The sequence below is a fragment of the Nocardia sp. NPDC005825 genome, from assembly GCF_040630175.1.
GTDB lineage: Bacteria > Actinomycetota > Actinomycetes > Mycobacteriales > Mycobacteriaceae > Nocardia.
The window spans coordinates 1-49,932 of sequence record NZ_JBEXXC010000026.1 but is presented as its reverse complement, the minus strand read 5'-3'; the positions used below and the strand labels follow the sequence as shown (position 1 = coordinate 49,932).

Genomic DNA, 49,932 nt, shown 5'->3' with positions numbered 1-49,932 from the left:
CGGCCCCGGCGCCCGCGGGTGCCTTTCGGCATCTCGGGGGGTACTGCCTTCCCCCCACTTCCGCGGGCGTGGCCGCCCCCGGGCGGGGGCGCCGCCACTCGCGAATTGTCTTGCGTTACTTGATCTCGGCCAGGACGGTGCCCTGGGTGATGGCCGCGCCGGCCTCCACCGCGAGACCCGTGATGACACCGGCCTTGTGGGCGGTGACCGGGTTCTCCATCTTCATGGCCTCGAGCACCACCACCAGGTCGCCCGCCTCGACGGACTGGCCCTCTTCGACGGCCACCTTGACGACGGTGCCCTGCATCGGAGCGGTCACGGCATCACCGGAGGCGGCACCCGCGCCCGCGCCACCGCGCTTGCGCGCCTTGGGCTTCTTGCGGACGACGCCCGCGCCATTCGCGGACGCGGCGGCGCCGACCGAGAACTGACCCGGCAGCGACACCTCGAGGCGACGGCCACCGACCTCGACGACGACCTTCTGGCGCGGAGCCTCTTCGTCCTCTTCGATGGCGACAGCGCCGGTGTAGGGCTCGATGTGGTTGTCCCACTCGTTCTCGATCCACTTGGTGTAGACGTCGAACTTCTCGCCGTCGCCGATGAACGCGGGGTTCTCGACGATGTGGCGGTGGAACGGGATGACGGTCGCGAGACCCTCGATCTGGAACTCGGCCAGCGCGCGAGCGGCACGCTGCAGCGCCTGCTCACGGTTCTCACCGGTCACGATCAGCTTGGCCAGCATGGAGTCGAACTGACCGCCGATGACCGAACCCTCGACCACACCGGAGTCGACACGCACACCGGGCCCTGCGGGCTCGCGGTAGACGACGACCGGGCCGGGCGCCGGGAGGAAGCCGCGACCGGCGTCCTCACCGTTGATACGGAACTCGAAGGAGTGGCCGCGCGGGGCCGGGTCCTCGGTGATGGACAGCTCGTGGCCCTCGGCGATGCGGAACTGCTGGCGCACCAGGTCGATTCCGGCGGTCTCCTCGGTGACCGGGTGCTCGACCTGCAGGCGGGTGTTCACCTCGAGGAAGGACACGGTCTCGCCCTGCACCAGGTACTCCACGGTGCCGGCGCCGTAGTAGCCGGCTTCCTTGCAGATGGCCTTGGCGGAGGCGTGGATCTTGCCGCGCACCTCGTCGGACAGGAAGGGGGCCGGGGCCTCCTCGACCAGCTTCTGGAAGCGGCGCTGCAGCGAGCAGTCACGAGTACCGGCGACCACGACGTTGCCGTGCTGGTCGGCGATGACCTGCGCCTCCACGTGGCGGGCCTTGTCCAGGTACTGCTCCACGAAGCACTCACCACGACCGAACGCCGCGATCGCCTCACGAGTGGCGGACTCGAACAGCTCCGGGATCTCCTCGATGGTGTGCGCGACCTTCATGCCACGACCACCACCACCGAATGCGGCCTTGATGGCCACCGGAACGCCGTACTCCTTGGCGAACGCGACGACCTCGTCGGCGTTCTTCACCGGGTCCTTGGTGCCCGCGGCCATCGGCGCGTTGGCGCGCTCGGCGATGTGGCGCGCGGTGACCTTGTCACCCAGGTCGCGGATGGACTGCGGCGACGGACCGATCCAGATCAGTCCGGCGTCGATCACGGCCTGCGCGAAATCGGCGTTCTCGGAAAGGAAGCCGTAGCCCGGGTGGATCGCGTCCGCGCCGGCCTTCGAGGCGGCGTCGAGGATCTTGTCGAACACCAGGTACGACTCGGCCGAGGTCTGACCACCGAGCGCGAACGCCTCATCGGCGAGCTTCACGAACGGCGCGTCGGCGTCCGGTTCGGCGTACACGGCCACACTGGTGATACCGGCGTCCTTGGCGGCCCGGATCACGCGCACGGCGATCTCGCCTCGGTTGGCTACGAGGACCTTTGTGATCTGCGCGTTGGCATGGTTGGGCACTGAGCCTCCTGTGCTCTGGATACTTTCGTCTGTCGGCAGTGTAGGCATCGTGCCAACAATGACCGAACCCGGCTAGGGCTACCAATGAGTAGGCCCAGAGAGTGGGCATGCGACTCTCGAGGCCTAATTTTTAGAACCTGTTCTACCAGACTCCGCTGAAGCCTCCACCGGTAATCCCCCGAAGGGGGTTCGGGCGTTACGAGCTTGCCACGACCGAGGGCGGCGCGCCGGGTTCTTCACCGATCACGATGGGCGCCCCCACGGCATTGGCCCACTCGGTCCAGGAGCCGTCGTAGTTGCGCACCCCGTCCACGCCCAGCAGGTAGGTCAGGACGTACCAGGTCAGCGCCGACCGCTCCCCCACCCGCGAGTAGACCAGCGGCGCGACACCCTCGATCACCCCGCCGTAGATGACGTCCAGCTCGACCCGGGGCCGGAAACGGGCGTCCGCGCCCACCGACGAGGTCCACGGGATATTGACCGCGGTCGGGATGTGACCCGCCCGCAGCGCCTGCTCCTCGGGACGGTCCAGCACCACCAGATCGCCGGTGTACTCCTCGAACGCACGCGAGTCGATGAGCGGCCCGCCCAGGTGCGCCACCACATCCTGCCGGAAGGCGCGCGCGGACTTGTCATCGCGATCGGCCACCGGATACTCGCCCCGCCCGGCCGCGGGCACCTCGAAGGTGGTGTCGCGGGCTTCGGAGATCCAGGCGTCGCGGCCACCGTCCAGCAGGCGCACGTCCTCGTGCCCGAAGAGGGAGAACACCCACAGGGTGGCGGCCGCGGTGCCATTGGATTTATCGCCGTAGACGACCACGGTGTCACCGCGTTCGATGCCCTTGGCCCGCATAAGGTTGGCGAAGGTCGCGCCGTCGACGACATCGCGGGTACGCGGATCGATCAGCTCGGTACGCCAGTCGATCTTGATGGCACCCGGGACATGGCCGATGTCGTATAGCAATATGTCTTCGTTGGACTCAATGATCTTGAGTCCCGGCGTGCCGATGTTTGCCGACAGCCACTCTGTGGTTACTAGTCGGTGAGGATGTGCGTAGGAGCCGAATGAGTGATGCGGATCCGGAGCGACAGGCACGTTGTGGTCCTTCACACGTGGTGGGTTAGGTATTGGCGGTTCGATTCTCTGCACCGATCGTAGGCATGTGGCGGTTACGAAACTCGTTTCAGATCACGAATCGGATGATTGGGCGAATTAAGCGCAGCTTCATCCGATAAAGTCTCTCGGAGAGGAGGGGTGAGCTATGTCCGATTCTTGGCCGCGACGGCGACTGCTTGCGATCCTACGTGGCGCCAGCGAGCCTCTCGATGCCCAGGAACTCGCGCGCGTCACCGGACAGCATGTGACAACAGTGCGTTTCCATTTGGATGTGCTGACCCGGGAATCGCTGGTCCGCCAATTCCAGCAGCCGCCCCGCGGCCGCGGCCGCCCGCGCATCGGCTATACCGCTGTACAGCGATCGGTGGGTTATCAGGAATTGGCGCAAGTGCTGGCCGATCAGCTCGGCAGCGACCCGCGCCGCCGCTCGGAAGCCGCCATCAGCGCCGGCCGCGCCTGGGGCTCGAAACTCGAAGCCGCAGACCAGCCCATCGAAACGCTCGAGGACGCCAAGGACCTCACCGTCACCCTGATGTCGGAACTCGGCTTCGCGCCCGAACGCGACCAGGCCGGCGAGACCGAACAATCGGCCCTGATCCGCATGACGGCGTGCCCGCTGCGCGAACTCGCCCGCACCCACTCCGAGGTGGTGTGCGGCGTACACCTGGGCCTGATGCGCGAAGCCCTGGACCGCAACGGCGGCCGGGAGAGCGTGAACGTGCGCCTGCACCCGTTCGTGGAGCCCGAATTGTGCGTGGCGCGACTGGAATTGCTGCAAGGCCGCCCCGGCGAGGACGCGCACGAGGGTCAGCCCGAGACCGACGAGCCCGGATCAGCCACCGGCGAGCCCAGATTGGCGCCCTCGGCCGGGCGGATCGCGCCGCAACTACGCGCGGCCACCGATCCACAGCCGCGCAATGCCGACACCCACCTCGGCAAGCAGTCGACGAACCAGTGGTAGTCCGATACCGATGACGCTCGACGGGTCGCCGTCGATCTTGTCCACGAACCAGCCGCCCATGCCGTCCAGCGTGAAGGATCCGGCCACCTGCAGCGGCTCCCCCGTCGCGATGTACGCGTCGAGTTCCTCCGGCTCGGGTTTGGCGAAATGCACCGTGGTGGAACTGCAGTCGGCGGCCTCGCCGACGATCTCCCCGGCATTCAGCCGCAGCACACAGTGACCGGTCAGCAGATCAGCGCTGCGTCCGGCCATCTCGGCCCAGCGCGCGCGGGCGACCTCGGGAGTCAGGGGTTTGCCCTGCAGAACGCCGTCGACGAGCAGCATCGAATCGCAGCCCACGACAACGGAATCGGTGAAGGCGGGATCACCCGCCAGTTGCCCGGCCACCTCCAGCGCCTTGGCGCGGGCCAGCTCGATCACCACTCGATCGGGCGGGGTGTCCGGGGGAAGAGCCTCGGCCACGGCGTCCTCGTCCACGTGGGACACCCGGACGACCGGCTCGACGCCCGCGTTGCGCAGGACGCCGAGCCGAGCCGGAGATTGTGACGCCAGTACGAAGACGGTCACAAGCCGTCAGTCGCGCAGGTGCGAGAGGGCCGGGAAGGCGTAGGGGGAGAACGGCGAACTGCCGCGGTGCAGCAGGGTCGGGCGACCCCACATGTCCGCCGGGCCGCGGTCGGCCGGGGCGGCGGCGGTCGCCGACGCGGCGGCGAACACGCTCACCAGAGCGGCGAGCTCGAGGTCGGTCGGGTTGCCCTTCAGGACCTGGATGACCGGACCGGTGCTCGCCGGTTCGATCTCCGCGACGGCGGTGTCGATGGCGTCCGCCAGATCCTCGACAGCCAGATCCAGTTCGGCGGCGCGCAGTACCTCTTCATCGGCCATGGTCGTCACAGCGCCAGTCCTCCTGTCCTTCGCCGCGGGGGTGGTGCGGCGTTCCTTCATCTTTGCCCGGATGAGGCGATCGTGCGCGGTACGAGTCCCACTGTCCTATTCGACAGTGTGCGCCTCACACCGCGCATATCGCATTTTCAGAGCGGAATGTTGCCGTGCTTCTTCGGCGGCAGCGACACCATCTTGCGCTCCAGCAGACGCAGCGCCGACACGATCTGGCCGCGGGTGTGCGACGGCGGGATGACCGCGTCGACGTAGCCGCGCTCGGCCGCCACATACGGGTTCACGAGGGTGTCCTCGTACTCGTTCTGCAGCTCGAGGCGCAGAGCGTCAACGTCGTTGCCCTCGGCGGCCGCGGTCTGCAGCTGCTTGCGGTACACGAAACCGACCGCTCCGGACGCACCCATGACCGCGATCTGAGCGGTCGGCCACGCCAGGTTCACATCGGCGCCCATGTGCTTGGAACCCATGACGTCGTACGCGCCGCCGTAGGCCTTGCGGGTGATGATTGTGATCTTGCCCACAGTGGCCTCACCGTAGGCGTAGAGCAGCTTGGCGCCGCGGCGGATGATGCCGTTGTACTCCTGGCCGGTGCCCGGCAGGAAGCCCGGCACGTCGACCAGGGTGATGATCGGGATGTTGAAGGCGTCGCAGGTGCGCACGAAGCGCGCGGCCTTCTCCGACGCGTCGATGTCCAGGCAGCCCGCGAACTGCGAGGGCTGGTTGGCCACGAAGCCGACGCTGCGGCCGTCGATGCGGGCGAAGCCGACGATGACGTTCATCGCGCGCTCGGCCTGGACCTCGAGGAACTCCTCGTCGTCCACCAGGCGCTTGATGACCTCGTGCATGTCGTACGGCTGGTTCGGGGAGTCCGGGACGATGGTGTCCAGCTCGAGGTCGGCCTCGGTGAGGTTCTCCTCGATGGCGCCCGCGTTGGCGGTGGCCGGGAAGCGGGGGGCCTCGGCGCGGTTGTTGCTGGGCAGGTAGCCGAGCAGGTCGCGCACGTAGTCCAGGGCGTCCTGCTCGCCGGAGGCGACGTAGTGCGCGACACCGGACTTGACCATGTGGGTGTGGGCGCCGCCCAGCTCCTCCATGGTGACTTCCTCGCCGGTGACGGTCTTGATCACGTCGGGGCCGGTGACGAACATCTGCGAGGTCTGGTCGACCATGACGACGAAGTCGGTCAGGGCGGGCGAGTAGACGTGGCCACCCGCGGCCGGGCCCATGATCAGCGAGATCTGCGGGATGACACCCGAGGCCTGGATGTTGCGGTGGAAGATCTCACCGTAGAGGCCCAGGGAGACGACGCCCTCCTGGATGCGCGCGCCGGCGCCCTCGTTGATGCCGACCAGCGGACGGCCGGTCCGCAGGGCCAGGTCCATCACCTTGACGATCTTCTCGCCGTAGACCTCGCCGAGGGAGCCACCGAAGACGGTGACGTCCTGGGAGAAGATGCAGACGTCGCGGCCGTCGATGGTGCCGTAGCCGGTCACCACGCCGTCGCCCAGCGGACGCTGGTTCTCCAGGCCGAAGTTCACGCTGCGGTGCCGGGCCAACGCGTCGAGCTCGACGAAGGAGCCCTCGTCCAGCAGGGCGAGGATGCGCTCACGCGCGGTCATCTTGCCTTTGGCGTGGACCTTGTCGACCGCCGCCTCACCCATCGGGTGCTTGGCCTCTTCCAGCCGATTGCGCAGGTCAGCCAGCTTGCCGGCGGTGGTGTGGATATCGGGGGCACCCGCCGAACCCGGCGAAGGCTGATGCTGGACACTCGTCATGCCCCGGAGTGTAACCAGTACCAGACCTGCTTCGTAATCCAGTCGGGGCTACTCGCGAGTACGGTTATTGACTACCCGCCAGTTAAAACCCGCTGGTAGAGCAGCATATCCGGCTCTTCCACCGGGCAAACTCGAACAATGTTCAATAGTGGATCTCGCCAGTCATCCCGGCCAGCTTTTGGCGGGGTCCACACTTCGGTTCACCGCGCGTCGCCGGAACCGGCGACGGCTCAACGCATTACGCCCGTGTGGCCCGTCGAGTAGCGGCCCGGCTGCGGCCAGATGGTGAGCCCATGCGCCCCGCGGCCGACCGGAATCCGGGCCAGCAGCTTCCAGTCGACGATGTCGATGGCGTACACCTCGCCGTGGTTGCGGCCCGAGACCCAGAACACCCGCCCGTCCGCGGACAGGTTGCCCATATCGGGGCTGCCGCCGCCGGGGATGCGCCAGGTGTCGGCCAGCCGTCCGGTGGCGAAGTCCCAGACCGAGATGCTGCCCTCGCCGCGGTTGGTGATGAGCATCCGCTTCGAGTCGCGGGTGATGTAGAGGCCGTGGGTGCCGCGGCCGGTCTCGACGAAGCCGGTGTTGTCGAAGGTCCGGGCGTCGAAGACGTAGATGCCGCCCGCCATCATGTCGGCCACGAAGAAGGTGCGGCCGTCGGGCGAGAGCTTGACGTCCTGCGGCATGCCGGACGACCCGCCGGGCAGGTCGATCATGCGCAGCAGGCTCAGGCCCGCGATGTCGACCACGGCCATGCGCCCGCCGAATTCACAGCTGACCAGGGCGGTCCGGCCGTCGGCGGTGAAGTCCATGTGATTGACGCCCTGGCATTCGGGCACCGCGATGTCGTGGAGTTTCTGCCAGCCGTGCGGGTCGTAGAAGTCCAGGGAGCGGTCGGCCTCGGCGACGACCAGGGCGTATTTGCCGTCCGGGGTGAAGTACATGTTGTACGGGTCGCGGACGGGGATCGGGTCGCCGGGCTTGCCGGTGCGCGGGTCGATGGGCAGCAGGCTGCCGCCGCCGATGGGCAGATCGTTGTTGGCGTAGAGCGTCTGCAGGTCGTAGGAGGGCACGACGTGCTGGGGTTCGCTGCCGCCGGAGGGGTAGCTGTCGACGACCTCGAAGGTGGCGGGGTCGATGACGGTGATGGTGTGCGACTCGCTGTTGGGGACGTAGACCCGGGTGGGCTGTCCGGCGACGGCGGGGCTCAGTTCCCGGGTGGCGGCGTAGACGTCGGTGGGTGAGAGCGGCGGCGGCATGCCGGGCAGTAATCGCGGGGCGTCCGCGGCGGCGGGGACCGCGCCGGGCGGGGTGGACGACGGAGTGGCGGTGGGCGATGCGGGCCCGGGGTCACCATTCGAGCAACCGGCCAGCATCGCCACCGCGAGAATCAGACCCAGACGTGCACGGCGCGCGATCACAGGCCGCACCGTGCCATACGCGCATTGCGGTGAGCTGACATGTCGTCGAATAGTAGGCGGCGACACGCACGTTCGCGGCGAGATAACGGAGTGTCGTGTCACGCCACGCAGTTCCGGCAAAAGCGATCATCGAGCAAATGAAGGCGAGCCGGACCGCGCGTCCGGCTTGCGGCTCAACCCAATACGCGACCGAGGGCGGCTACCGCCTCGTCGAGTTCCGCCTCGGTTACCGTCAGCGGCGGGCGGAAACGGATGCCGCGTTCCCCGGTGCCGAGGATCAGCACGTGCTCTTCCTCCCGCAGCCGGTTCACCACGTCGTTGCGCCGCTGCGCGGATTCGAGGGTGATGGCGCACATCAGGCCGCGACCGCGCGGATCGGTGACTTCCGCATGGACGATGGACAATTCGGTGAGCCGGGCCAGCAGCCGGGGGCCGAGTTCCCGAGCGCGGTCCACCAGGCACTCGTGTTCGATCACCTCGAGGATCCGCCGGGCCCGGACCATGTCGGCCAGGTTGCCGCCCCAGGTGGAGTTGAGGCGCGAGCTGACGTGGAAGACGTTGTCGGGCACCTCGTCCACGCGGCCGCCCGCCATGATGCCGCAGACCTGGGTCTTCTTGCCGAAGGCCACCACGTCGGGTTCCAGTCCGAGCTGCTGGTAGGCCCAGGTGGTGCCGGTCATGCCGACGCCGGTCTGCACCTCGTCGAGGATGAACAGGGCGTCGTGTTCGCGGCACAGCGCCTGGACGGCGCGCAGGAACTCCGGCCGCAGGTGCCGGTCGCCGCCCTCGCCCTGGATCGGCTCGGCGATGAAACACGCTATGTCGTGCGGGTTTTCGTCGAAGGCGCGGCGGGCCTGATCGAGGGCGTGCCGTTCGGCGGCCTCGATGTCGGGGTGGTCGGGACCCACGTACGGGGTGTCGATGCGCGGCCAGTCGAACTTCGGGAAGCGCGCGGTCTTCACCGGATCGGTGTTGGTGAGCGAGAGCGTGTAGCCGCTGCGCCCGTGGAAGGCCCCGGTCAGATGCAGCACCTTGGTGCCGAGTTCGGCTGGGCGCCCGTGGCTTTCGTTGTGCCGGGACTTCCAGTCGAAGGCGGCCTTGAGGGCGTTCTCGACGGCGAGCGCGCCGCCGTCGATGAAGAACAGGTGCGGCAGACGCGGATCGCCGAGCACGCGCACGAAAGTGTCTACGAAGCGCGCCATTTCGACGGTGTAGATGTCGGAGTTGCTGGGCTTGTTGAGCGCGGCGGTGGTGAGGCCGGCCAGGAAGGGTTTGTCGCCGAGCAGGGCCGGATGGTTCATGCCCAGCGTGTTGGACGCGAAGAAGCCGAACATGTCCAGGTAGGAGGTGCCGTCGCGGGCGTCGACCAGTCGGAGTCCACGGGATTCGCGCAGATCCAGTACGAGGTCGAAGCCGTCGGCGAGGATGCTCGCCGACAGGATCTCATGCACCCGGGCGGGGGTGACAAGGGTGGTTTCGGCGGCCGCCCCGAGCCGATCGAGTCCGAGGGTCACGCCCTCAGCGTAAATGAATTTTTACGGCAATGCCCGTAAGTTCCGGAACAATTACGTCCGTAACCGTGTCGTCATCCGAATGTCTTCGGCCTGACCGGGGCTACTTGTCATAGAATGTTTGCAGAATGATGGTGCTTCGCGTCCTGACATTGGCCGTAGCGCGGATCTCCTGCAGCAGCTGCTCCAGGTGTCTGGGCGAGGCCACCCGCACCATGAGCATGTAGCTCTCGTCTCCGGCCACCGAATGACACGCCTCGATGCCCGGAATGTGCTGCAGCAGAGCGGGAGCGTCATCGGGTTGCGACGGGTCGAGAGGAGTGATCGCGACGAAAGCCGACAGCATCTGGCCCAGCGCCTCGGGATCGACGTTCGCCGTGTAGCCGCGAATCACGCCCCGCGCCTCGAGCCGCCGCACCCGCGACTGCACCGCGGACACCGAAAGGTTGGCCTTCTCCGCCAGATTGGACAGGGTGGCGCGACCATCGGCAATCAGCTCACGGATCAGCAGTCGATCGATGTCGTCGAGTACAAGTTTCGCCGGTGTATCCGCCATCAGCGAAGGCTAACGCAGCGAAACGAACTCGGTTGCCGGAACCCAACCTGGAGCATGTAATGACTCACGCACTGACCGAGACCGCGACCCGTGAGCTCCGCGAGCGGACGGAGGCGCTGCTGCGCCGGCTGGGCGTCGACACGCCCGAGCCGGGTGAGCTCTCGGCCCGAACCCCGATCACCGGCGGTGAGCTGATCACCCTGCGCGCGAGCGACTCCGCCGCGGTGGACGCCGCCATCGGCCGGGCGCACGCGGCCTTCCGGGACTGGCGGACGGTCCCGGCGCCGCAGCGCGCGGCGGTGGTGCGGCGGCTGGCGGCGCTGCTCACCGACCATCGGGACGACCTGGGCGAACTGGTCACCCTGGAGGCGGGCAAGATCGGCGCAGAGGCCCGCGGCGAGGTCCAGGAGATGATCGATGTCTGCGAGTTCGCCATCGGGCTGTCGCGGCAGCTGTACGGACGGACCATGCCGTCGGAGCGGCCGGGCCACCGGCTGATGGAGACCTGGCATCCGCTCGGGGTGGTCGGGGTGATCTCGGCGTTCAACTTCCCGGTCGCGGTGTGGGCGTGGAACACGGCCATCGCGCTGGTATGCGGGGACACGGTGGTGTGGAAGCCGTCGGAGACGACGCCGCTGACCGCGCTGGCCTGTCACGCGCTGCTGCGCCGGGCGGCGGTCGACGTGGGCGCGGATCCCGAAGTGCACCAGTTGATCCAGGGCCCGGCGACGGTCGGCGAGCAGCTGGTGGACGATCCGCGGGTGGCGCTGGTGAGCGCGACCGGGTCGGTGCGGATGGGGCAGCTGGTCGCGCCGCGGGTGGCGGCCCGATTCGGGCGCTGCCTGCTGGAGCTGGGCGGCAACAACGCCGCCATCGTCGCGCCCTCGGCGGATCTGGAGCTGGCCACCCGGGGCATCGTGTTCGCGGCCGCGGGCACCGCCGGTCAGCGCTGCACCACCCTGCGCCGATTGATCGTGCACGCCGAAGTGGCCGAGCCGCTGCTGAATCGGATTTCGGCGGCGTATCGGCAACTGCGCGTGGGTAATCCGCTCGAGGAGGGCGTTCTCGTCGGGCCGCTCATCAACGAGCGGGCCTACGACGGCATGTGCGCGGCGCTGGATCGGGCACTGGCCGACGGCGGCGAACTGCTGTGCGGTGGTGAGCGTTTCGAGGGGCCAGACGAGAACGCCTTCTACGTCCGCCCGGCCCTGGTGCGCATGCCCGCGCAGACCACGGTGGTGCGGGAGGAGACCTTCGCGCCGATCCTCTACGCGATGACCTACCACGATCTGGACGCGGCCATCGAGCTGCACAACGCGGTGCCGCAGGGCCTCTCGTCGTCGATCTTCACCCGCGATCAGCGGGAGGCGGAGCGCTTCCTGGCCGCCGACGGGTCGGACTGCGGCATCGCCAATGTCAATATCGGCACCTCGGGGGCCGAGATCGGCGGCGCGTTCGGCGGCGAGAAGCAGACGGGCGGTGGCCGCGAGTCCGGGTCGGACTCGTGGAAGGCGTACATGCGCCGGGCCACCAACACCGTCAACTACTCCACCGAACTGCCACTGGCACAGGGCATCCGGTTCGAGTAGCTAGTCCTCGGAGCCGATCGCGCGCACCTGCTCCTCGTACCGCGCCCGCACCTGCTGGTCGGCGGGGTGCAGGGCGCGGTCGCCGTTGAACAGCCGCCGGACCAGCCGGACCGCGGGCTCGGGCGCGGCGGCCAGGGCGACGTCGATGGGGCCCAGGTAGTTCGGGACGGCGACCTCGGCGCGCCGGCTGCGCACGGTGCCGACGACCGCCGCGGCCACATCCTCGGGATCCACGGTGGGCATGCCGCCGCCCAGGGCCAGGCCCGAGGACAGCCGGGTGCGCACCGCCGACGGCATGACGCAGCTGACGCTGACACCGTGCGGCGCGAACTCCAGGCGCGTCGCGGCGGACAGGCCGACGGCGGCGAACTTGCTGGCGTTGTAGACGGCCAGGCCCGGGATCGGGATCTTCCCGGCCAGCGAGGCCACGTTCACCACGTGCCCGTGGCCGCGCTCGATCATGCCGGGGACGACGGCGCGCATGCCGTGGATCAGACCCCAGACATTGACGTCCATGGTGGTGTGGCCCACCGTGTCCGATTCGTCGAGGAAGGCGCCCGCCGGCATGACGCCCGCATTGTTGACCAGGATGTCGATGCGACCGAAGTCGGCGACGACCTTGTCCCACCGCGCCCGGTCCCGCACGTCCAGCTCGAACGCCTGCGCGTCGATTGCGGCCGCGGCGGCCTGGGCGGCGGCGATGTCCACGTCGGCGATGGCGACCTGCGCGCCCTTGCTCGCGAACAGTTCGGCCGCGCACCGGCCGATGCCGCGACCCGCACCGGTGATCAGGACCCGCGCACCGGCGAGATCGATGGCGGGGTAACCGTTTCCGAGGATGCTCATGCGAAAACTCCCTGTTCGACCCGGCCGCGGAGGCTGCCGAGACTGTGTTCGAAGGTGGGGAGACGGCGGCGGCCGTCCATGAAGTTCGGGCCCATGACCGCGAGGTCCTCTGCGGTGGCGTCGAGGCGCAGCACCTTGACCCCGCTCGCGCGCAGCAGGGCGATCTCGGCATCGAGCTTCTCGCTCATGCGGTTTCGCAGCTGCCGTTCGACGAAGTGGCCCGCGCTGGTGACGGGCAGGCGGCCGGTGGAGGCCATCGGCGTGATCACCACGACCTCGTCGAGCCCGGCGGGGATGAGCAGGTCGACGGAGGCGGTGGAGGCCGCGCCGCCGTCGACGAAGTGGCGTCCCGCGATCGGAACGGCGGGGAACCAGCCCGGGATGGCCCACGAAGCCCGCAGGGCCGCACCGAGATTCGCGTCCGGCGCGGACGGCGATCCGAACGCGACGCGTTCACCGCCGGCATTGTCCATGGCCACCAGCCAGGTCGCCGGGTGCTGCACCCAGTCGCGGCCGGGGTTGAGGCGTTCGGCCAGGGACTGCAGCCAGCCCGGGTCGCCGCCCCCCAGCGGCAGCAACCCGCTGCCCGCGGTGAGCAGGGCGTGCCCGTTTCCGGGGCGGGCCAGCAGTTCTCGGACCGCGCGGCCGGGCGCGCCCAGGCGCGGGCGCGGCAGCGGCGGGAATCGTCCGGGCTCCGAACGCATGTGGGCGGTGAGGATCGGGTTGGCCGAGGTGCCGCGCTGCATGGCGACCAGCTCGTCGACGCCGATCCCGCTGCCCAGCATGGTGAGCGCTTCCGCGCCGGCGGAGGTGCCGATCATGACGTCGGCGGTGCGGGGATCCCAGTCCAGAACATCCTGGACGGCGGCGAGCGCGGCGACGATCCAGGCCATCCCGACGGTGCCGCCGCAGCCGATGGCCAGGCCACGTCGCTGTGCCCCGTTCCTATAACTCATATTTTCGCACACTAGCAGTTTTCGAATACCGCCGGTATCCCAAATCTGCGAGAACCTAGAATCTCCCCCATGGCACGACTGACCAGGACCGAGAGCCAGGCCCGCACCCGCGCGGACCTGCTCGCCACCGCGCGCGACATGTTCCTGACAGACGGCTACGCCAAGACCAGCCTGGAACGGGTGGCCGAGGAGGCCGGGTACTCCAAGGGCGCGGTCTACTCGAACTTCCGCACCAAGTCGGCGCTCTGCCTCGAGGTGCTGGCGCTCATCCACGAGACCAAGTTCGGGGAGATCACCGAACTGCTCGCGGGCGACGAGACCTTGGAAACGCGGCTCGACCGCTTCCAGGGCTGGGCCGAACGCACCCTCGGCGATGTCGGCTGGACCATGCTGGAATTCGAGTTCGCCATCGTGGCCCGCGACGATCCGGCACTGCAGGCCGCCCTGGTCTCGAATCTGAGCCTGATGCGCGGCACGGTCGCGGCGCAATTGCAGGGACTGGCCGACTCCACGGGCCTGACCCTGCCGATGCCGCCGGAAGACGCCGCCACCGCGGTGCTGAGTCTCGGTCTGGGACTGGGCATTCAGCGCGCCATCGATCCGAGCCTGCCCGCCCGGCTGCTCACCGACGCCGTGCGCGCCATGCTGCTGGCTAGCGGAAGTGCAGCGTCCATTCGCCGCGATAGTGCAGCCGGGTCACGCTGATCGGCGGAACGTCGATGCGCCAGAACGAATTCGCGGGCGCGTCCAGGGTGACCAGCAGGGCGGCGCGGATCACCGCCGGGTGCGTGATGGCGATGGTCGGCTCGCCGTCGAGGGCGATATCGGCGAGCCACTCCCCCGTGCGCTCGATGACGTCGACGACCGCCTCGCCGCCGTGGCCGCGAAAGTTCGGATCGGTGAGCCAGAGGTAGAGGTCCTCCTTGGGGACGGACATGAGCTCACCTCCGCGCCACGCCCCCGCGTCGAGGTCGCGTAATCGGTCGTCCTCGTCACCCATCAGGCCCATGAGGGTGGCGGTCTCGACGGTGCGGCGCTCGGGCGCGGTGATGACGCGCGCGGCATGCAGCCGCCCGCACGAGGAGACCGCGCGGCGCCCGGCTTCGGTGAGGGGTTCGTCGACGGGGAATCGTGCCTTGCGCATGGCCTCGGTCATACCGTGACTGACCAGGTCCAGCCGGAGCACCTTCTGCACGGTCCGAAGCCTACGCGCGGGGCCGGGGGCCGCGGCGGGATTGCCTGCCCTTCGCTCCGCGCCCACGCCCCGGTTCGCGGGCTCTGTCGGTGGGCGGGTGCAGACTGGGACGATGGATCGGTTCTCGCCCGCGACTCGAGAGTGGTTCGACGGCGCCTTCCCCGCGCCGACCGCCGCTCAGCTGGGGGCCTGGGAATCCATCGCGGCGGGCCAGCACACGCTGGTGATCGCGCCCACCGGGTCGGGCAAGACGCTGTCGGCGTTCCTGTGGGCCATCGACCGCCTCGCCACCCGCGAACCCGAGCCGGGGCCGCGCAAGACCTCCGTCCTCTATATCTCGCCGTTGAAAGCGCTGGCGGTGGACGTGGAGCGGAATCTGCGCGCGCCGCTGGTGGGGATCACGCAGACGGCGAAACGGCTGGGGGTGGCCGCGCCCGAGATCCGGGTGGGGGTGCGGTCGGGTGACACCAGTGCGGCGGATCGGCGGGGCATGCAGCGCACGCCGCCGGACATTCTGATCACCACGCCGGAATCGCTGTTCCTCATGCTCACCTCGGCGGCGCGGGAGACGCTGAGCGGGGTGCACACGGTCATCGTCGACGAGGTGCACGCCATCGCGGGCTCCAAACGTGGTGCCCACCTGGCGCTTTCACTCGCCCGGCTGGATCTCCTGACCGCATCGCCCGCACAACGCATCGGGCTGTCCGCGACCGTGCGGCCGCCGGAGGTGGTGGGCCGGTTCCTGGTCGGGAGCGCGCCCATCACCATCGTCGCGCCGCCCGCGCCCAAGACCTTCGACCTGTCGGTGCGGGTGCCGGTGGCGGATATGACCGAACCCGATGCGGGAGCCCAGGATTCGGATCAGCCCGGCTCGATCTGGCCGCACGTGGACGAGGCCATCGTGGATCTGGTGCTCGAGCATCGGTCGTCGATCGTGTTCGCGAATTCGCGGCGGCTCTCCGAGCGGCTCACCGCCCGTTTGAACGAGGCGTACGCGGCGCGGATCGGGGAATCCGTGGACACCGAGCACGCGCCGCCCGCGCAGCTCGGGGCGTCCACCGAGGTGATCCACGGCGCCACAACGCTTCTCGCGCGGGCCCACCACGGGTCGGTGAGCAAGGAGCAGCGGGCACTCATCGAGGACGACCTCAAGAGCGGGCGGCTGCGGTGCGTGGTCGCGACCAGCAGCCTCGAACTCGGCATCGACATGGGCGCGGTGGATCTGGTGGTGCAGGTCGAGGCGCCGCCGTCGGTGGCCTCCGGATTGCAGCGGGTCGGCCGGGCCGGGCACCAGGTGGGCGAGATCTCGCGGGGCGTCATCTTCCCCAAGCACCGCACCGATGTCATCCACTGCGCGGTGGCGTCGCAGCGCATGGTGGCCGGGCAGATCGAGCAACTCCAGGTTCCGCTGCATCCGCTCGACATCCTGGCGCAGCAGACGGTCGCGGCCTGCGCGCTGGAACCCATCGACGCCGACGCCTGGTTCGACACCGTCCGCGGCACCGGAAGCTATGCGGCGCTGCCCCGTTCGGCCTACGAATCGGTGCTCGATCTGCTGGCGGGCCGCTACCCCTCCGACGAGTTCGCCGAACTGCGGCCCCGCATCGTGTGGGACCGCGACGCCGGGACGCTCACCGGCCGTCCGGGGGCGCAGCGGCTGGCCGTCACCTCCGGCGGCGCGATTCCCGATCGCGGCCTGTTCCCGGTGTTCATGGTGGGCGAGAAGGCCTCCCGCGTGGGCGAACTCGACGAGGAGATGGTGTACGAGTCCCGGGTGGGCGATGTGTTCGCCCTGGGTGCGACCAGCTGGCGGATCGAGGAGATCACCTTCGACCGGGTGCTGGTGACGCCCGCGTTCGGGCTGCCCGGCCGGTTACCGTTCTGGCACGGCGATTCCCTGGGCCGACCGGCCGAACTCGGCGCGGCCCTGGGCGAATTCGTGCGGCACGCCGGCCAGGAGGTCGAGAAGACCACGCGGGCCCGCAAGTCCGCGGCGGACTCCGAGGTCGAAACCGTCGCCCTGCAAGGCGGATTGGACGAGAACGCGACGGCCAATCTGGTGGCGCTGCTGGCCGAGCAGCGGGAGGCCACCGGTCAGCTGCCCACCGACAAGACGCTGGTCGTGGAACGCTTCCGCGACGAACTCGGCGACTGGCGAGTCGTCCTGCACTCCCCGTACGGGCTACCGGTGCACGCGCCGTGGGCGCTGGCGATCGGGGCGCGACTGCGGGAACGGTTCGGGGTGGACGCCGCGCCCACGCCCTCCGACGACGGGATCGTGGTCCGGCTGCCGGACACCACCGATGATCCGCCCGGCGCGGAACTGTTCGTCTTCGAGACCGACGAGATCGACGACCTGGTCACCGAACAGGTCGGCGGCTCCGCGCTCTTCGCGTCCCGCTTCCGGGAGTGCGCGGCCCGGGCGCTGCTGCTGCCGCGCCGCGACCCCGGCAAGCGCGCGCCGCTGTGGCAGCAGCGGCAGCGGGCCGCCCAGCTGCTGGATGTGGCCCGGAAGTTCCCCGAATTCCCGATCCTGCTGGAGACGGTCCGCGAGTGCCTGCAGGACGTGTACGACCTGCCGTCGCTGCGGGATCTGCTGGGCCGGGTGGCACGACGGCAGATCCGGTTGGTGGAGGTGGAGACCGCCGCCCCGTCGCCGTTCGCGAACTCGCTGCTGTTCGACTACATCGGGCAGTTCATGTACGAGGGCGACAGCCCGCTCGCCGAACGACGCGCGGCCGCACTGTCCCTGGACTCCAGTCTGCTCGCGGAGCTGCTCGGCCGGGTCGAGCTGCGCGAGCTGCTCGATGCCGCCGTCCTCGAACAGACCGAGCGGGAGTTGCAGCGGCTCACCCCCGAACGTCATGCCCGGGACATGGAGGGACTCGCTGACCTGCTGCGGCTGCTCGGGCCGTTGACCGCCGAGGAGGCCACCGAGCGATGCGTGGACGATCCCCGGGAGTGGTTCGCCGAACTCGTGAAATCGCGCCGCGCGCTGGAGGTTTCCTTCGCGGGTTCGCGGTGGTGGGTGGCCATCGAGGACGCCTCCCGGCTGCGCGACGCGCTCGGCGTCCCACTGCCCATCGGCGTCCCAGCGGCTTTCATCGAACCGGTCGCGGACCCGCTCGGCGATCTGATCGGCCGCTACGCCCGCACCCATGGACCGTTCACCCTGGCCCAGGCCGCTCACCGCTTCGGCCTCGGCCCGGCCGTGGCGGCGACCGCCCTGCACCGGCTGGCCCTCGAAAAGCGCGTGGTGGAAGGCGAATTCACGCCCGGCGCGGCGGGCACCGAATGGTGTGACAGCGAAGTCCTGCGCCGGCTCCGCCGCCGGTCGCTCGCCGCCGCCCGCAAGGAGGTGGAGCCGGTCGCCACCGCCGCGCTCGGCCGCTTCCTCCCGTCCTGGCAGCACGTCGGCACCGGCGAACTGCGCGGCGTCGACGGCGTGGCCGCGGTGGTGGAACAGCTGGCGGGCGTTCCGATCCCCGCCTCGGCGTGGGAGTCGCTGATCTTCCCGCTGCGGGTCCGCGACTACTCCCCCGCCATGCTCGACGAACTCATGGCCACCGGCGAGGTGATCTGGTCCGGCCACGGCTCCATCACCGCCAAGGACGGCTGGATCGCCCTGCACCCCGCCGAGCAGGCGGGTCTCACCCTGCCCCCGCCCGACGACATCGACCTGACCGAACGGCACATCGGCATGCTGACGGCCCTGGGCGCCACCGTGATCGGCGGCACCCTGCCCCCGACCGGTGGTTCACCCGGGCGGACCGGTGCGCTGAGCTCGGATGACGCGGATGGCCGCGGCGACAGCGCTGGTTCCGGCGGCGAGGGCGCCGAGCTCGTCGGCGTCTCGCTGCCGAGAGGTGAGTACCAGGTCGTCACGGGCAGCACCGGAGGCGCGTACTTCTTCCGGCAATTGCTGGACAGCGTCCGCGGCCCGATCCCTTCCGGCCACGCTGCCGGTTCCGGCGGCGGCTCCGATCCGGCGGGCGGGGCCGAGGAGGCCGCGGTGACGGCGGCGCTGTGGGATCTCGTGTGGGCCGGTCACATCGGCGGCGATACCTTCGCCCCCGTGCGCGCGCTGCTGGCGGGTACCGCGCGCACCACCACCGCGCATCGGACTCCCCGGCGCGCGCCCCGCGGCAGGATGTATCTGCCGCGCGGCGGGATGCCCGCGCGCACGTCCTCCCCCCAGGTGGCCGGGCGCTGGTCGCTGCTGCCGGAGCGGGTGGCCGACACCACGGTTCGCGCCCATGCCACCGCCGATGTGCTGCTGGAGCGGTACGGCGTGCTGACCCGCGGTTCGGTGCAGAGCGAGGGAGTGCCGGGCGGGTTCGCGCTCATGTACCGGGTGCTGACCGAGTTCGAGGACCGGGGGCGCTGCCGTCGCGGCTACTTCGTGGATTCGCTGGGCGGCGCGCAGTTCTCGACCACCGATGTGGTGGATCGGCTGCGTTCGTTCGACACCGATCGGAGTCGCTCGGCGGGAGACGGCTTCGCGCACGAACCGGTGGGCAAGGCCGTGGTGCTGGCCTCCTGTGATCCGGCCAATCCGTATGGCGCGGCGCTCCCCTGGCCCAAGGCCGCGGCCGAGGGCGCGGGACATCGGCCGGGCCGGAAGGCGGGCGCACTGGTGGTGCTGGTGGACGGCGAGCTGGCGCTGTATCTGGAGCGCGGCGGCAAGACATTGCTGACCTTCACCGAGGATCCGGCCGTGCGGACCGCCGCGGCCACCGCCCTGGCCGGACTGGTCCACGACCGCCGCGTCGATTCCCTGGTGATCGACCGGGTGAACGGGGAATCCGTGCACGGCAACACCTTCGCCGGTTTCCTCACCGAGGCCGGGTTCGCCGCCACGCCGAAGGGCTTCCGCCTGCGGAGCCGCCCGTGAGGCGCACGACGCGCCCGGCGACACTACGCCCGGTGTCCTCGGCGGCAGCCACGGGTGGCGGCCGTGCCTGAAGGCGATGCGGTCTTCCACACCGCACAGCGGCTCCGCAAGGCGCTCGACGGCAAGGTGTTGACGCGCAGTGACTTCCGGGTGCCCCGGTACGCGACGCTGGATCTGCGCGGGCAGCGGGTCGAGAGTGTCGGCACCTACGGCAAGCATTTGTTCGTGCGGACGCCCGAGCTGAGCATTCACACGCATCTGAAGATGGAGGGCGAGTGGCGGGTGTTCGCGCCCGGGCAGCGGTGGAATCGGCCGGGGTTCACGGCGCGGCTGGTGCTGGGCGCGGCGGACGCGGAGGCGGTCGGGTTCTCGCTGGGGCTGGTGGAGGTGCTGCGGCGGACTGAGGAGCACACCGTCACCGACCATCTCGGGCCGGATCTGCTCGGGCCGGAGTGGGATGCCGACGAGGCGGTGCGCCGGTTGCTGCGGGAGCCTTCGACGCCGATCGGGGTGGCATTGCTGGATCAGACCAATCTGGCCGGGATCGGCAATATCTACCGGAGTGAGATCTGCTTTCTGCGGCGCGTGCACCCGGTGACACCCGTCGGCGCGGTCGATGATCTGCCCGGGCTGGTGGACGAGGCGCATCGGGTGTTGATGCGGGCGGCGCACGAACCGCCTTGGCGGGCACTGGCTTACGGTCGTCAGCGGCGGCCGTGCCGGCGCTGCGGCGCCAACCTGGTCGTGCATCTGCTCGGTGACGACGCGCACGCCGATCGGGCCGAACGGGGCATCTATTTCTGTCCGCGCTGCCAGCTCCCACCGGACAGCTGACCAGCTCGTACCGGGCGGGCAGACCGCCGCGCACGGTGACGAGCGGATTTCAATGGCCTCGAAAGGTGTTCCCGGGCTGGGTTTCCGGGCCTAGGGTGGGCGGCATGAAAATCGGAATCCTGGGCACCGGGGCGGTCGGACGCACCCTGTCGGCGCGGTTGGCAGAGCTGGGACACGATGTGGTGATCGGCACCCGCGATGTGGCTGCCACCGAGGCGCGGTCGGAGGATCCTTTCCCGGCCCCGCTGGCCACCGCGGCGGAGGCGGCCGCCGGCGCGGAGTTGATCATCAACGCGACCGCCGGGCAGGCGAGCGTGGTCGCGCTGGACGGCGCGGGGGCGGCGAATCTGGCGGGCAAGGTGGTGATCGACGTGTCGAACCCCCTGGACTTCTCGCAGGGGTTCCCGCCGTTCCTCGCGGTCTGCAATACAGATTCGGTCGGCGAGCGGGTGCAGCGCGCGTTCCCCGAGGCACGGGTGGTGAAAACGCTCAACACCGTGACCGCCGAGGTGATGGTGCATCCGGAGCGGGTGGCGGGCGGCGACCACACCATGTTCGTGTCCGGCGACGACGGCGCCGCCAAGGCCGTCGTCACCGACCTGCTGCGCGAATTCGGCTGGGACGACATCGTCGATCTGGGTGACATCACCACCGCCCGCGGCACCGAGATGATGCTGCCGCTGTGGGTGCGGCTCATGGGTGCGCTGGGCACCACGGAGTTCAATTACAAACTGATGCGCTGAACGAACCGGCGCGCTGAACAGCGAACCGGCGCCGCGGAATCCGTGGCGCCGGTTCACCGGACAGGTCTCAGACCGACTCGGGCTGGTTGATCGGCACCGGGTCGAGCACTTCGCGCCGCGCCTCGGGCGCCTCCGAGCGCAGCGCGTCGGCGGCGGCGTCGTCGGGCTGGGTCTGGGATTCGACCTCGGCCCGCACCCGGGCCTGGTACACGCTCACCTCGCGTTCGATATCGGCCTCGGACCAGCCGAGCACCGGGGCCACCAGCCGCGCCACCTCGTCGGCGGAATCCACGCCGCGGTGGGCGTATTCGATGCTGATGCGGGTGCGCCGGGCCAGGATGTCGTCCAGGTGCAGGGCGGCTTCGGCGGCGGCCGCGTAGACGGCCTCGACCCGCAGGTAGCCGGGTGATTCGGTGATCGGTTGCAGCAGATCGGGTTTCCCGGCGGCCAGCCCGAGCACCTCGTCGATGAGAGAGCCGTACCGGTTGAGCAGGTGCTGGATCCGGTACGGGTGGACGCCGTACTTCTCGGCCAGGTGCGGGGTCTGGTTCATCAGCGCGTGGTAGCCGTCGGCGCCGAGCAGCGGCACCTTCTCGGTGATGGTGGGCGGAACCCGGCGCGGAATGTACTGTGCCGCTTCGTCGACGGCGTCGTAGGCCATATTCCGGTAGGTGGTGTACTTGCCGCCCGCGATGGCGACCAGGCCGGGCGCGATGCGGGCGACGGCGTGTTCGCGGGAGAGTTTGGAGGTCTGGTCGCTCTCCCCGGCCAGCAGCGGCCGCAGGCCCGCGTACACGCCGGTGATGTCGGCGTGGGTGAGCGGCGTGACCAGCACCTCGTTGATGCGGGTGAGCAGGTAGTCGATATCGGATTTGGTGGCGGCGGGGTGCGCGAGGTCGAGGTTCCAGTCGGTGTCGGTGGTGCCGATGATCCAGTGGTCGGTGCTCCAGGCGATGACGAAGAGCACGGACTTCTCGGTGCGCAGGATGATCGAGGAGTCGCTGGCGATGCGGTCGCGCGGCACCACGATGTGCACGCCCTTGGACGCTCGTACATGGAATCGCCCGCGTTGCTTCGCGAGAGCCTGGAGCTCGTCGGTCCAGACGCCGGTGGCATTGATGACGACGCTGCCGTGCACGTCGGCGGTGCGCCCGTCCTCGCTGTCGCGGACCTTGACGCCGACGACCCGGTCGGCCTCCTTGAGGAATCCGACCACCTGGGTTGAGGTGCGGATGACCGCGCCGTAGTGGGCGGCGGTGCGGGCCACGGTCATGGTGTGGCGGGCGTCGTCGACGACGGTGTCGTAGTAGTTGACGCCGCCGGTGAGGGTGTCCCGCTTCAGGCCCGGGGCCTGGCGCAGGGCGGCGGACCGGGTCAGATGATGCTGTCCGGGAACCGATTTCGCGCCGCCCATGGTGTCGTAGAGGACGAGACCGGCGGTGACATAGGGCCGTTCCCAGCCGAGGTGGGTGAGCGGGTAGAGGAATTTGAGCGGCTTGACCAGGTGCGGCGCGAGGGTCGACAGCGCCAGTTCCCGCTCCTTCAGCGCCTCGCGGACCAGCCCGAATTCCATCATCTCCAGGTAGCGCAGGCCACCGTGGAACATCTTCGAGGACCGGCTGGAGGTGCCCGACGCCAGGTCGCGGGCCTCGACCAGGGCGACTTCGAGCCCCCGGGTGGCCGCGTCCAGGGCGATGCCCGCGCCGACCACGCCGCCGCCGATCACGATGACGTCGAAGGTGTCCTTGCCGAGTTGTCCCCACGCAGCTTCGCGCTGCTCGGGGCCGAGGAACTGCGATCGCGGTTGATTCGTCATACGGAGACTCCTCCGGGCTATTTTTCGGCTACCCAGCGCTACCGTAGCCCACACTAGCCCGGCGGCCGGGCTGTCGTCGGTTAGCCTCGATCAATGCGTCGCTATGTGGCCGCCATCGATCAAGGCACGACGTCGAGTCGTTGCATCGTCTTCGATCAGCAGGGCCGAATCACCGGAGTCGCCCAGCGGGAACACGAGCAGATCTTCCCGAAACCCGGATGGGTCGAGCACGATGCCGAATCCATCTGGCGCAATACCGAATCCGTGATCGCCGAGGCACTCGAAGCCTGCGGAATCGGGGCCTCGGACGTGGCGGCCGCCGGGGTCACCAACCAGCGCGAGACCACCGTGGTGTGGGAACGCGCCACCGGCAAGCCGATCCACCACGCCATCGTCTGGCAGGACACCCGCACCGCCGACCTGACCACCCTGCTGGCCGGCGACCAGGGCCCGAACCGGTACGCCGACCGCACCGGACTGCCGCTGTCCACCTACTTCGCCGGACCGAAGCTGCGCTGGATCCTGGACACCGTGCCGGGCGCCCGGCCCCGCGCCGAGTCCGGTGAACTGTGCTTCGGCACCATGGACAGCTGGATCCTGTGGAACCTGACCGGCGAGCACATCACCGACGTCACCAATGCCTCGCGCACCATGCTGATGGATCTGCGCACGCTGAACTGGGACCCGCGGATCTGCGCCGAGTTCGACATCCCGATGGCCATGCTGCCCGAGATCCGCAGCAGCTCCGAGGTTTACGCGCCCATCACCTCCGGCGCGCTGGCCGGGGTCCCGGTGGCCGGCATTCTCGGCGACCAGCAGGCCGCCACCTTCGGACAGGCCTGCCTGTCCCCCGGCGACACCAAGAACACCTACGGCACCGGCAATTTCATGCTCATGAACACCGGCACCACCCCGGTGTTCAGTGAGCACGGCCTGCTCACCACGGTCTGCTATCGGCTGGGCGACCAGCCCGCCGTGTACGCGCTGGAGGGCTCCATCGCGGTGACCGGTTCGCTGGTGCAGTGGCTGCGCGACAATCTCGGCATCATCTCCGCGGCCGAGGAGATCGAACCGCTGGCCCGCACCGTCGCCGACAATGGCGGCGCGTACGTGGTCCCCGCCTTCTCCGGCCTGTTCGCCCCGCGCTGGCGGCCGGACGCGCGGGGCGTGGTGGCGGGCCTGACCCGCTTCGTGAACAAGGGCCATCTGGCACGAGCGGTCCTGGAGGCCACGGCTTTCCAGACCCGCGAGGTCATCGACGCCATGCGCGCCGACGCCGACGCGCAGCGGCTGGACGTCGAGAAGGTGACCCTGAAGGTGGACGGCGGCATGGTCGGCAACGAACTGCTCATGCAGTTCCAGTCCGACATCCTGGACGCCACGGTGGTGCGTCCGGTGGTCACCGAGACCACGGCGCTGGGCGCGGCCTACGCGGCGGGCCTGGCCGTCGGCTACTGGTCCTCCACCGACGACATCCGGGCCAACTGGGCCGAGGACAAGCGGTGGACCCCGACCATGCCGGCCGCCGACCGCGACCACCTGCTGCGGGAGTGGAACAAGGCGGTGGAGCGCACCTACGGCTGGGCGTGAGCCGCGGCCAGCCGATCGACCGCCTGCTCGAGCGTGGCTTCCCCGGAGGTGGTGAAGCACAGCCGCATCGAGCGGGTGTAGTCGGTGGAGACGGCGAAGGCATTGCCGGGCACGTAGGCGACGCCCGCGTCCAGGGCGCGCGGCAGCAGGGCGGTGGTGTCGGTGCCGTCGGTGAAGTCGACCCACACGAACATGCCGCCGGAGGCGTCGGTGCTGAGCACGCGGTCCCCGAAGCGGGACCGCACCGCGCCGACCAGCGCCTTGGCCCGGGCGCCGTACACCTGACGCACCGAATCCACGTGGGCGGCAAGCCAATCGGTGTCGGCCAGCAGGTCGGCGGCGATCTGCTGGGTGAGGGCCGAACCGCACAGGTCCGCGCCCTGCTTGAGCAGTTCCACCGCGCGGCAGACCTGGGTGGGCGCGATCATCCAGCCCGCGCGCAGCGTGGGGGCCAGGATCTTGGACGCGCTGGACAGGCGAATCACCTGGGGCGAGTAGGTCGCGACCGGCGCGGGGGAGGGCCGATCGAACCAGAGTTCGCCGTACGGGTCGTCCTCGATGATCCAGAAGCCGTATTGCTCGGCCAGCTCGGCCAGCTCGCGGCGGCGCTCCGGGACCAGGGTGACCCCGCCCGGATTGTGGAAGTTGCTGACCGTGTGGACCACGGCGGGCCGCTCACCGGCGGCCAGGAGCTCGCGCAGCGCGTCGACGCGCATGCCCTCGGAATCCAAGGGAACGGCCTCGATTCGCGCCCCGGCGGCCCGGAAGACCTGCAGCGCACCGACATACGCGGGATCCTCGACCACGACGAGCGCGCCCGGATCCAGCAGCACCTCCGACAGCAGCGACAGCGCCTGCTGCGAGCCGTGGGTCACGAAGATCTCCTCGACCGCCACCGGGCGGCCCAGCCGGGCGGACTCGCGGACGGCCAGCACCTCGCGCAGCGGACCCCAGCCGGGCGACTCGGTGTACTGCAGCCGGGCGCGGTCGGACAGGGCGGCATCGGCGGCCGCGGCGATGCGGTCGCGGGGCATGAGTTCGGCGTCGGGCAAACCTCCGGCCAAGCTGATGATGTCCGCGCGCGAGGTGAGTTTGAGCAGGTCACGGATCGCCGAGCTCTGCAGGCCGTCGAGCCGCCGCGCGAGGGGCGGGAAGGTCGCGGACATGAACCACCTCCGAGGGAACGCCGGGGTATGCGAAACCCCACCATGTCACACGGAGACCAGGATATGAAATCACTGTCCCAAATATTGAGACATCGGGTCCAGTTTCCAGGGCCTGGACCGGACCTGTCCGGGTCTACTCGATGGACTGGATCAGATGCTTGCCGTCGACCACCGCGGTGATGATGTGCTCCACGTACACCTCGGTGGTGCCGTCCACCCGATGCTCGGTGATGTCCACGTCATAGGCCTCCGGGCCGGTCTCGACGATCTTCAGGCAGTAGGTCGTCCCGGGCTTGAGCGGATCGATGCCCTTGGCCTGCATGACCTCGGCGGGCGCCACCGTGGTCGCGCCGGGCACCACGAACGAGTGCGCCTTCACCCCGCTGCGGTCCACGTAGAAGGCGTACTGGAAGCCGAGGATGGCGTCCACGCCGCTGCCGGTGCCGCCCGCGCCGTTGCCGATGGTGAGCTTGCCGTCCCGCTTGGCCGGGCAGCTCAGCGCCGCCACCGTGGGCGAGGGCTTGCCGGTGGTGACCCCGGCCGTCGGCGCGGTGTCGGTGCCGCCCCGGGTCAGCGCGAAGGTGACGCCGGCGGCCACCGCGAGCACGGTCACCGCCGCACCCGCGATCAGCCCGATCTTGCGCCACGAACGCGGCTCCGGTTCCGGTTTGCGTTGCGGGGCGGTGATTTTCGGCGCGAGCGCCTTGGCGATCGGATCGTCGGCCCAGGACAGCGACTCCTCCGGCCCCGCCGCCGATTCCACGGGCGGCGCGGGCGGGAAACCACTGGGCGCGGACCGCCACCAGGAGTCGGCGGACCCGTCGGCCTCGGCCGGAGCCGAATTCCGTTCCGCGGCTACCGAATCCGCCTCGGGGATCCTGGTCGTCCGCTCCACGTCCACGGCGGCCGATTGTGGCCCGCCAGCCGGGATCTTGACGGTCTCCTCGACGTCGGGGGTAGCGGGAACCTGCGCGACGGGGTTCACGGCCGGATACTGGCCCGTGGACGGCCCGGGCACCGCCGGATACTGCCCGGTGGCGGGCTGCCACGCGTCGGGGGCCCGATACTGCGGCGGCGCGCCCGCGGGGCGCCAGGCCAGATCGGGACTCTGCGGACCCGGAGCCGGACTCCAGCCCGGGCCGTCGGCGACCGGGGCCGGACCGAAATCATTGAGGGACGGCCCGAAATCATTGAGCGAGGGCCCGAACTCGGACTCCGGCGCTCCCCCCTCGGATGCCTGACGGTCCGCGGATTCGTCCTTGCCCGAAACCATCACCCGTCCTTTCGCCACAGACACGTGGGGCGGTCGCTACCGACCGCCCCACGCGACGACACTGCTTCTACCGGCACCGTTCCCGGTGTGTTGAACGGCCGGTCAGTACTGGACCGAACCACCCGTCTGCGCGGTCACGCCACCGATGTCGATCGACTGCGACGGCCGCTCGCCTTCGGGGAGCCTACCAATCTGAGCCGCCGCCTCGAGCACCGTGGCGCCGCCCGGGAGCAGGCGAATGAAGTTCTCGGCATTGGCCTTCGCGGCATTGGCCGCGGCGGTGTCCAGCACGAACTCGACCTTCTGGTCGTTGTCCGGGCCGCTGCCCGCGAACGCCGTCACCTTGATCTGGTTGACCGTGGTGAAGTCCAGCGACATGCCGGCCTCGCCCAGCCCGCCCGGCGTGGTGTAGCCGATGGTGCCGACGTAGCCGTCCAGGTTGCTGAAGTGGTGGGTGTTGGCGGCCCAGCCCGGCAGCACCGCCCCGCCGTCGAGGTTGACCCCGAGCTCGGAGTGCGGACCGGCCATGGCGACCACCGGGGCGGCCGGGGCCGCGTCCACCGCGGGCGACTGCCACTGCGGCTTCGCCTGCGGGGTGACCGTCTGCGGGCCGGTCATGGTGTTGGCGTCCGGGTTCTGCGCCGGAGTGGTGACCGCCGGATCCGCGCTGCGGTCGTTCGGCTTGACCGGCTGGGTGCCCGGCTGCGCCGGCACCGTGGTGCCCGGCTGGGTCGACGGCGGGGTGGCCGCGTCCTGCTGCGGGGTGACGACCGCGGGCTGGGCCGGGGTCGACTGGCCCGGCACCGGCAGCGGCGCCACGCGCGGCACGGTCACGCCCGGCTGCGACGGGCGCACCGACTTCGGCTGACCCGGGGTGACGCCCGCGGGCTGCGCGCCCTGATCGTTCTTGGGGGCGTTGGCATCCGGCTTCGGGGCGTTCGCGTCCGGCTTGGGCGCGTTGGCGTCCGGCTTCGGGGTGTTGGTGGCGTCGGGCTGGGTCGCGCCCTGCGGCTGACCCGAATCCGGCTTGTCCGCACCGTTGTCCGGCGCGGTGTTGTTCGGCGTGGTGGGGGTGGTGACGCCCGGCTGGCTCTGCTGCGGCTTGGTGGTGCCCGGCTGCGTCTTCTCCGGCTTGGGCGCGGGAACCGACTGCGCCTTCGGGTCCGGGGTGGGGGTGTCGGCGGGCGGCTGCGTGCCGTCGGGCTGCTGCTGGTCGGCCGGTACGGCGCCCGGGTCGGCAGGGGCGGCGTTGGCGGGCGCGGACAGCAGCGACACCACCGCGGCCGCACCGGCCAGCGTCAGGGAGGTGCTCGCCTTGATCCGACTCGGCTTGCGGTGCTTCACGTTTCGCTCAATTCCTTCGTCCCTCGGCGGCACGATCAGCCTGGGCATCGAAGAGCACCGAACGGAGGGAAACGATCACCCCCGATACGTAACACTCGCGACCGCCCTGCCGATCGCTTCCGCCGCGAACTTAATCACAAGGGAGACAAGGCAGCAAGACGGGCCGGTAACAAAGGGGTGCGAAACACGTTGCGGCTAGTCCAGATCGTCGTGCCGCATGAGCTGCCGCGCGGCCTCGGTGACCGATCCGGTGAGAGAGGGATACACCGAGAAGGTCTGCGCCAGGTCGTTCACCGTGAGGTTGTTCTGCACCGCCAGCGCGATCGGCAGGATCAACTCCGACGCGATCGGCGCGACCACCACGCCGCCGATCACCACACCGGTCGCGGGCCGGCAGAAGATCTTCACGAAACCCCGTCGCAGGCCCGACATCTTGGCCCGCGGGTTGGTGTTCAGCGGCAGCATGACCGTGCGCGCGGGGACCTCGCCCTCGTCGATGGCGGTCTGCGCGACGCCGACCGTCGCGATCTCCGGGCGCGTGAACACGGCGGAGGCAACGGTCTTCAGGCGAATCGGCTGCACGCCCTCACCCAGCGCGTGATACATCGCGATGCGGCCCTGCATGGCGGCGACCGAGGCCAGCGGCAGCAGGCCGGTGCAGTCGCCGGCGGCGTAGACGCCGGGCGCGGTGGTCCGCGACACCCGGTCCACGCGCAGGAAACCACCCTTGTCGAGTTCGATGCCGAGCCGATCCAGGCCCAGCCTGTTGGTGTTCGGGACCGAACCGACCGTCATGAGCGCGTGGGTGCCGGTGACCGTGCGGCCGTCCGACAGCTTCACCACGATGCCCTCGGCGGTGCGCTCCACCGCGTCCGCGCGGGCGTGCTTGACCAACTCCACACCGCGCTCGGCGAGCGCCTCCTCCAGCACCAGCGCGGCGTCGGCGTCCTCACCGGGCAGCACGCGATCCCGGCTGGAGACCACCTTCACCTGCACGCCCATCTCGGTATAGGCGGAGACGAATTCGGCGCCGGTGACACCGGAACCCACGACCACCAGGGTCTCGGGCAGGTCCTGGAGGTCGTAGAGCTGACGCCAGTTCAGGATTCGCTCACCGTCGGGCTCCGCGCCGGGCAGTACGCGCGGGCTGGCGCCGGTGGCGATCAGCACCACCTCGGCCTCGATGACCCGCTGCTGGCCGTCCGCCAGGGTGGCCTTCACCAGGTGGGTGGCCAGCCCGGGGGCCTGGTCGATGAGTTCGCCGTAGCCCGACAGCACGGTCACGCCCGCGGTCATCAGCTTGGCGCGGATATCGGAGGACTGCGCCTGCGCGAGCGCCTTCACCCGGGAGTTCACCTCGGCGAGACGCACCTGCGCCTGCGAGGGATGCACGGTGATGCCCAGGTCCCGGGCGCGGCGCAGATCGGTGCGCACGCCGGTGGAGGCGATGAAGGTCTTGGACGGCACGCAATCCCACAGCACGCACGCGCCGCCGATGCCGTCACTGTCGATCAGCGTGACCGGCGCGCCGTGTTGTGCCGCTACCAGTGCCGCCTCGTAACCGGCGGGACCGCCACCGATGATCGCAATGCGGGTCATTTGTCCTCCGCTCGAGCTCCGGCCCCGGGATCTCCGTTGCCGGTACCTAAACTTATCCGCCCAGCTCCTTGCTGCTTTAACCGCATCTCCGGAGAATTTTGTCACTGTGGCGCATCCCATTCGCGAAGGTCGCGTGTCATGGCCGGAGAGTCGCGTGAACCCGGTGCCGCCACCGGGCGAAGGGCGTCCGAACGGCAGTTTTACGCAATCCGGCGATCTCGCGGCAATCGGTCATGTAGGGATGAACCGCCTTGTGATCGGGATCAGGGACGGCTTACGGCGATTGTTCGATAGGCTCTTATGGTGCCGATTTACGCCGCCTATGGGTCCAACATGGATCCCGAGCAGATGCTCAAGCGCTGTCCGCACTCCCCTGTGTACGGAACCGGCTGGCTGGAAGGGTGGCGACTCACCTTCGCCGGGGACGACATCGGCTGGGAGGGACCGCTGGCGACGGTGGTCGAAGAGCCCGGACAACGCGTCTTCGTGGTCCTCTACGACGTTCCCGGCGAGGACGAGCTGAGCCTCGACCGTTGGGAGGGTTCGGACTTCGGTATCCACAAGAAGATCCGCCTGCGCGTCACCCCCAACCAGGGCCCCGCGACCGAGCCGGTCCTCGCCTGGCTCTACGTCCTCGACGCCTACGAGGGCGGCCTGCCCTCCGCCCGCTACATCGGCGTCATCTCCGACGCCGCGGAGAAGGCGGGCGCGCCAGGCGATTACGTGCACGCGCTACGCACCCGCAACAGCAAGAACGTGGGCCCGGGCACCTTCGGGATGTAAGCGTCGGAACGGGCGCCGCGCACCGTGCCGGAAGATTCGGCGCGGCAGCGGTGTTGCGGGAACCGGAACGATCTTCGAACCGTCGAAAGAGGAAGCCGATGCCCGCCACGCCCGTCCCCGCCCCGATCGCCGAATTCCTGGCCCACCCCAACCCGGCCGTCTTCGCCTCCAACCGCCCGGACGGGCAGCCGGTCTCGGTCGCCACCTGGTACCTGTACGAGAACGACCGAATCCTGGTGAACCTGGCCGACTTCCGCAAGCGCCTGGACTACCTGCGCGAGGACCCGCGGGTCACGCTGACCGTGCTGGAAGGCGACAACTGGTACAGCCACGTCAGCATCCAGGGCCGCATCGTCTCCATCGAGAACGACCAGGACTCCTCGGTCATCGACCGCATCGCCGAACACTACACCGGCGGCGAGTACCCGGTCCGCGATCAGAAGCGCGTCTCGGTCTGGATCGAGATCGACCGCTGGCACGCCTGGGGCGACATCGCCGCCAAGGCCGCGTAGCGCGCCACACACGGTCGCGACAGTCTCCGAACATGAAGCCGGGCAGCACTTTTCAGTGCGGCCCGGCTCTTTCGGCCCAGGTGACTTCCGAGGTCAGCGGGCGTTCAGCACGATATTGGTGAACACCCGGACACCCGCCGCGAGCGCGCGCTCGTCGATATCGAAGGTCGGCTGGTGCAGGTCGAGCTGCTCCCCCGAACCGGACCAGACGCCGAGCCGGGCCATCGCGCCGGGGACCTCCTCCAGGTACCAGGAGAAGTCCTCGCCGCCGCCGGACTGCTGGGTGTCGGCCAGCGCGTCCGGGCCCAGGGCGCGGATCGCGTCCTCGAACATGCGCACGGCCTGCTCGTCGTTCACCACCGGCGGCACGCCGCGCTTGTAGTTGAGCTGGTAGCGCACGCCGGTCGGCGCGAGCAGCCCCTCCACGATCTCGCGGACCATGGGCTCGAGCAGGGACCAGGTGGCGTGATCGCCGGTGCGGACGGTGCCGGTCAGCATGCCGGTCTGCGGAATCGCGTTGGGCGCCTTGCCCGCCGACACCGCGCCCCACACCATGACCGTGCTGGTGCGCGGGTCGATGCGGCGCGAGAGCAGGCCGGGCAGGCCGGTGATGACGGTGCCCATGGCGTAGACCAGGTCACTGGTCAGGTGCGGGCGGGAGGTGTGGCCGCCGGGGGAATCGAGCACCAGCTCGACGGTGTCGGCGGCCGAGGTGATGGCGCCGATCCGGATGCCGACCTGTCCGACCTCCAGGCGCGGGTCGCAGTGCAGCGCGAACATGCGCGAGACGTCTTCCATGGCGCCGGCGGCGACCATGTCGACGGCGCCGCCGGGCATGACCTCCTCGGCGTGCTGGAACACCAGCCGCACGCCGACCGGAAGGTCCTCGATCTCGGCCAGCGCGAGCGCGGTGCCGAGCAGGATGGTGGTATGCGCGTCGTGCCCGCAGGCGTGCGAGACGCCGGGCACGGTGGAGGCGAACGGCAGGCCCGTGTACTCCTGCAGCGGCAGCGCGTCCATGTCGGCGCGCAGGCCGATGCGCGGGCCGTCCGGGCCGATGTCACAGATCAGGCCGGTGCCGCTCGGTAGTTTGCGGGGTTCGAGACCGGCCTTGACCAGCCAGGACTCCACGAATTCGGTGGTGCCGAACTCGGTTCGGGACAGTTCCGGGTTGGCGTGGATGTGGCGACGCCACGCCTGCAGGTCGTCCATGTGCTCGGCGAGCCAGGACTCCACCGCCTCGTTCCCGGAAACCGGTTCCCCCGCGACGCCCGACGGCGACTGCGTAGTCACGCACGACGCCGCGAGTGGCCCGTTGACCCGCGCCGCGGACCGGCCGGTTGTGCTCACCGAATGTCCTCCTGTCGCTGAAACTGCCGTTGACCGACTCTCTCCGACAACCTGTCCCTGTGCATTTTGTCGCCTGCGATATGTATCGCCGTGCGGGCCAATGCCGTTGCCCCGTCCAGCACCGCACGGTCGGCCGAGGCGTTGACCGCGGCCGCCGCGAAGGCGGGCTGATGGGTCACCGCGCCCCCGGCATCGATGCCGATGACCGGGTGAATACCGGCGATGACGTTGGTGACGTTGCCCATATCGGTACTGCCCAGCGGCCGTGCCGCCTCGAATTCCGGGGCGATGGGCTCGCGGCCGAGCGCGGTTATCTGCTCGCGATAGGCACACAGTAGTGCGCTATCGGGAGTGAGCTCGGTATATGTCGGCGCGAGCTTCCGGATTTCGTGGGTGCATCCGGTTGCCAGGGCACCTGCCTCGAAACAAGCCGATGCTCGTTGCATCAGATCGTCGAGGGTCGCGGAGTCGACCGCACGTAGGTAATACAGCAGTTCCGCGTGACCGGGCACGATATTAGGGGCGACGCCGCCCGACCCGACTATACCGTGCAGCTGCTGCCCGGGGAGGAGATGTTGACGCAGCAAACCCAAAGCAACTTGCGCGACGGTGACGGCGTCGAGCGCGTTCCGCCCGTATTGGGGCGCCGCGCTGGCATGCGATTCACGGCCGCTGTAGACCACCGAGAGGTCGGCGAGGGCCAGCGAATGCGCGCCGGCGATATCCTCCGGGCCCGGGTGCACCATCATGGCCATGGCCAGGTCGTCGAACACGCCGCGGTCCAGCATGAGCACCTTGCCGCCACCCGACTCCTCGGCCGGGGTGCCCAGCACCTTCACGGTGATGCCGCAGGCGTCGGCGACGGCGGCCAGCCCGAGCGCCGCGCCGACCGCGGACGCGGCGATGATGTTGTGCCCACAGGCATGACCAATTTCGGGCAAAGCGTCATATTCGGCGCAAATACCCACAACGAGTTCGCCACTGCCGAATTCCGCGGTGAATGCGGTCGGCAGCTCCGCCACACCCGATTCGATGCGGAATCCGCGTTCCCGCAACGGCTCGATCGTCTTGGCGACACTCCGGAATTCCTCGAATGCCAATTCGGGCTCGGAGTGAATGTCGTGCGAGAGCGCGATCAGCTGATCGCGGTAGCCGGCGATCGCGGCATCGGCCGCGGCCAGCAACGCCGGATCGGCCGATGCCACGGCCGGATGATGCGACGACGACACGGACGTCTCGGGACGTCCGATCGGTGCGCAGGATCTCCGGTCATCGCCGTTGCGCGATGGTGACATCCCAACAGTCTCGCACTGCCGCGCAACTCTGTCGCAGCAGGTAAGCCGGAAAATCTCCGGCGCGGGCGGCCGGTTACGGGTTGAACGCCAGGTTCTCGGGGGTGGTCTCCACGGCCAGCCCGGCCAGCGCCTGCTGATGCAGGGCCTTCTTGATGACCGGCAGGTTCGGCTTGCGGTTGCCCTTGAGCAGGTCCGCGCGCGCGATCGCGGTGGCCAGCAACGACTCAGCGTCCGCCTTGGCGTCCACGATTCCGGCCGCCAGGGCGTCGTCGGCCCCGTAGCGGCGGCCCGTGGTCATGGCCTCCACCGCGACCTGGTTGATCAGGCGGTTGGTGAGCAGCGCGTTCATGGCGACCGTGAACGGCATGCCCAGGTTCACCTCGGGCAGGCACCAGAAGCCGCGGTCGGCGCGCATGACCCGGAAGTCGCAGGAGGTGGCGAGCATGGCGCCCGCGCCGAAGGCATGCCCGTTCACCGCGGCCACGGTCGGCATACCGAAGGTCAGCAGCCGGGTGTACAGCGAGTGCACGCGGTCGAGGTACCAGCAGTTCTTGTCGAAGTTGCCGAACAGCCAGTCGGTGTCGAGGCCGTTGGAGAAGAACTTGCCGTTGGCGGTGACCACCAGCGCGGCCGGGCCCTCGGACGCCTCGACCTCGTCGAGCAGCGCGTGGACCTCGGTGATCCAGTCCGGGTGGAAACGGTTCTCGCTGTCGATGGTCTGACCCTCGGTACCGAGGAACAGCACGAACACATCCCCGTCACGCTTCAAATACGCCATGCGCAGAGGGTAACGCCCGCAAAAGGGATTACTACTCGCGGGTAGCAAGCCTCGCAGGTTCGCGGCCCGCCCCGGTCTGGACTGACGGAGCGACGGAGCGAAGCGGAGGAGCGGAGGAGGGAAGACCGGGGTTACGAGGGCCGCGAACAGCCGTAGCGAAGCGGAGGCAATTAGACTCGGCGACATGCTAGCCGAGAAGGCCATGGGCGGGGTTTCCGAACTAGCCGCCACAGCCATTGCCGAACGTACGGGAGTGCAGCAGCATCGCGTCGCCGTGGTGCTGGGATCGGGCTGGCAGGAGGCTGCCGCCGAGATCGGCGAACCATCCACATCCATCCCCATGGCCGAGGTGCCGGGGTTCGGATCGCCCACCGCGCAAGGCCATCAGGGCACCATCCATTCGGTGCACGTCGGTGACTCGCCGGTGCTGCTGCTCATGGGCCGCCAGCATCTCTACGAGGGCCACACGCCCGGCCAGGTCGTGCACAACGTGCGCACCGCGCTGGCGGCGGGCGCGCAGACCGTCCTGCTCACCAATGCCGCGGGCGGGATTCGCGACGGGCTGTCGGTCGGCGAGCCGGTGCTCATCAGCGACCACATCAACCTCACCGGCCGCACGCCCATCGAGGGCGCGAACTTCGTGGACCTGGTCGACGCCTGGGATCCCGAATTGCGCACGCTGGCACAGGAAATCGACCCCAGCCTCACCGAGGGCGTGTACGCGGGCCTGACCGGACCGCAGTACGAGACCCCCGCCGAGATCCGGGTGCTGCGCACCCTCGGCGCCGACCTGGTCGGCATGTCCACCGTGCTCGAGGCCATCGCGTGCCGCGAGGGCGGGGCCAAGGTGCTCGGCATCTCGCTGGTCACCAACCTGGCGGCGGGCGTCACCGGACAGCACCTCTCGCACGCCGAAGTCCTGGCCGAAGGCCACGCCGCCGCACCGAGATTGGGCAAGCTGCTGCGCGGCGTGCTGGAACGCCTCTAGGCGCGCGGGCATGCTGCGTTTCGGAACCGCCGGGCTGCGCGGTCCCCTCCAGGACGGCCCGGACGGCATGAACATCGACACCGTCGCGCGGGCGTCGGCCGGCATCGCCGCCTGGCTGCGCGACCGCTGCCTCGGCGGCGGGATCGTCATCGTGGGCCGCGACGCCCGCCACGGGTCGGACGAATTCGCCACCGCGGCCGCGGAAGTCTTCGCCGCGGCCGGATTCTCGGTGCTGGCGCTCCCCCACCCGGTGCCGACCCCGGTGGTCGCTTTCGCGGTGCGAGAGCTGAAAGCCGTTGCGGGAGTGCAGATCACCGCCTCCCACAATCCGGCCACCGACAACGGCTACAAGGTCTACCTCGACGGCGGCTCGCAAATCGTGCCACCCGCCGACAGCGAGATCGAGCGCTGCATCGACGCGGTCCACGGCCACATCGCCCGGACCGACCCCGATCCGACCGCCCCGGACCCCGCCCTGCTCGCGCTGCCCGCTGGCACCCCGCCGGACGCGATCGGCGCGGAGATCGTCCGCCGGTACCTGACCCGGGTCACCCGGTTGCCCCGCCTCATCGGCGGCGACGCGCCACTCAGCATCGAGGACATCGAGGCGACCGCCGACGATCCCGCCGCGACCGCGCGAGATGTCCGGCAGCGCAGCGATATCCGAATCGTGCTGACCCCGATGCACGGCGTGGGCGGGGAACTGGGCGTCGCCGCGCTGCGGGGCGCCGGGTTCGACGAAGTACTGGTGGTGGCGGAACAGTTCGCCCCGGACCCGGACTTCCCGACCGTGGCGTTCCCGAATCCCGAGGAGCCAGGGGCCGCGGATCTGCTGCTCGACCTGGGCGAGCGGCTCGACGCGGACCTCGCCATCGCGTTGGACCCGGACGCGGATCGGTGTGCGCTCGGCGTGCGCGGGCCGGATGGCTGGCGGATGCTGCGCGGCGACGAAACCGGCGTCCTCTTGGGCGATTTCGTACTGCGGACCGCCGCCCCGGATGCCCTGGTCGCCACCACGATCGTGTCCTCACGGCTGTTGAGCAGGATCGCCGCCGCGCGCGGGGCGCGGTATGCCGAGACGCTGACCGGGTTCAAGTGGCTGGCCCGCGCGGGCGAGGGGCTGGTCTACGCGTACGAGGAAGCGATCGGGCACTGCGTGGATCCGGCCGCGGTGCGCGACAAGGACGGCATCTCGGCCGCGGTGGTCGCCGCCGATCTGGTCGCCCAGCGGAAGGCGCAGGGCCGCACCGTGCTCGACGTCCTCGACGAGTACGCGGTCGAGTTCGGCGTGCACGCGGGAGATCAGGTGTCGCTGCGCCTGGCGGACGCGTCGGCCGCGGCCGCGGTCGTCGCCCGGCTGCGCGAGAATCCCCCGAGTGAGATCGCCGGAGTACCCGTGACCTGCACCGACATGGCGCAGGTGCGGGGCCGGATGCGTACCGACGCACTGGTTTTCGAGGCCGACTCGTTCCGTGTGGTGGTGCGCCCGTCGGGCACCGAGCCCAAGCTCAAGTGCTACTTGGAAGCGTTCGAACCCGTCGCCGGGCCGGATGCGCTCGACGACGCGAAGGCCGTCGCCGCACAGCGGCTCGCCGAGCTCCGCAAGTATTTCCAGCAGCTCTGAACCGCTACCGCAACCACTTCCGGAGCGACGGCCCGGGAGTGGTTCAGCGCGGCCCGAACTGGCGGTCCCCCGCGTCGCCGAGACCCGGCACGATGTAGGCGTCGGAGTTGAGGCCGCGGTCCACCGAGGCGGTGACCAGCAGCACAGCGTGCCCCGACTTCTCCAGCGCCGCAATGCCTTCCGGCGCGGCCACCACGGATACCACGGTGATGTCGCGAGCGTTGCGGGCGGCCAGCAGATCCAGGGTGTAGACCATGGATCCGCCGGTCGCCAGCATCGGATCGAGCACCATCACCGGCGTGGTGGACAGGTCCTCCGGCAGCGACTCCATGTACGGCGTCGGCTGATGCGTCTCCTCGTCCCGGGCCAGCCCCACGAACCCGATCCGCGCGTCCGGGATCAGGTTCTCCGCCGTCTCCACCATCCCCAGCCCCGCCCGCAGCACCGGCACCAACAGCGGTGGTGAGTTCAGCCGGGTCCCCTCCGCCGCGGCCACCGGCGTGACGATGGGAAACCGCTCGACCGGCGCGTCCCGCATCGCCTCGTACACCAGAATCCCCGTCAAATCCCGAAGCGCCGCCCGGAAAGTCGGATTGGTCGTCCGAGCGTCTCGCATGGTGGTCAACAACGCGGCCGCCAGCGGATGGTCCACAACGAGTGTGCGCATAGGAAAACCATAGGTCAGCACCCGCCCTGAAGATCCCTCCACCGCGATTCTCCCCACCCGGAACCATCCGGCCCCCACCCGCGTCCAACCTGGTACACCACATTTCCGCCCGCCGACCGGGCGAGAAGGGGGCACCATGCACATCTCGATCCACCCCGAGGGCCTGACCACCTACGCGACCACCACCACCGCCCTCGCCACCCGCCTCACCACCGCCGCGACCCACGCCGCCACCGCCGCCCCCACCGCCCTCGCCGACACCCTCGGCCTGATCGCCGCCGACCTCCTCACCGCCTACGCGCGGGCCCACGCCACCCACACCACCACCCTCGCCCACCTCACCACCGTGTTCACGTCGACCAGCGCCGCCACCGATACCGCCGCGACCACCTACACCGACCACGACCACGCCCGGGCCACCGCCCTGCGCACCACGACCGAGCTGGACGTATGACCTCCCCGATCCAGATCCCCTGTGCGGCAAACCCACCCATTCACGGTGACGCCACCGCCCGAAAGCGGCGACCGTTCAGGGCAATTCGTCCAGGGGTTCGCCGATGAGCGATGACGTGACGGCGGCGGAGCTGGAGCAGCCGATCGTCGAGCTGCTGCGGAGTTTCGGGTCCGGGCGTAGCACCGCCGCCGAGGTGCTACGGGAGAGTGCGCGGATCGTCGACGAGGCGCACACGGAGAGCCGGGGCAGTGTCGATCGGATGTATGACGCGTGGCGTGGGCGGGCCGGGGATGCGGCGCTGGACAACGCATTGCAGGCGCAGACCACGGCGGCGACGGCATCCGAACGAGGGCGGGCGATGGCGGAGATCCTGGAGCGGGCGGATACGGCGGTCGCGAACGGGCGGCGCGAGCTGGAGGAGATTCTTCGGGCGTTCCGAGCCGAGTTGGCCGGTCTCGGAGAGAGCGGGGATGCGCCGGGCGGAGCCACTGCCGCAGTCGCTTCGGCGATCGACCACATCGGGCGGGCCATGCGGGTGGTCGAGCGGGTGCGGGCCGAGTTGGCGAGTGAGACGGCCGCGATGGCGGAGTTGAGCGGGCCGATTCCGGCACCGGCGATCGTGACTCCCGGTGCGCCGGGCGATCGCGCGGGCGTACCGGCCGAGGAGAGCACCGGCCCCGCGGGCGCGAGCCCGATTTCGGAACGAGCGGATCCGGCTCCGGCAGCGACCCCGGCGCCGGATGCGGCGGGCACCGTCCCGGCCTCGGTGGGCGCACACCCCGGCGACCCGTCGCCTCGCGTCAGCCCGGCTGCCACGACGGGCGCTCCGGTCGTGGGTGGCGGCGACACGATCGAGGCTGCGGGAGGCTCTTTGCTCAGGGCCGGGCGCTCGTCGATCGGAGGGACACGTACCACCCCGGCTTCCGCCTTCACACCGAAGTCGTCCGGGGTGGGCCATGATTCGCCGCGGGGGACCCACGGCGACGGCGTGTGGGTGACATTGCCGGACGGGAGTCGGGTGGAGGCGCCGAACGAGCGGGCGGCGGAGGCGGTTCGGAAGGCGTTGAGCGCGGTGGGGACGCCGTATGTGTGGGGTGGGGTGACGCCCGGGGTCGGGGTGGATTGCAGTGGTCTGACGCAGTGGGCCTACGGGCAGGCGGGGGTTTCGCTGCCGCGGTTGGCGCAGGAGCAGGGGCTCGGACATCCGAGCGTCGGTCCAGGGGGCTTGATGCCCGGTGATCTTGCGGTCTGGGACGGGCACGTGGCGATGGTGATCGGGAACGGGCAGTTGGTGGAGGCGGGCGATCCCGTCCAGATCGGACCGATACGAACGGAGAATTCGGGCATGCGGTTCCTCGGTTTCTACCGGCCGACGGCATGACCGGGCCGCGGGAATCGGCGCAGGTAGCGCCGGTGACGGTGGCGGCGTCGGGAAATCGGGCTGGCACGGTGACGGTGTCGGCCACCGATCAGGGGATGCCGGTCGAGATCCGGTTCGAGCGCGGCGAATACCGGTACGGCGCACAGGCTCTCGCCGACGAGATCCTCCGATTGACCCGGCGGTCCGCGCTGGTGGCGCGGTCGCGGCGGCGCGAACAGCTGGCCGCGGCGGGCGTGCCGGACACGGTCCTGGACCGGCTCGGCCTGCCCACCCGCCAGGCCGCGGTGGACGAGCTGGATCGGCTCGACGACGCCGACACCGGCCGGACCAGTTGGTCGCGGAACCGATGAGTGCCGAGATGGACGCCCTGGTCCGAGGCGTCGACGACACGCTGGAAGCCCTCGAGGCGACCCTGCGCGACCTGGGCGGAGTCCGCGGCCGCTGCGCCGCCGAGGACGGTTCGGTCACCGCCGAGGTGGACGCCGACGGCGCCCTGACCGGCCTGTGGCTGGCCGAGTCGGTGACATCCCGGCCTCCGGCCGAGGTCTCCCGGCTGATCCTGTGGGCCGCGCGGCGAGCGGCCGCCGAGGCGACCGCGCAGCGGGCTCGGATCATCACCCGCCTGAACGACGCGCTGATTTCAAAAAATGTTGGGGGCGACCCGGATAGTGCCTGACGCGACGACTGGATAGGCTTCCGGTCATGGCTTCTGGAGACATCGTCCCGATCGCGCTGGGCCTGACCAAAGGCGATCTTGTCACCCTCTGGGCACCCCGCTGGCGAGACGGTGACGATGAGTGGCAGGCATTCCTCGGTCACGAGGAAGACCTCTACGGTTTCGACTCCGTCGCGGAGCTGGCCGCGTTCATCCGCACCAACTCCGACAACGATCTGGTGGATCATCCGGCCTGGAAGATCATCGCCGGTCTGTCGGCGGCCGAACTGGAGCCCGAGGAGCAGTACGTCTTCGATCTGGTCGGCGTGCCCGAGCTGGCCGCCGACGACCCGGATCCGGAGGTGGTCTCCGAGCTCGAGGAGACCCTCGAGATGGTCCGCAATATCGGCGACGTGTGCGAACTCGATCCCGTCACCAAGTTCTTCGGCTCGCACCCGGTGCTGGGCGCGCTGGCCGGCGGGGTGAGCGCCTTCCTGGGGCGTGAGGGCGAGGAGCTGTGGGACCAGATCGGCGCGGCCATCGCCAAGGACTGGGAAGCCGTCATCGACGCCATCGACTCGGTGGTGACGGTGCCCGACGTGGACGCCGACGCGGTCTCGGTGGCCGAGGCGGAACTGCTTGCGGCGCAGGAGAACATCGTCGACGCCGAGGACGCGGCCGAGGGTGACGACGAGATCGAGGACGTCGACCTGGACGAGGACGAGGAGGAGGGCGAGCTGTCCTTCTGGCACGAGGTCGGCATCGACCCGGTGAAGATCATCTCCTCGGACGGCACCTTCTTCACGCTGCGCTGCTACGTCGACGACGAGCCCATCTTCCTGGGCAAGGACGGCTCGATCACGGTCTTCGGTTCCGAGCGCGCGCTGGCCCGCTACCTGGCCGACGACCACGATCACGACCTGGCCCGGGTGAGCACCTACGGCGAGGTGCAGACCGCCGCCGTGGACGGTTCGCTCGAGGTGGAGGTCGACGACGAGAACGTCTACGTGCTGCCCGGCCTGTCCGAGGACCTGGCCGCGGGCCCGAAGTCCGTGGACACCGATCAGCTCGACCTGGCGGTCGAATTGTTCACCGACGCCGCCGACTACGCCGATGACGACGCCGTCGAGTCGGCGCTGGCGGTCTCCACTCCCCTGGGCTGGTACGTCTCCTACCTGCTGAACCCGGACCCGACCCGGATGGCGCCGAACCCGCCGTTCCAGGCCGAGTCGGAGGCGTGGAAGGCGCTGGAGACGGTCTTCGAGGCCCGCCTCCAGAAGGGCTGACCCGGTCCGACCCCCGACACGATTCGAGCCGCACCCCCCCACGGGTGCGGCTCGAATTGCTTTCCGGCGGGCGCTATCCCAGCAGCACCGCGTAGCCGGGCTTGATCACTTCGTCGATCAGGCGCAGTCGTTCCGGGAACGGAATGAACGCGGACTTCATGGCATTGATGGTGAACCGTTCCAGATCGCTCCAGCCGTACCCGAAGGTCTCCGACAGCTTGAGCATCTCCTTGCTCATGGTGGTGTCGCTCATCAAACGGTTGTCGGTGTTCACGGTGACCCGGAACCGCAGCCGCGCCAGCAGGTCGAACGGGTGCTTGTCGATCGAGGGCACGGCCCCGGTCTGCACGTTCGAGGACGGGCACAGTTCCAGCGGAATCCGCATGTCCCGCACATAGTTCGCGACCACGCCGAGGACCGGCCCGTTCGGGCCGTCGGTGATGTCGTCGGTGATGCGCACGCCGTGCCCGAGTCGTTCGCAGCCGCAGAAGGCGACGGCCTCGTGGATGGACGGCAGCCCGAACGCCTCACCCGCGTGAATCGTGAAGTGCGCGAGGTTGGCCCGCATGTAGTCGAAGGCGTCGAGGTGGCGGCTGGGCGGGTAGCCGGCTTCGGCGCCCGCGATGTCGAAGCCGCCGACGCCACGGTCGCGCCAGCGCACGGTGAGTTCGGCGATCTCGCGGGAGCGCGCGGCATGCCGCATGGCGGTGAGCAGGCAGACCACGGTGATGGGGTTGCCCGCCGCGGCGGCGGCCGCCTCGCCTTCCCGGAATCCGGCGATGGTGTGCTCGACGACCTCGTCGAGGGTGAGTCCGGCCTCGATGTGCTGCTCGGGCGCGAACCGCACCTCGGCGTAGACGACGCCGTCGGCGGCGAGGTCCTCGGCGCATTCGCGGGCGACCCGGCGCAGCCCTTCGGGGGTCTGCATGACGGCGACGGTGTGGGCGAAGGTCTCCAGGTAGCGCTCGAGCGAGCCGCTGTCGGCCGCGTCCCGGAACCAGGCGCCGAGGGATTCGGCGTCGCTTGCCGGTAGCTGGTCGTATCCGGCGGCGTGGGCGAGTTCCAGCACCGTCGCGGGTCGCAGCCCGCCGTCGAGGTGATCGTGCAGGACCGCCTTGGGAGCCTGGCGGATCGAGGCGAGGGTGAGGGGCGTCGGTCCAGTCATGTAGCAACGTTAGCCGCATTCCCGTTCTGCGGCAGGACTGTTGACCCGACTCACCGACAGTTCGGCATGTCGTTGCCCTCACGTTGCTGACCGGCGCGAATCCTTCATCTTCAGGCGGTGATGCGGTCCAGGATCAAGGGTTGCAGCGGCAACTGGACGGTGCCGTCGATGGTGAACGCGCCGCGCAGCAGGTCCAGCGCCACCGGGAAGGCCTCGGGGGTGTCGGTGTGCAGGGTGAGCAGCGGCTGCCCCTGGGTGATGGAATCGCCTGGCTTGGCGTGCATTTCGACGCCCGCCCCGGCCTGCACCGGGTCGCCCTGCCGGGCCCGGCCCGCGCCGAGCCGCCAGGCGGCGAGTCCGACGTCGAGGGCGTCGAGGCGGATCAGGGTGCCCCCGGCGGGCGCGCGCAGGGTTTCGGTGTGGCGGGCCTGCGGCAGCGGGGCGTCCGGATCGCCGCCCTGGGCGCGCACCATGGCCCGCCACTGGTCCATGGCGCGGCCGTCGGCGAGCGCGTCGGCCGGGTCGACATCGGTGATCCCGGCCTGCGCCAGCATCTCCCGGGCCAGGGCGAGGGTGAGGTCGACGACATCGGCCGGGCCGCCGCCGGCGAGCACGTCGAGGGATTCGCAGACTTCCAGGGCGTTTCCGGCGGTGTGGCCGAGCGGGGTGTCCATGGCGGTGAGCAGGGCCACCGTCCGCACCCCGGCGTCGGTGCCGAGTTCGACCATGGCGGTGGCCAGTTCGCGCGCCTGCGCCTCCTCGCGCAGGAACGCCCCTCGCCCCACCTTGACGTCCAGGACCAGTGCCCCGGTGCCCTCGGCGATCTTCTTGCTCATGATGGAGCTGGCGATCAGGGGGATGGATTCCACGGTCCCGGTGACGTCACGCAGCGCGTAGAGCCGTTTGTCGGCGGGGGCCAGGTCGGCTCCGGCAGCGCAGACGACGGCGCCGACGGCGGGATCGGACAGGAGCTCCCGCATGCGCGCGACCGGAAGATCGGCCTGCCAGCCGGGTATCGCCTCGAGCTTGTCGAGTGTGCCTCCGGTGTGCCCCAATCCGCGTCCGGAGAGCTGGGGCACGGCGGCCCCGCAGGCCGCGACCAGCGGCGACAGCGGCAGGGTGATCTTGTCGCCGACCCCGCCGGTGGAGTGTTTGTCGACGGTGGGGCGGCCCAGATCGGTGAAGTCCAAACGCTTCCCGGAGTTGATCATGGCGTGGGTCCAGCGGGCGGTCTCGCGGCGGGTCATGCCGCGCCAGACGATGGCCATGGCCAGCGCCGACATCTGTTCGTCGGCGACCTCACCGCGGGTGAACGCGTCCACCACCCAATCGATCTGCGCGTCGCTGAGCTGTCCGCCGTCGCGCTTGGCCCGAATCACGTCCACCGCCGAGTGCACCGTCACGCCCTCCACCCTGGCACGGGCTGGGCCGCCTTTCCACGGATTCCCCCGCGCGCCACGGTGATCAGCTGTTATAGCGGGGTTCTACCGTTGCCCGGCGGCGAGGTCGTCGGGCCCGAAGGAGTCCGGCAGCAGCGTGTTCAGAGTGACGGGCCCGTCGGGGTGATCGACGAGCAAATCGCCGCCGCCGTGCTCGAGCAGAATCTGCCGGCAGCGTCCACAGGGCATGAGCACCGCGCCTCGCGAATCGCAGATCGAGACCGCCCGGAGTCGCCCGCCGCCGCCCGAAATCAAGTTACCGACCAGTACACATTCGGCGCAGAGGCCCAAACCGTATGAGACATTTTCCACATTGCAGCCGCTCACCACGCGGTCGTCGGCGGTGAGAGCCGCGGCCCCGACGGGGAATCCGGAATAGGGGGCATACGCCTCTTGCATAACTTCAAAAGCCTTGTAACGCAGGGCTTTCCAGTCAATTTCGGACATTTCGGACCATCCTCCTATGGACGTGACAGCACCCCCGTGTTACGCGTTCTGCCTGGTCGCGAAAATCAGGAAAGGCAAACCTAACTCACAACAATTTGAGCCAACGAGCGGCACGCCGAATTAGTTCCCCTCCAAAGCTGGGTTTAGAGTTCAGGACAGATCGGTTCAGGTTCCCGACAACGGGCCTGCAGCACTGCCACCGGATGTTGATTCCGCTCGTGAGCAGGTGGTTTCGACAGTCCGAAGGCTCCGCGGCCGGATTCTGACCGGGTCCATCAACGACGTTGGAGGCACCGCACTCTATGACCACGCTAGAAGCTCCGGCCAAGCCGAAGCGAACCTTGTACCGAGGCGACCCCGGCATGTGGTCCTGGGCACTGCACCGCATCACCGGCGTGACGATCTTCTTCTTCCTGTTCGTCCACGTCCTCGATACCGCGTTGGTGCGAGTCAGCCCGGACACCTACGACCGCGCGATCGAGACCTACAAGAACCCCCTCGTCGCCCTCATGGAGATGGGTCTCGTCGTCTGCGTGCTGTTCCACGCGTTCAACGGCATCCGCATCATCCTCGTCGACTTCTGGTCGCAGGGCCCGCGCTACCAGCGCCAGATGCTCTGGGTCGTCCTCGCGATCTGGATCGTCGTCGCCGGTGCCGGTGTCGGCCGCCAGTTCTTCTACCTGCTGACGAATTGAGAGCCGACATGACCGCACCCGTTCTCGGTAAGTCCTACGACCGCCCCGCCTCCCTCGACGCCCCGCGCGCGCCCCGCCGCGCCGGCGGCAACAACTTCGAGAAGTACGCCTGGCTCTTCATGCGTGCCTCGGGCCTGCTGCTGGTCATCCTGGTCATCGGCCACATGACGATCATGCTGATGCTCGACGGCGGCGTGCACCGCCTGAACTTCGCGTTCGTCGCCGGCCGCTGGGCCTCCCCGTTCTGGCAGCTCTGGGACCTCACCATGCTGTGGCTGGCCCAGCTGCACGGCGGCAACGGCCTGCGCACCGTGATCGACGATTACGCGCGCAAGGACTCCACCCGCTTCTGGCTGAAGGCCGCGCTGGTCGTGTCCATGATCCTGGTCATGGTCACCGGCACCTACGTGATCTTCACCTTCGACCCCAACATCAGTTAGGAACAGGCCACCTCGATGAGTGAATCCCGACCGATTCAGGAGCACCGCTACGACGTCGTCATCGTCGGTGCCGGTGGCGCTGGAATGCGTGCGGCGATCGAGGCCGGTCCTCGGGTGCGCACCGCCGTCCTGACCAAGCTCTACCCGACTCGTTCTCACACCGGTGCGGCGCAGGGCGGCATGTGCGCCGCGCTGGCGAACGTGGAAGAGGACAACTGGGAGTGGCACACCTTCGACACCGTCAAGGGTGGCGACTACCTGGTCGACCAGGACGCCGCGGAGATCATGGCCAAGGAGGCCATCGACGCGGTGCTCGACCTGGAGAAGATGGGCCTGCCGTTCAACCGCACGCCCGAGGGCAAGATCGACCAGCGTCGCTTCGGTGGCCACACCCGTGACCACGGCAAGGCGCCCGTGCGTCGCGCGTGCTACGCCGCGGACCGCACCGGCCACATGATCCTGCAGACGCTGTACCAGAACTGCGTCAAGCACGACGTGGAGTTCTACAACGAGTTCTACGTGCTCGACCTGATCCTGTCCGACGGCCCCAACGGCCCGATCGCGACCGGCGTCGTGGCCTACGAGCTGGCCACCGGCGAGCTGCACGTGTTCCACGCGAAGTCGATCATCTTCGCCACCGGTGGTTCGGGTCGTATGTACAAGACCACCTCCAACGCCCACACCCTCACCGGTGACGGCATGGCGATCGTGTTCCGCAAGGGACTCCCGCTGGAGGACATGGAGTTCCACCAGTTCCACCCGACAGGCCTCGCGGGCCTGGGCATCCTCATCTCCGAGGCTGTGCGTGGTGAGGGCGGCATCCTGCGCAACGCCTCCGGTGAGCGCTTCATGGAGCGCTACGCGCCGACCATCAAGGACCTGGCGCCGCGTGACATCGTCGCGCGCTCCATGGTGCTCGAGGTCCGTGAGGGCCGCGGCGCGGGCCCGAACAAGGACTACGTGCTCATCGACGTGACCCACCTCGGTGAGGACGTGCTCGAGGAGAAGCTCCCCGACATCACCGAGTTCGCCCGCACCTACCTGGGCGTCGACCCGGTCAAGGAGCCGGTGCCGGTCATGCCGACCTGTCACTACGTGATGGGTGGCATCCCGACCCGCATCCGCGGCGAGGTGCTGCGCAACAACACCGACATCGTGCCCGGCCTGTACGCCGCCGGTGAGTGCGCCTGTGTCTCCGTGCACGGCGCCAACCGTCTGGGCACCAACTCGCTGCTGGACATCAACGTGTTCGGCCGGCGCGCGGGCATCGCGGCCGCCGAGTACGCGCAGCGCGCCGAGTTCGTCGAGATGCCGGAGAACCCGGCGCAGATGGTGCAGGACTGGCTGGCCAACCTGCTGGGCGAGCACGGCAACGAGCGCGTCGCCGACATCCGCACCGAGCTGCAGAACTCCATGGACGACAAGGCCGGTGTGTACCGCACCGAGGAGTCGCTGAAGTCCATGCTCGAGGAGATCCAGGTCTTCAAGGAGCGCTACTCGCGGATCACCGTGCAGGACAAGGGCCGTCGCTACAACAGCGACCTGCTCGAGGCCGTCGAGCTGGGCTTCCTGCTGGAGCTGGCCGAGGTGACCGTGGCGGGTGCGGTGAACCGCAAGGAGTCCCGTGGCGGCCACGCGCGCGAGGACTACCCGGACCGCGACGACGTCAACTTCATGCGGCACACCATGGCCTACAAGCAGAGCCCGGAGCTCATCTCCGACATCCGCCTGGACTACAAGCCGGTTGTGCAGACCCGCTACGAGCCGATGGAGCGTAAGTACTGATGACTGCTGTCGCTGAAACGCCGCAGAAGCCGGCTCCGGTGCCGGACGGGTCGACCATGATCACCGTCAAGGTCGCCCGCTTCAACCCGGAGGACGGGCAGGGCCAGCACTGGGACGAGTTCAAGGTCCCCGTACTGCCGACCGACCGGTTCCTGAACGTGCTGATCTACATCAAGTCCTACCTGGACGGCACGCTCACCTTCCGTCGCTCCTGCGCGCACGGCGTGTGTGGCTCGGATGCCATGCGCATCAACGGCGTCAACCGCCTGGCCTGCAAGATCCTCATGAAGGACATGCTGCCCAAGGGCAGCAAGGAGCTGACGGTCACCGTCGAGCCGATCCGCGGCCTGCCCGTGGAGAAGGACCTCGTGGTGAACATGGAGCCGTTCTTCGACGCGTTCAAGGCGGTCAAGCCCTACCTGATCACCAAGGGCAACGAGCCGACCTACGAGCGCATCCAGTCCCAGCACGACCGCGCCCGCTTCGATGACACCACCAAGTGCATCCTGTGCGCCTGCTGCACCACCTCCTGCCCCGTGTACTGGAGCGACGGCAGCTACTTCGGCCCGGCCGCGATCGTGAACGCGCACCGCTTCATCTTCGACAGCCGTGACGAGGGCGCCCGCGAGCGTCTGGACATCCTCAACGATGTCGAGGGTGTGTGGCGCTGCCGCACCACCTTCAACTGCACCGACGCGTGCCCCCGTGGCATCGAGGTGACCAAGGCGATCCAGGAAGTCAAGCGCGCGCTGCTGTTCGCCCGCTGATAAATCCAACTCTCGGGGAGCGAAATACCAACGCCGCCCGCATCTTCGGATGCGGGCGGTTTTGTTTTGTCAGGCTGGGGAACGGTCCTGGAAGGGGGCCAGCATCTCCCAGGACCAGGTGAGGCTGCCGTCGGCGAGATCCGCGAGAACGCCCTGCAGCCAATGCAATTCGGCTGCCGCGACGGCGCGCTGGTACTCGTCCTCGAGCAACACCACGCGCGGCAGGCCGAACTCGGTGGCCCCCGCCAGGCCCGCCTCCATCTCCTCGAGCGCGGCGCGCACGGCCTCGGCTCGGCGCTCGAGTTCGATCCGGGCGGCGTCGGGCGGCAGCAGCATCAGAAATGACAGTGCCGCAGGGAATTCCGGGAACTCGTTGCGCGGCGTCGCCACCATGTCGTTGATCCAGGCGAGGCAGGCGGTCCGGCCGTCGTCGGTGATCTCGTAGACGGTGCGCTCGGGGTACTGCTGGTCACGGCCGGTCTCGCGGACCGCCACCAGTCCCGCGTCCTGCAATCGCGCGATCGTCTTGTACAGCTGCGCCCGCTGCCCGACATTGATGACCTTGTCCTTGCCCCACTCCTTGATCCGGCGCTGGATGGCGTAGGGGTGCATCGGTTCCAGGTGCAGGATGCCGAGCACCGCCATGGCCAAGGGCGAGCGCTTGAACCGCGCGGCCGGAGTCGAAGCTGTCATGTCAACCACCTTACTAGGTGCCCGAAAACTAGTTTCCCAGAACTAGTTGCTTTGCAACTAGTCTCCATGTCACTATTGAGGAGCAGGCGAACCCGACCAGCACCGACTCCCCGAAGGGACCAAGGCCATGAACACCACCGACACCGTCAAGATCCACACCGACCACGACACCACCAAGCACCTCGGCGACTGGACCGACGCCGCCGCGTTCCAGGTGAAGGTCCGCTACGGCAGCGCGGTCCTCGACCTGCGCTCGCCGCGGATCGCCGGTGACGGGGAGATCGTGATCCACGCCGACCTCGACCACGCCATGGTGAAACTGCTGGTCCCCGAGGACGCGGTCATCGACTCCTCCGAGCTGTCCTGGACCGGCCGCGGCCGGGTCAAGGACATGACCCGTCCCCGTCAGGCCTCCGGCCGCGTCATCCGCCTGACCGGTTCCGCCACCACCAGCGAGTTCCGGATTCACCGCGGCGGCATCGCGATCCTGTCGGCGATGTTCAGCCGGGAGTTCCTCGCGGAGGCCAAGGGCCCGGACCGGGAGACCCGGGTGCCGGCGCTGCTCGACCCCGAGCACGCGGCCCGCTGACCCGAGCGCGGTGTTCGGCCCGGCTGCAAACGGGACCGAATGCCTAGCTGACGGTGGATCACCGTCGGGAATTCACGGACAAAACGGCGGCCCAGCGCGCGCCGACGAGACGCTGCTGGTGCAGTCCGGCAAGCCGGTCGGTGTGCTGCG

Annotated in this window: 45 protein-coding genes; 21 read left to right on the top strand and 24 right to left on the bottom strand. The window is 69.3% G+C overall.

Annotation, left to right across the window (positions count from 1 at the left end; all coding sequences use genetic code 11):
• Nucleotides 1-115 precede the first annotated feature (115 nt).
• Nucleotides 116-1,909 carry an acetyl/propionyl/methylcrotonyl-CoA carboxylase subunit alpha gene (locus ABZ382_RS35685; RefSeq protein ID WP_357098488.1) on the bottom strand — a complete coding sequence of 598 codons (1,794 nt, stop codon included), beginning with the start codon at nt 1,907-1,909 and terminating at the stop codon, nt 116-118.
• Nucleotides 1,910-2,105: 196 nt separating this feature from the next.
• Nucleotides 2,106-3,005: a sulfurtransferase gene (locus tag ABZ382_RS35680; protein WP_357098499.1), complete on the bottom strand. Its 900-nt coding sequence runs from the start codon at nt 3,003-3,005 to the stop codon at nt 2,106-2,108.
• 265 nt (nt 3,006-3,270) lie between these two features.
• Here ABZ382_RS35680 and ABZ382_RS35675 point away from each other — a divergent pair, with 265 nt between their 5' ends.
• Complete coding sequence (locus ABZ382_RS35675; RefSeq protein WP_357098485.1) at nt 3,271-3,987, top strand: transcriptional regulator; 717 nt, start codon at nt 3,271-3,273, stop codon at nt 3,985-3,987.
• Here the strand turns inward: ABZ382_RS35675 and ABZ382_RS35670 are convergent.
• The 6 genes from ABZ382_RS35670 to ABZ382_RS35645 form a co-directional block, all read right to left on the bottom strand.
• On the bottom strand, nt 3,913-4,554 hold the full coding sequence (locus ABZ382_RS35670) for a Maf family protein (protein WP_357098483.1): 642 nt from the start codon (nt 4,552-4,554) through the stop codon (nt 3,913-3,915). The two genes, ABZ382_RS35675 and ABZ382_RS35670, sit on opposite strands and share 75 nt — an antisense overlap.
• Before the next feature lie 6 nt (nt 4,555-4,560).
• Entirely contained in the window at nt 4,561-4,872 is a 312-nt protein-coding gene (locus tag ABZ382_RS35665) for an acyl-CoA carboxylase subunit epsilon (protein ID WP_357098496.1), read from the bottom strand.
• A 146-nt stretch (nt 4,873-5,018) separates the two neighbouring features.
• Nucleotides 5,019-6,656: an acyl-CoA carboxylase subunit beta gene (locus tag ABZ382_RS35660; protein WP_357098480.1), complete on the bottom strand. Its 1,638-nt coding sequence runs from the start codon at nt 6,654-6,656 to the stop codon at nt 5,019-5,021.
• Between the two features lie 230 nt (nt 6,657-6,886).
• Nucleotides 6,887-8,077 (bottom strand): hypothetical protein, encoded by a 1,191-nt coding sequence (locus ABZ382_RS35655; protein ID WP_357098478.1) that lies wholly within the window; start codon nt 8,075-8,077, stop codon nt 6,887-6,889.
• Between the two features lie 173 nt (nt 8,078-8,250).
• Entirely contained in the window at nt 8,251-9,591 is a 1,341-nt protein-coding gene (lat, locus tag ABZ382_RS35650) for an L-lysine 6-transaminase (protein ID WP_357098475.1), read from the bottom strand.
• 100 nt (nt 9,592-9,691) lie between these two features.
• A complete protein-coding gene (locus ABZ382_RS35645; RefSeq protein ID WP_040855781.1) occupies nt 9,692-10,144 on the bottom strand; it encodes an Lrp/AsnC family transcriptional regulator in 453 nt (150 codons plus the stop codon).
• Between the two features lie 59 nt (nt 10,145-10,203).
• Here ABZ382_RS35645 and ABZ382_RS35640 point away from each other — a divergent pair, with 59 nt between their 5' ends.
• A complete protein-coding gene (locus ABZ382_RS35640) occupies nt 10,204-11,733 on the top strand; it encodes an aldehyde dehydrogenase family protein (RefSeq protein WP_357098472.1) in 1,530 nt (509 codons plus the stop codon).
• Here the strand turns inward: ABZ382_RS35640 and ABZ382_RS35635 are convergent, their stop codons facing one another.
• Nucleotides 11,734-12,579, bottom strand: coding sequence for an SDR family oxidoreductase (locus tag ABZ382_RS35635; protein ID WP_357098470.1), 846 nt, complete (start codon nt 12,577-12,579; stop codon nt 11,734-11,736). It lies immediately after the preceding gene.
• Nucleotides 12,576-13,535 (bottom strand): patatin-like phospholipase family protein, encoded by a 960-nt coding sequence (locus tag ABZ382_RS35630; protein ID WP_357098467.1) that lies wholly within the window; start codon nt 13,533-13,535, stop codon nt 12,576-12,578. The genes ABZ382_RS35635 and ABZ382_RS35630 overlap by 4 nt, the downstream gene beginning before the upstream one ends.
• Nucleotides 13,536-13,604: 69 nt before the next feature.
• Between ABZ382_RS35630 and ABZ382_RS35625 the strand changes: the two genes are divergently transcribed.
• Nucleotides 13,605-14,240, top strand: coding sequence for a TetR/AcrR family transcriptional regulator (locus ABZ382_RS35625; RefSeq protein WP_357098464.1), 636 nt, complete (start codon nt 13,605-13,607; stop codon nt 14,238-14,240).
• On the opposite strand, the gene ABZ382_RS35620 is transcribed toward ABZ382_RS35625, so the two are convergent.
• Complete coding sequence (locus ABZ382_RS35620; protein WP_357098461.1) at nt 14,188-14,730, bottom strand: histidine phosphatase family protein; 543 nt, start codon at nt 14,728-14,730, stop codon at nt 14,188-14,190. The two genes, ABZ382_RS35625 and ABZ382_RS35620, sit on opposite strands and share 53 nt — an antisense overlap.
• A 112-nt stretch (nt 14,731-14,842) precedes the next feature.
• Here ABZ382_RS35620 and ABZ382_RS35615 point away from each other — a divergent pair, with 112 nt between their 5' ends.
• The 3 genes from ABZ382_RS35615 (at nt 14,843) to ABZ382_RS35605 (ending at nt 21,201) form a co-directional block, all read left to right on the top strand.
• Nucleotides 14,843-19,624 (top strand): ATP-dependent helicase, encoded by a 4,782-nt coding sequence (locus ABZ382_RS35615; RefSeq protein ID WP_357098458.1) that lies wholly within the window; start codon nt 14,843-14,845, stop codon nt 19,622-19,624.
• Between the two features lie 63 nt (nt 19,625-19,687).
• On the top strand, nt 19,688-20,458 hold the full coding sequence (locus ABZ382_RS35610) for a DNA-formamidopyrimidine glycosylase family protein (RefSeq protein ID WP_357098455.1): 771 nt from the start codon (nt 19,688-19,690) through the stop codon (nt 20,456-20,458).
• 104 nt (nt 20,459-20,562) lie between these two features.
• Nucleotides 20,563-21,201: an NAD(P)-binding domain-containing protein gene (locus ABZ382_RS35605; protein ID WP_357098452.1), complete on the top strand. Its 639-nt coding sequence runs from the start codon at nt 20,563-20,565 to the stop codon at nt 21,199-21,201.
• A 67-nt stretch (nt 21,202-21,268) separates the two neighbouring features.
• On the opposite strand, the gene glpD is transcribed toward ABZ382_RS35605, so the two are convergent.
• Nucleotides 21,269-23,017, bottom strand: coding sequence for a glycerol-3-phosphate dehydrogenase (gene glpD, locus ABZ382_RS35600; protein WP_357098449.1), 1,749 nt, complete (start codon nt 23,015-23,017; stop codon nt 21,269-21,271).
• Nucleotides 23,018-23,110: 93 nt separating this feature from the next.
• Between glpD and glpK the strand changes: the two genes are divergently transcribed.
• Complete coding sequence (glpK, locus tag ABZ382_RS35595) at nt 23,111-24,607, top strand: glycerol kinase GlpK (RefSeq protein ID WP_357098446.1); 1,497 nt, start codon at nt 23,111-23,113, stop codon at nt 24,605-24,607.
• On the opposite strand, the gene ABZ382_RS35590 is transcribed toward glpK, so the two are convergent.
• From ABZ382_RS35590 to ABZ382_RS35575, 4 genes are all read right to left on the bottom strand, one after another.
• Nucleotides 24,592-25,773: a PLP-dependent aminotransferase family protein gene (locus tag ABZ382_RS35590; RefSeq protein ID WP_357098444.1), complete on the bottom strand. Its 1,182-nt coding sequence runs from the start codon at nt 25,771-25,773 to the stop codon at nt 24,592-24,594. The genes glpK and ABZ382_RS35590 overlap by 16 nt on opposite strands.
• Before the next feature lie 133 nt (nt 25,774-25,906).
• Nucleotides 25,907-27,046 (bottom strand): hypothetical protein, encoded by a 1,140-nt coding sequence (locus ABZ382_RS35585; RefSeq protein WP_357098441.1) that lies wholly within the window; start codon nt 27,044-27,046, stop codon nt 25,907-25,909.
• Between the two features lie 102 nt (nt 27,047-27,148).
• Nucleotides 27,149-28,390 (bottom strand): hypothetical protein, encoded by a 1,242-nt coding sequence (locus tag ABZ382_RS35580; protein WP_357098438.1) that lies wholly within the window; start codon nt 28,388-28,390, stop codon nt 27,149-27,151.
• Nucleotides 28,391-28,585: 195 nt separating this feature from the next.
• Nucleotides 28,586-29,989 carry an NAD(P)H-quinone dehydrogenase gene (locus tag ABZ382_RS35575; RefSeq protein ID WP_357098435.1) on the bottom strand — a complete coding sequence of 468 codons (1,404 nt, stop codon included), beginning with the start codon at nt 29,987-29,989 and terminating at the stop codon, nt 28,586-28,588.
• 303 nt (nt 29,990-30,292) lie between these two features.
• Here ABZ382_RS35575 and ABZ382_RS35570 point away from each other — a divergent pair, with 303 nt between their 5' ends.
• Both ABZ382_RS35570 and ABZ382_RS35565 read left to right on the top strand, forming a co-directional pair.
• Nucleotides 30,293-30,772, top strand: a complete 480-nt coding sequence (locus tag ABZ382_RS35570) for a gamma-glutamylcyclotransferase (RefSeq protein ID WP_357098432.1) — start codon at nt 30,293-30,295, stop codon at nt 30,770-30,772.
• Between the two features lie 98 nt (nt 30,773-30,870).
• On the top strand, nt 30,871-31,284 hold the full coding sequence (locus tag ABZ382_RS35565) for a PPOX class F420-dependent oxidoreductase (RefSeq protein ID WP_357098429.1): 414 nt from the start codon (nt 30,871-30,873) through the stop codon (nt 31,282-31,284).
• Nucleotides 31,285-31,377: 93 nt separating this feature from the next.
• Here the strand turns inward: ABZ382_RS35565 and ABZ382_RS35560 are convergent, their stop codons facing one another.
• From ABZ382_RS35560 to ABZ382_RS35550, 3 genes are all read right to left on the bottom strand, one after another.
• Nucleotides 31,378-32,496 carry a M20 family metallopeptidase gene (locus ABZ382_RS35560; RefSeq protein WP_357098493.1) on the bottom strand — a complete coding sequence of 373 codons (1,119 nt, stop codon included), beginning with the start codon at nt 32,494-32,496 and terminating at the stop codon, nt 31,378-31,380.
• A gap of 134 nt (nt 32,497-32,630) precedes the next feature.
• The gene (locus ABZ382_RS35555; RefSeq protein ID WP_357098427.1) at nt 32,631-33,818 is read right to left on the bottom strand and encodes a M20 family metallopeptidase; all 1,188 of its coding nucleotides are present in this window, start codon (nt 33,816-33,818) and stop codon (nt 32,631-32,633) included.
• 184 nt (nt 33,819-34,002) lie between these two features.
• Complete coding sequence (locus tag ABZ382_RS35550) at nt 34,003-34,707, bottom strand: enoyl-CoA hydratase/isomerase family protein (protein WP_357098424.1); 705 nt, start codon at nt 34,705-34,707, stop codon at nt 34,003-34,005.
• 184 nt (nt 34,708-34,891) lie between these two features.
• Between ABZ382_RS35550 and ABZ382_RS35545 the strand changes: the two genes are divergently transcribed.
• The gene (locus tag ABZ382_RS35545) at nt 34,892-35,695 is read left to right on the top strand and encodes a purine-nucleoside phosphorylase (protein ID WP_357098421.1); all 804 of its coding nucleotides are present in this window, start codon (nt 34,892-34,894) and stop codon (nt 35,693-35,695) included.
• A gap of 10 nt (nt 35,696-35,705) precedes the next feature.
• Complete coding sequence (locus tag ABZ382_RS35540; protein ID WP_357098418.1) at nt 35,706-37,319, top strand: phospho-sugar mutase; 1,614 nt, start codon at nt 35,706-35,708, stop codon at nt 37,317-37,319.
• Nucleotides 37,320-37,362: 43 nt separating this feature from the next.
• On the opposite strand, the gene upp is transcribed toward ABZ382_RS35540, so the two are convergent.
• A complete protein-coding gene (upp, locus tag ABZ382_RS35535) occupies nt 37,363-37,986 on the bottom strand; it encodes a uracil phosphoribosyltransferase (RefSeq protein WP_357098415.1) in 624 nt (207 codons plus the stop codon).
• Between the two features lie 136 nt (nt 37,987-38,122).
• Between upp and ABZ382_RS35530 the strand changes: the two genes are divergently transcribed.
• The 5 genes from ABZ382_RS35530 (at nt 38,123) to ABZ382_RS35510 (ending at nt 41,762) form a co-directional block, all read left to right on the top strand.
• Nucleotides 38,123-38,440 carry a type VII secretion target gene (locus ABZ382_RS35530; RefSeq protein WP_357098412.1) on the top strand — a complete coding sequence of 106 codons (318 nt, stop codon included), beginning with the start codon at nt 38,123-38,125 and terminating at the stop codon, nt 38,438-38,440.
• A 103-nt stretch (nt 38,441-38,543) separates the two neighbouring features.
• Nucleotides 38,544-39,821 (top strand): NlpC/P60 family protein, encoded by a 1,278-nt coding sequence (locus ABZ382_RS35525; RefSeq protein WP_357098409.1) that lies wholly within the window; start codon nt 38,544-38,546, stop codon nt 39,819-39,821.
• Nucleotides 39,818-40,171, top strand: coding sequence for a hypothetical protein (locus tag ABZ382_RS35520; protein WP_357098406.1), 354 nt, complete (start codon nt 39,818-39,820; stop codon nt 40,169-40,171). Before ABZ382_RS35525 ends, ABZ382_RS35520 begins: the two co-directional genes overlap by 4 nt.
• Nucleotides 40,168-40,497, top strand: coding sequence for a YbaB/EbfC family DNA-binding protein (locus tag ABZ382_RS35515; RefSeq protein WP_357098404.1), 330 nt, complete (start codon nt 40,168-40,170; stop codon nt 40,495-40,497). Before ABZ382_RS35520 ends, ABZ382_RS35515 begins: the two co-directional genes overlap by 4 nt.
• A gap of 26 nt (nt 40,498-40,523) precedes the next feature.
• Nucleotides 40,524-41,762, top strand: a complete 1,239-nt coding sequence (locus ABZ382_RS35510; RefSeq protein ID WP_357098401.1) for a primosomal protein — start codon at nt 40,524-40,526, stop codon at nt 41,760-41,762.
• 73 nt (nt 41,763-41,835) lie between these two features.
• On the opposite strand, the gene ABZ382_RS35505 is transcribed toward ABZ382_RS35510, so the two are convergent.
• From ABZ382_RS35505 to ABZ382_RS35495, 3 genes are all read right to left on the bottom strand, one after another.
• Nucleotides 41,836-42,927 carry an adenosine deaminase gene (locus ABZ382_RS35505; RefSeq protein WP_357098398.1) on the bottom strand — a complete coding sequence of 364 codons (1,092 nt, stop codon included), beginning with the start codon at nt 42,925-42,927 and terminating at the stop codon, nt 41,836-41,838.
• Between the two features lie 110 nt (nt 42,928-43,037).
• Complete coding sequence (locus ABZ382_RS35500) at nt 43,038-44,324, bottom strand: thymidine phosphorylase (RefSeq protein ID WP_357098490.1); 1,287 nt, start codon at nt 44,322-44,324, stop codon at nt 43,038-43,040.
• An 87-nt stretch (nt 44,325-44,411) separates the two neighbouring features.
• Nucleotides 44,412-44,813: a cytidine deaminase gene (locus ABZ382_RS35495; protein WP_357098395.1), complete on the bottom strand. Its 402-nt coding sequence runs from the start codon at nt 44,811-44,813 to the stop codon at nt 44,412-44,414.
• A 302-nt stretch (nt 44,814-45,115) separates the two neighbouring features.
• On the opposite strand from ABZ382_RS35495, the gene sdhC reads away from it, so the two are divergent.
• The 4 genes from sdhC to ABZ382_RS35475 are packed head-to-tail and all read left to right on the top strand — an operon-like array spanning nt 45,116 to nt 48,500.
• Nucleotides 45,116-45,508: a succinate dehydrogenase, cytochrome b556 subunit gene (gene sdhC, locus ABZ382_RS35490; RefSeq protein WP_357098393.1), complete on the top strand. Its 393-nt coding sequence runs from the start codon at nt 45,116-45,118 to the stop codon at nt 45,506-45,508.
• 8 nt (nt 45,509-45,516) lie between these two features.
• Nucleotides 45,517-45,948, top strand: a complete 432-nt coding sequence (locus tag ABZ382_RS35485) for a succinate dehydrogenase hydrophobic membrane anchor subunit (protein ID WP_357098390.1) — start codon at nt 45,517-45,519, stop codon at nt 45,946-45,948.
• Between the two features lie 15 nt (nt 45,949-45,963).
• Nucleotides 45,964-47,733, top strand: a complete 1,770-nt coding sequence (gene sdhA, locus ABZ382_RS35480) for a succinate dehydrogenase flavoprotein subunit (RefSeq protein WP_357098387.1) — start codon at nt 45,964-45,966, stop codon at nt 47,731-47,733.
• Entirely contained in the window at nt 47,733-48,500 is a 768-nt protein-coding gene (locus ABZ382_RS35475; protein ID WP_357098384.1) for a succinate dehydrogenase iron-sulfur subunit, read from the top strand. The genes sdhA and ABZ382_RS35475 overlap by 1 nt, the downstream gene beginning before the upstream one ends.
• Nucleotides 48,501-48,569: 69 nt before the next feature.
• Here ABZ382_RS35475 and ABZ382_RS35470 read toward each other — a convergent pair whose 3' ends face one another.
• A complete protein-coding gene (locus ABZ382_RS35470; RefSeq protein WP_357098381.1) occupies nt 48,570-49,193 on the bottom strand; it encodes a PadR family transcriptional regulator in 624 nt (207 codons plus the stop codon).
• Nucleotides 49,194-49,320: 127 nt separating this feature from the next.
• Between ABZ382_RS35470 and ABZ382_RS35465 the strand changes: the two genes are divergently transcribed.
• A complete protein-coding gene (locus ABZ382_RS35465) occupies nt 49,321-49,782 on the top strand; it encodes a hypothetical protein (RefSeq protein WP_357098378.1) in 462 nt (153 codons plus the stop codon).
• The last annotated feature ends 150 nt before the right edge of the window (nt 49,783-49,932 follow it).

Bases quoted from the DNA above. Each gene is read 5' to 3' on its own strand.
- ABZ382_RS35665 (WP_357098496.1), bottom strand. From the start codon at position 4,872: ATGGCCGATGAAGAGGTACTGCGCGCCGCCGAACTGGATCTGGCTGTC.
- ABZ382_RS35660 (WP_357098480.1), bottom strand. From the start codon at position 6,656: ATGACGAGTGTCCAGCATCAGCCTTCGCCGGGTTCGGCGGGTGCCCCC.
- ABZ382_RS35645 (WP_040855781.1), bottom strand. From the start codon at position 10,144: ATGGCGGATACACCGGCGAAACTTGTACTCGACGACATCGATCGACTG.
- ABZ382_RS35640 (WP_357098472.1), top strand. From the start codon at position 10,204: ATGACTCACGCACTGACCGAGACCGCGACCCGTGAGCTCCGCGAGCGG.
- ABZ382_RS35635 (WP_357098470.1), bottom strand. From the start codon at position 12,579: ATGAGCATCCTCGGAAACGGTTACCCCGCCATCGATCTCGCCGGTGCG.
- ABZ382_RS35630 (WP_357098467.1), bottom strand. From the start codon at position 13,535: ATGAGTTATAGGAACGGGGCACAGCGACGTGGCCTGGCCATCGGCTGC.
- ABZ382_RS35625 (WP_357098464.1), top strand. From the start codon at position 13,605: ATGGCACGACTGACCAGGACCGAGAGCCAGGCCCGCACCCGCGCGGAC.
- ABZ382_RS35615 (WP_357098458.1), top strand. From the start codon at position 14,843: ATGGATCGGTTCTCGCCCGCGACTCGAGAGTGGTTCGACGGCGCCTTC.
- ABZ382_RS35605 (WP_357098452.1), top strand. From the start codon at position 20,563: ATGAAAATCGGAATCCTGGGCACCGGGGCGGTCGGACGCACCCTGTCG.
- glpD (WP_357098449.1), bottom strand. From the start codon at position 23,017: ATGACGAATCAACCGCGATCGCAGTTCCTCGGCCCCGAGCAGCGCGAA.
- glpK (WP_357098446.1), top strand. From the start codon at position 23,111: ATGCGTCGCTATGTGGCCGCCATCGATCAAGGCACGACGTCGAGTCGT.
- ABZ382_RS35590 (WP_357098444.1), bottom strand. From the start codon at position 25,773: ATGTCCGCGACCTTCCCGCCCCTCGCGCGGCGGCTCGACGGCCTGCAG.
- ABZ382_RS35585 (WP_357098441.1), bottom strand. From the start codon at position 27,046: ATGGTTTCGGGCAAGGACGAATCCGCGGACCGTCAGGCATCCGAGGGG.
- ABZ382_RS35575 (WP_357098435.1), bottom strand. From the start codon at position 29,989: ATGACCCGCATTGCGATCATCGGTGGCGGTCCCGCCGGTTACGAGGCG.
- ABZ382_RS35565 (WP_357098429.1), top strand. From the start codon at position 30,871: ATGCCCGCCACGCCCGTCCCCGCCCCGATCGCCGAATTCCTGGCCCAC.
- ABZ382_RS35560 (WP_357098493.1), bottom strand. From the start codon at position 32,496: ATGGACGACCTGCAGGCGTGGCGTCGCCACATCCACGCCAACCCGGAA.
- ABZ382_RS35550 (WP_357098424.1), bottom strand. From the start codon at position 34,707: ATGGCGTATTTGAAGCGTGACGGGGATGTGTTCGTGCTGTTCCTCGGT.
- ABZ382_RS35545 (WP_357098421.1), top strand. From the start codon at position 34,892: ATGCTAGCCGAGAAGGCCATGGGCGGGGTTTCCGAACTAGCCGCCACA.
- ABZ382_RS35540 (WP_357098418.1), top strand. From the start codon at position 35,706: ATGCTGCGTTTCGGAACCGCCGGGCTGCGCGGTCCCCTCCAGGACGGC.
- upp (WP_357098415.1), bottom strand. From the start codon at position 37,986: ATGCGCACACTCGTTGTGGACCATCCGCTGGCGGCCGCGTTGTTGACC.
- ABZ382_RS35530 (WP_357098412.1), top strand. From the start codon at position 38,123: ATGCACATCTCGATCCACCCCGAGGGCCTGACCACCTACGCGACCACC.
- ABZ382_RS35525 (WP_357098409.1), top strand. From the start codon at position 38,544: ATGAGCGATGACGTGACGGCGGCGGAGCTGGAGCAGCCGATCGTCGAG.
- ABZ382_RS35520 (WP_357098406.1), top strand. From the start codon at position 39,818: ATGACCGGGCCGCGGGAATCGGCGCAGGTAGCGCCGGTGACGGTGGCG.
- ABZ382_RS35515 (WP_357098404.1), top strand. From the start codon at position 40,168: ATGAGTGCCGAGATGGACGCCCTGGTCCGAGGCGTCGACGACACGCTG.
- ABZ382_RS35510 (WP_357098401.1), top strand. From the start codon at position 40,524: ATGGCTTCTGGAGACATCGTCCCGATCGCGCTGGGCCTGACCAAAGGC.
- ABZ382_RS35505 (WP_357098398.1), bottom strand. From the start codon at position 42,927: ATGACTGGACCGACGCCCCTCACCCTCGCCTCGATCCGCCAGGCTCCC.
- ABZ382_RS35495 (WP_357098395.1), bottom strand. From the start codon at position 44,813: ATGTCCGAAATTGACTGGAAAGCCCTGCGTTACAAGGCTTTTGAAGTT.
- sdhC (WP_357098393.1), top strand. From the start codon at position 45,116: ATGACCACGCTAGAAGCTCCGGCCAAGCCGAAGCGAACCTTGTACCGA.
- ABZ382_RS35485 (WP_357098390.1), top strand. From the start codon at position 45,517: ATGACCGCACCCGTTCTCGGTAAGTCCTACGACCGCCCCGCCTCCCTC.
- sdhA (WP_357098387.1), top strand. From the start codon at position 45,964: ATGAGTGAATCCCGACCGATTCAGGAGCACCGCTACGACGTCGTCATC.
- ABZ382_RS35475 (WP_357098384.1), top strand. From the start codon at position 47,733: ATGACTGCTGTCGCTGAAACGCCGCAGAAGCCGGCTCCGGTGCCGGAC.
- ABZ382_RS35470 (WP_357098381.1), bottom strand. From the start codon at position 49,193: ATGACAGCTTCGACTCCGGCCGCGCGGTTCAAGCGCTCGCCCTTGGCC.
- ABZ382_RS35465 (WP_357098378.1), top strand. From the start codon at position 49,321: ATGAACACCACCGACACCGTCAAGATCCACACCGACCACGACACCACC.